The following is a 45,579-nucleotide window of genomic DNA, read 5'->3' on the forward strand; positions in this document are numbered from 1 at the left end:
TGGCGCCCACGGTGGTGCTGCCCTGCATGGAGGCGCCGGACTTCAGCATCTCGGGCAGTTGCGCCGGGTCCATGAAGAAGAGCTGGCCCTGCCCGGTGGAGGTGGAGGCGATGTCGGCCATGGTCACGGTGCCCTGGCCGCTGCCGCCGCCTTCGGGGTCGCGGCCCTCGAAGTCGATTTGCAGCGACTTGGCGGTGAAGTTGGAGACCAGCCCCTCGCCCGCCTTGGTATAGGTGCCCGCCGAGTCGGAGATCGCGCCGGTGAAGGTGAAGGGCGTGGCGACGCCGTCCACCTTCATGTCGCTGATGCCAAAGGTCATCGACGGCGCGGCATAGGTAAAGGCCACCCCGCCGGCATCGGCGTCGGCGGCGGTCATGTCGAGACCGTCGACGGTGAAGTCGATGTTCAGCTCGACCTTCTCGCCATACTCGGGCGCAACCGACATGGCGACCTGGAAGGCGGGCGGAACGGCGATGGCCACGGTGCCATCGCCGTTCTCGGTGAGGGTCACGTCGCCCAGGGTGCCGTCGAGGGTCATGTCCTGCATTTCCATCGACACGGCCACGCCGGAGGCGGTGAGCACATCGCCGTCGCGGGAGGTGCTGGCTGCGGTGACGGTCTCGCCATACTCGGCGGCGATGGCGACCCAGGCCTCCCAGGCCTCTTCGGCGGTGAGCGCCCATGCGGCGGGTGTGCCGGCGATGCAAAGCGCGGCCGTGGCCGCGGTCAGGCGGAAGAATGGTTTCATCGGGCAAATCCTTTCGGGCAGAAATAATGAAGTCGCAACATCCTCCCGTGCGGTGCGGGCGGGGTCAAGGCCCGGCATGGTGGACGGGAGCCACCATTGCGTTATCTCTGGGATGAAAAAATGCCGGAGGGACGGACGATGGAGATGAGCGGCAAGGTGGTGATGATCACCGGGGCGAGCCGGGGCATTGGGGCCGAGGCGGCGCGGGTGTTTGCGGCGGCGGGCGCGAAGGTGGCGCTGCTGGCCCGCAGCGAGGAGGCCGTGGCCGACCTGGCGGGCGAGCTGGGCCCGGAGGTGGCGCTGGCGATTCCCTGCGACGTGAGCCGGTTCTGGGAAGTCGCAGCCGCCGTGGAGGCCACGGTCAAAACCTTCGGGCGGCTCGACGTGCTGGTGAACAACGCGGGGATGCTCGAGCCGATCGCGCATCTGGCGGAGGCCGATCCGGAGGCCTGGTGCCAGGTCATCGACGTGAACCTGAAGGGCGTGTTCAACGGCATGCGCGCGGCTTTGCCGGTGATGCTGGGGCAGGGTGGCGGCACCATTCTCACGGTGGGATCGGGCGCGGCCCATGGCCCGGTCGAGGCCTGGTCGGCCTATTGCTCGTCGAAGGCGGGCGCGCTGATGCTGACCCGGATGGTCGACAAGGAGAACGGCGCGCAGGGCATTCGCGCGCTGTCGCTCTCGCCCGGAACGGTGGCCACGCAGATGCAGCGCGACATCAAGGCCAGCGGCATCAACCCGGTGAGCCAGCTCGACTGGTCCGACCACATTGCCCCCGACTGGCCCGCGAAGGCGCTGCTGTGGATGTGCTCGCCGGAGGCTGACGGGTTCAAGGGCGCGGAGGTCTCGCTGCGCGACGAGGAGATCCGGCGCAAGGTGGGGCTGATATGATCCGGGTTGCCGATGAGGGCGGGCTCAGGACCGTCACCATCGACCGGCCCGAAAAGGCCAACTCGCTGACGGGCGACATGCTGGAGGCGTTGGTGGAGGCGGTGGAAGGCGCGCCGGGCGGCGCGCTGGTGCTCACCGGCGAAGGCAAGGTCTTTTCGGCCGGGGCGGACCTCGACGAGGCCAGGGCCGGACTGGCGACCTCGCCGCTCTGGGAGCGGCTCTCGCATGCCGTGGCCGAGAGCGATGCGCTGACCGTGGCCGCGCTGAACGGCACGCTGGCGGGCGGTGCCTTTGGCATGGTGCTGGCCTGCGACCTGCGGATCGCGGTGCCGGGGGCGAAGTTCTTTTATCCGGTGATGAAACTGGGCTACCTGCCGCAGCCCTCCGACCCGGCGCGGCTGGCCGCGCTGGTGGGCCGGGGTCGGGCGCGGATGCTGCTGCTGGCGGCGCAGAAGATCGAGGCCGGGGAGGCCGTGGCCTGGGGCCTGGTGGACCGGCTGGCCGAGCCGGACGCGCTGATGGACGAGGCGGCGGCGCTCTGCGAGGCGGCGGTGGCGGCGGAGCCGAAGGTGCGGGCCGGGATCAAGGCGATGTGCCGGGGCGTGACGGTGCCGGGCGTCATCTCCGGCGGCGGGGACCTGCCGTCTTAGGGTTGAACTCGGGCGGGCGTTTGGCGACCCAGGCGATGAACCTGGCCAGGCGCGGATGGGCGCGGAGGGCCTCGGGGGTGGCATAGTCGCGGGCCAGCTCGGTTTCTGTCAGGGTGGCGTGGATTTCCTTGTGGCAGATGTGGTGCAGGAGCACCGTTTCGCCGCCCTTGCCGCCGCGCAGGCGCGGGACGAGGTGGTGGCGGCTTTGCGGCACGTCGGGCGGGATCGGGCGGTGGCAGAGCGGGCATTGGGGCGGCATGTCGTCCATGAGGCATAGATGGGCCGGGAGGCTGGGGTGACAACGGATGCACTGGTGATCGGGGGCGGCCCGGCGGGGCTGGCGGCGGCGGAGATGCTGGCGGCGGAGGGCCTGCGCGTGCTGCTGGCCGAGGCCAAGCCCTCGGTGGGCCGCAAGCTGCTGATGGCCGGCAAGTCCGGGCTGAACCTGACGAAGGAGGAAGAGGGCTTTTGCGCGGCCTTCGGGACCGACTGGCTGGCGCCGATGCTGGCGCTTTTCGGCCCGGCGGAGGCGCGCGCCTGGGCCGAAGGCTTGGGGCAGGAGACCTTCGTGGGCTCGACGGGGCGGGTGTTTCCGCGCGCGATGAAGGCCTCGCCGCTGCTCCGGGCCTGGATCGGGCGGCTGGCGGGCGTGGAGGTGCGGGTGCGGTGGCGCTGGCGCGGCTGGGAGGGCGGCGCTGCCCTGTTCGACACGCCCGAAGGGGAGCAGCGCGTGGAGGCCGGGGTGACGGTGCTGGCGCTGGGCGGGGCAAGCTGGGCGCGGCTCGGTTCGGACGGCGCATGGGCCGGGGTGCTGGCGGCGGAGGGCGTGGAGCTGGCTCCGTTTCGGCCCGCCAACATGGGGTTCGAGGTGGCATGGTCACCGCATATGGCGGCCCATTTTGGCAGCCCGGTGAAGGGTGCGCGGCTGGTGGCCGGGGCGGCAGAGAGCCGGGGCGAGTTCGTGGTGTCGGCGCGGGGGCTGGAGGGCGGCGGGATCTACGAGGTGTCGGCGGCCCTGCGCGATGGGGCGCCGCTGGTGCTGGACCTGCTGCCGGAGGTGCCCCGCGAGGAGGTCGAGGCGCGGCTGGCGAAGGGGGGGCGCGAGAGCGTGGGCAACCGGCTGCGCAAGCGGCTGGGGCTCGGCGACGTGGCGCGGGCGCTGGTGATGGAGTTCGGACGGCCCTTGCCGGAGGGCGCGGCGCTGGCCGGGGTGGTGAAGGCGCTGCCGGTGACGCATGCCGGGCCGAGGCCGATGGACGAGGCGATCTCGGTGGCGGGCGGGGTGACGCGGGCGGCTGTGGACGAAGGCTTGATGCTGCGGGCGAGGCCGGGCGTGTTCGTGGCGGGCGAGATGCTGGACTGGGAGGCGCCGACGGGGGGCTACCTGCTGACCGGCTGCCTCGCCACGGGGCGCTGGGCCGGGGCACATGCGGCGCGCTACCTCGCGCAGACTCAAGATGTAGAGTAGTCGTGCCGAAGCGTGCCTGCCTGGGATGGGTCCCCACCTGATGTTGGGGATCGGCCGCTTCGGCACGCGAAACCTAGCAACGCACGAAAGCGTGAGTCAACCCTGCGATGCGTGGGGGCCCAGGACTGAGGCCCTGCGCCGATTTGCCCGGCCCGTGCAGGCGCGCGGCATCTTTACCGCGACCCGCCCTTTGCGCTATGGCCGGGGGCGGAACGAAAATTCGGGAGACACCCATGGCCGAGCACAAGCAGGGCGAAATGGACATCAGCGTTCAGGAATCCACCTTCAACGGGTTCATGAGCTTCGTGACCAAGTCTGTGGTGGTGATCCTGGTGTTTCTCGTGTTCCTCGCTCTGGTCAACGGCTGACGAGCGGGTAAACTCCCCCCTGCTGGAGGCGGGGAGGAGACCGACCTGATGAGACGTGCGATGGCTCTGCTGCTTCTGCCGCTTTGGCTGGCGGGATGTGGCGGGGCGGAGCCTGTCTGGGCACCGGATGACCAGGTGGCGCGGGCGATCTACCGCCACCCGGCGCCGCCGTCGCTGACCCTCGTGACGATGATCAACAACGAGAGCGGGGCCGGTGGGCACACCGCTCTGGTGGTGAACGGCAGCCAGCGGGTGATCTTTGACCCGGCGGGCAGCTTCAGCAACCCCAACGTGCCGGAGCGCAACGACGTGGTGATCGGGGCCGATCCGCGGGTGATGGCCTTCTATATCGACTACCACGCCCGGCCCGAGTGGCGGGTGATCACCCAGGAGGTGCGGGTCAGCCCCGAGGTCGCCCAGCGGGCGCTGGCGCTGGTGCAGACCAACGGCGCGGTGAAGAAGGCGCATTGCGCGAGGTCCACGACGGCGATCCTGCGCCAGTTGCCCGGCTTCGGCCATGTCCGCCAGACCTGGTATCCCAAGGAGGTGATGGAGGATTTCGCCCGGGTGCCGGGGGTGCGGACCGAGGAGTTCGTCGATCCGGTCGAGGACGAGCCGGGCTATGTGGAACCCAACCCCAGGTTCTACCGCTAAAGCCCCAGCGCCGCCGCGCCGTAGAACACCACGAGGCCGGCGAGGATGGCGAAGAGGAGAGACTTGCTGCGCCAGCCTACCAGCACGGTGGCCAGCGCGGCCAGGAGGCGGGCCGGGTCGGCTGTGCCGTCTGTCGCCGCGGGCCAGGCCAGCATGGGCGCGACCAGCGCGGGCAGAACGGCGAAGGGGGTGTAGCGCAGGTAGCGCAGCAGGGCGGGCGGCAGGGGGCGGTTTCCTGTCAGGCCGATGAAGCTGAAGCGGATCAGGAAGGTGCCCACCGCCAGCGCGGCGATGATGAGCCAGACGGGATAGCCACTCATGCCCGCGCCCTCCGGTCCAGCGCCTTCTCGGCCTCGGCCCCGGCCACCATGCCGAGGATCCCGGCGGCGATCACCCCGGTGGAAAAGGGCATCCAGGCCAGAAGCAGCGAAGCGACCAGCGCCACGAAGGCGGCGGCCATGTGGGCGGGCGTGCGCAGGCCCGGCGCGACGATGGCGAGGAAGGCCAGCGGCACCGCCACGTCGAGCGACCAGCTCTCGGGGATCGCCTGACCGGCCAGCGCGCCCGCCAGAGTGCCGAGATACCACATTGGCGCGACCGGAGTGATGCTGCCGAGGAAATAGGCAACCTTGGTGGCCACGGTCCACTCGGGCTCTTCTTCATACTTCAGCACCGAGGCGGCATAGCTCTGGTCGACCAGAAGGTAGCTGATGAGCGCCCGCTGCCAGAGCGGCGCGGAGCCGACATGGGGGGCCATGGAAGCGGAATACATCGCCATGCGGGCGTTCACCGCGAGCGCCGTGGCCAGCACGATCACGGTGGGCGCGTTGTCCTGCATCAGCTGGAGTGCGGTGATCTGGGCGCCGCCCGCGATCACCAGCACCGAAAAGCCCATCACCTCGACCAGGTTGAGCCCGGCCTCCATGCCGATGACGCCGAAGATCGCCCCGAAGGGGATGACGACGATCAGGAAGGGCAGGCCCGCGCGGAAGCCCGCGGCATAGGCCTTTTTCGGTGTGGTGGATGGCATCGGGGGCCTCTAGCATGGGCCGGAGGTTGGCCCGGCGGGGGAGAGGATGGCAGTAAACTTGAGCGCGTCAAGTAATTACCTGGTGGCTCCTGACACCACCGCGAAGGGGCTGACCCGCGCCGTGACGGGGCGCGACCAGGAGGGGCGCGAGGTGGAGATGCGGGTGGTCGAGGAACGGCCGCTGACGATCTATCTCAACCGCACCGAGATCGTGACCGCGATGACCATCGGCGACCATCCGGAGCTGCTGGCGATGGGATTCCTCGCCAACCAGGGGATGCTCAGGGCCGACGAGCTGGCGGGCGTGGATTATGACGACGACCTCGGCGTGGTGGTGGTGCGCACAAGCGCGGAGACGGACTACGAGGCGAAGCTCGCCAAAAAGGTGCGCACCAGCGGCTGCGCGGTGGGCACCGTCTTTGGCGACATGATGGAGGGGCTGGAGGGGCTGCGGCTGCCCGATACGCGGGTGAAGGTGGCCGACCTCTACGCGCTGGCGAAGGAGATCAACACCACGCCGAGCCTCTACCTGGAGGCGGGCGCGATCCATGGCACGGTGCTCTGCGAAGGGCCGAGGCCGCTGGTCTACATGGAGGACGTGGGCCGCCATAACGCGGTCGACAAGGTGGCGGGCTGGATGCTGCGGGAGGCTGCGGAGGCGGGCGACAAGGTGCTTTACACCACCGGGCGGCTGACCAGCGAGATGGTGATCAAATGCGCCCTGATGGGCATTCCGGCGCTGGTCAGCCGTTCGGGGTTTACCGCCTGGGGCGTGGAGATCGCCCGGCAGGTCGGGCTGACGCTGATCGGGCGGATGCGCGGAGAGCGGTTTGTGTGCCTTTCGGGGGCGGAGCGGTTGCTCTGGCCGGAGGGCGCGGAATGACCGAGCCGATCGAGATGGACTGCCGGCTCGACCGGCGGGCGTTCAGGCAAGCCCTCGACCACAGCGAGCGGCGCGGGCTGCGGCTGGTGCTGCCGCTCGCCAGATGGGCGGTGATCCTGGCCGTGGCGGCGCTGATGCTGAAGGCCGATTGGGGGCTGCCGCCCGAGGCTGCGATGGTCTTCGTGCTCGGTGCGGCGATCTGGGCCGGAATGGACCGGATCCTGCATGCGCAGGCCCGGGCGGCGGCGATCGACGAGGCGCTGCGGCAACAGGCGCAGGACGGCGGCTATCGGCTGCGCTTCGGGCCGGAGGGGCTGCGGCACGAAGGGCGGACCAGATCCATCACCGGCACATGGGACAGCTACCTGGGCGCGGAGCCTGCGCCGGGCGCGACGGCGGTGAGGATGGCCGGCATCATGATCTGGATTCTCGACGAGCACCTGCCGGACGGCCTGAACCCCGAGGCGTTTCGCGCCGCGCTCGACCGCTGGAAGGCGGCGGGATGAGCGCGATCGAATGTCGATACCGCGTGTCTTCGGCGCTGATGGCGGCGGCGATACGGGCCGGCGCGGAGGGCAAGGGCCGCAAGCCGCGCCCCGGCTGGTGGCCGGGCTTCATGGCGGGGCTGTGCATTGCGGGCGGGCTCACGCTGGCAGTTCTGCTGCAGGGCTCGGGCGTGGAGGTGCCGTGGCAGCCGATCCTTGGCTTCGGGCTTGGCGCGGCGACGGTGCTTGGCGTCTGGCAGCTCACCTACAGCCGCCAGCTGCGCCGGATCATGGCGGAACATGACGCGGCGGCGGCGGCGGCGGGCGAGATCGTCAGCCGGTTCGGCCCGGAGGGGATAGAGACCCGCACGGCGCTTGGGCAGAGCTTCAATCACTGGGGCGGGGTCGGGGCCGTTCACGAGATCCCGGGCGGCACGGCGGTGCAAATGGGCCTGATGACGATGCCGGTGCCCGACAGCGCATTGCCCCGGGGCATGACCGGCCGGGTGTTTCGGGCCGCCCTCGATGGCTGGAGAGGACCGGCATGAAGGTGGCGGGCGTGATCCTTGCCGGAGGCCAGGCGACCCGGATGGGCGGCGGCGACAAGGGGATGTTGCGGCTCGGCGGGGTCAGGCTGCTGGACCGGGTGACCGGGCGGTTGAGGCCGCAGGTCGAGACGATGTGCCTGAACGCGAATGGCGATCCGGCCCGGTTTGCCGGGCTGGGGCTGCCGGTGGTGGCCGATCCGGTGGGCGGCTTTGCCGGGCCGCTGGCGGGGGTGTTGGCGGGGATGCGTTGGGCCGGGGCGCAGGGGTTTGGCCAGGTGGTGAGCGTGGCGGCGGATACGCCGTTCTTTCCGCCCGACCTGGTGGAGCGGCTGATCGCCGCCGGGGGCGGCTCTTCGCCCGTGCTGGCCGCCGTGCGCGAGGCCGGGCGGGTGCGGCGGCAGCCGACCTTCGGGCTCTGGCCGGTGGCGCTGGCCGACGACCTGGAGGCGGCCCTGCACGAGGGCCTGCGCAAGGTGGTGCAATGGACCGAGAGGCATGACGGGCGGGAGGTGATGTTTGGCTCGTCGGACGCCTTCTTCAACGTGAACACGCCGGAAGACCTGGCCCGCGCGGAGCTGATGCTGTGAGGGTGTTCGGCGTTGTCGGCTGGAAGAACTCCGGCAAGACCGGGCTGATGGAGCGGCTGGTGGCGGAGATCACCGCGCGAGGCTTCAGCGTGAGCACCGTGAAGCACGCGCATCATGCCTTTGACGTGGACCAGCCGGGGAAGGACAGCTTTCGGCATCGCGCCGCCGGGGCGCGGGAGGTGCTGGTGGCGAGTGGCGCGCGCTGGGCGCTGATGCACGAGGGGCCCGCGCCGGAGCTGGAGGCCCTGCTGGCGCGGCTCGGCCCGGTGGACCTGGTGCTGGTGGAGGGGTTCAAGCGCGCGGGCCACGCCCGGATCGAGGCGCATCGGGCGGCGACGGGCGCGGGGCTGCTGGCGCGGGAGGATGCGGGGATCGTGGCGGTGGCGAGCGACGTGCCGGTGGAGGTTGCGGTGCCGGTGTTCGACCTGGACGACACCGGGGCGATTGCCGATTTCGTGCTGCGGGAGGTCGGGCTCGGTGTTTGACAGCTTCGTCATGGTAGACTGGTCGGGCGGCGCGGATCGGGGGCCGAGGCCGAAGAAGGATGCCATCTGGATCGGCATCGCGGGTCGGGCGGCGGAGTATTGCCGCAACCGCAGCGTGGCGGAGGCACGGCTGCGGGAGCTTATCGCGGGCGAGCTTGCCGAAGGGCGGAGGGTGATGGTCGGGTTCGACTTTCCGTTCGGCTATCCGGCGGGGTTTGCGCGGGCGGTCTGCGGTGAGGACGATCCGCTGGCGCTGTGGGACTGGATCGGGGCGCGGCTGGAGGACCGGGGCGGGGAGAGCAACCGGTTCGACCTGGCGGGGGAGATCAACCGCGCCGTCGGCGATGGCCAGGGGCCGTTCTGGGGCAACGGGCTGAAGCGGGAGATCGCCGGGCTGCCGAGGCGGAAGGACGGGTATCGCAACCCCTTCCCCGAGCGTCGCGCGGTGGAGCGGCTGGCCAGGGGGGCGTTCACCTGCTGGCAGATGAGCGGGGCCGGATCGGTGGGCAGCCAGGTGCTGACCGGGCTGCCGGTGCTGGCGCGGTTGCGCAAGGCGGTGGGGGCGAAGGTCTGGCCGTTCGAGCCGCTCGACGGGCCGGTGGCGCTGGTGGAGATCTGGCCGTCGCTGGTGCTGCCGCCGAAGGCCGCGCGCGACGAGATCCCGGACCGGGAGCAGGTGACACATGTGGCGGAGCGGCTGGCGGGGATGGCGCCGGAGGTGCTGGCGGAGTTGCTGGAGGTGCACGCGCCGGAGGAGGGGTGGATCCTTGGCGTGGCGCAGGACGGGACGACGAGCCCTGCCCTGCGCGGCTTGCAGCCACAGGCCTTGCGAAACGACTGCTTTGCCCTGCCCGCCGGGGTGGACTGGGTGCCGGTGGACGAGGCGCTGGCGCGGCTGAAGGGCTCGCTGGGCGTGGCGGTGGGCACGGAGGTGGTGCCCATTGGCGCGGCGGCGGGGCGGATCGTGGCGGCCACGATCAAGGCGGAGCGGGCCAACCCGCCGGGTGCCAATGCGGCGGTGGACGGCTGGGGCTTTGCCCATGGCGGATTGCCCGCGCCGGACGCGGGCGGGCGGATCGAGATGCCGATGGCCGAGGGCCGCGCGGCGGCGGGGGTGCCGTTCGACGGGGCGGTGCCGGCGGGCAGGGTGCTGCGGATCCTGACCGGGGCCTTGCTGCCGGAGGGCGTTGATACCGTGGTGCTGGACGAGGAGGTTACGACCGACGGGGTGCAGGTGGCGTTCAGCGGCCTGCCCCGGCCCCGCGCCAACACGCGCAAGGCGGGGGAGGATGTGGCGGCGCGGGATGTGCTTTTCGAGGCGGGGCACCGGCTCAGGGCGCCGGATGTGGCGCTGATCGCGGCGACGGGGGTGGCGCGCGTGCCGGTGCACAGGCAGCTCCGGGTCGGCGTGCTGTCGACCGGGGAGGAGATCGTGGAGCCGGGCACGGCGGCGGGCGCGCAGCACACCTATGATGCCAACCGGCCGATGCTGCTGGCCATGGCGGGCGGCTGGGGCCACGCGGCGGTGGACCTCGGGCGGGTGGGCGATGACCGCGATGCGCTGCGCTCCGCGCTGGACGAGGCGGAGGTGGATGTGATCCTGACCTCGGGCGGCGCCTCGGCGGGGGATGAGGACCATCTTTCGGCGCTCCTGCGCGAGGAGGGCGACCTCACCGCATGGCGGATCGCGCTGAAGCCGGGGCGGCCGCTGGCACTGGGGCGCTGGCATGGCGTGCCGCTCTTCGGCCTGCCGGGCAACCCGGTGGCGGCGCTGGTGACGGCGGCGCTCTTCGCCCGGCCCGCGCTGGAGGTGCTGGCGGGCGGGCGCTGGCTGGAGCCGGAGGGCTTTGCCGTGCCTGCGGCCTTCGAAAAGCGCAAGAAGCCGGGGCGGCGGGAGTATCTGCGGGCGCGGCTCGGCCCGGCGGGCGTGGAGGTCTTTGCCTCCGAAGGCTCGGGGCGGATCAGCGGCTTGAGCTGGGCCGGCGGGCTGGTGGAGCTGCCGGACGGGGCGCTGGAGGTGAAGCGGGGCGACATGGTGCGGTTCATCCCCTATGCCGCGCTCGGGCTCTGATGGAGGTCCGCGCAGGCTTCGACCCGGCGCACAGGGAAGCGGTGGCGCGGCTGTTCTGGGCTGCGTTCCGGGGCAAGCTGGGCCGCATCCTCTGGCCGGAGCGCAAGGCGCTGGCGTTCATCGCCGCGATCGTCCAGCCGCGCTTTGCCCTCTCGGCGGTGGAAGACGGCAGGCTGCTGGGGGTGGCGGGGTTCAAGCTGCCCGAGGGCGGCTTCATGGCCGGGAATCTTGCCGACATGGCGCGGCACTACGGCTGGCTCGGCGCAGCCTGGCGCGGGCCGTTGCTGGACCTTTTCGAGCGGGACCTGGTTGCGGGGCAGCTGCTGATGGACGGGATCTTTGTGGCCGAGGGCGCGCGCGGGCGCGGCGTGGGCACGGCGCTGATCGGGGCGATCATGGCAGAGGCGGCGGCGCGGGGCTGCGGCGAGGTGCGGCTCGACGTGGTGGAGGGCAACGAGAGGGCGCGGAGGCTCTACGAGCGCTGCGGCTTCGTCGCGCGGGGCGAGGTGCGGGCGGGGCTGCTTGCGCCGGTGCTGGGGTTTCGGCGGGCGGTGACAATGGTGGCGGCGGTGGAGTGAGTGGTGGCTTTCACCCACCCTGCGGAAGGTTTAGAGCGCCGGCATGGACTACGATGTGATCATTCTGGGCGCGGGTGGCGCAGGCCTGATGGCGGCGGCCACCGCCGGGCAGGCCGGGGCGCGGGTGCTGCTCATCGACCATGCCGAGAAGGCGGGCAAGAAGATCCTGATCTCGGGCGGGGGGCGCTGCAATTTCACCAACCTCGGCATCGAGCCGGGGTGCTACCTGTCGGAGAACCTGCATTTCGCCAAGTCGGCGCTCAGCCGCTACACCCAGTGGGATTTCATCGACCTCGTTCAGCGGCACGGGATCGCCTGGCACGAGAAGACGCTGGGGCAGCTCTTTTGCGACGGCTCGGCCCGACAGATCGTCGCGATGCTGGAGGCGGAATGTGCGAAGGGCGGGGTGGAGACCCGGCTGGGCGTGAGTGCCACCGCGGTGCGGCACCGGGACGGGCGCTTCGAGGTGGCGGGCGCGGCGGCGCCGAGGCTGATCGTGGCGACCGGGGGCCCGTCGATCCCGAAGATGGGGGCGACGGGGCGGGCCTACGAGATTGCCCGGCAGTTCGGGCTGGAGGTGGTGGAGCCGCGCCCGGCGCTGGTGCCCTTCACCCTGCCCGAGAGCGACCGGCTCTTCACCACCATCGCGGGGGTGGCGGTGCCCTCGGTGGCCAGGGTGAACGGGGTCTCCTTCGAGGAGGCGACGCTCTTTACCCATCGCGGGCTGTCGGGCCCGGCGATCCTGCAGGTGTCGAGCTACTGGCGCGCGGGCGATGCGGTGCGGCTGAACGTGCTGCCCGGCGCGCTGGAGCGGCTGAAGGCAGCGCGGGCGAAATCTCCGCGGGCGGGGCTGAAGGCGGCGCTGGCGGAGCACCTGCCGGCAAGGCTGGCAGAGGCGCTGGCGGCGCGGGTGGGGCTGGCGACCGAGATGGGCAACGCCTCGGACGCCGAGCTGGCGCGGGCGGCCGCGGTGCTGGAAGGGCTTGAGTTCGTGCCCGACGGGACCGAGGGCTATGCCAAGGCCGAGGTGACGGCGGGGGGTGTTTCGACCGCCGAGCTTTCAAGCAAGACGATGGAGGCGAAGGCGGTGCCGGGGCTCCATTTCATTGGCGAGGCGGTGGATGTGACGGGCTGGCTGGGGGGCTACAACTTTCAATGGGCCTGGGCGAGTGGCGTGGCGGCGGGGCAGGCGGTGGCCGCGCGCTAGCCCCGGTGTGACATGCCGTGCCAAGGCTTGCGCCGCCGGGCCGGGTGATTCACGGTTGCGGGAGCCGCCCGGAAGGAGTGCTCGATGGACATCAACCTGATCCGCACCTTCCTGGAGGTGGCCGCCACCGGCTCCTTCGTGAACGCCAGCGAACGGCTTTTCGTGACGCAATCGGCGGTCAGCCTGCGGATTCAGCGGCTGGAGGACTCGCTGGGCAAGCCGCTGTTCACCCGCTCGAAGGCCGGTGCGGAGCTGACCCCGGCGGGGCGGGAGTTCGAGCGCTATGCCCTCTCGCTGATCAAGATCTGGGAGGAGGCGCGCCAGCAGATCGGGGTGCCGGAGGGCTACTCCAAGTCGATCACCGTGGGCGCGCAATACTCGCTCTGGCCAAGGCTCGGGTTTCGCTGGCTGGACCGGATGCAGGCCGACATGCCCACGCTCAACGTGCGGGCCGAGCTGGGAATGCCCGACCGGCTCACGCGGTTCCTGGTGGAGGGCGTGGTGCAGGCGGCGCTGATGTACACGCCGCAGCTGCGCCCCGGCCTGAGCGCGCGGCTGGTGATGGAGGAAGACCTCGTGCTCGTCGCCTCCTGGGAGGCGGAAATGGAAGATATTGCCAAGGATTACGTTTTTGTCGACTGGGGGCCGGAGTTCGTGCACGCCCATGCGCTGGAGCTTCCCGACCTGACGAACCCCGGCATCACGCTGTCGCTGGGCGCGATGGCGGCGGACTATATCGCCCAGCGGCACAAGGCGGCCTACCTGCCTGCACGCTACATCAAGCGATTCCTCGACGAGGGGCGGCTGCACCTCGTTCCGAACGCGCCGACCTTTCCCTACCCGGTCTGGGTGATCTGGCGCGACGACCTCGACGACGACATTCACGCCGTCGCCGAGGCGGCACTTGTTGCGGTTACGACACAGTTGGATGCCGATCAGGATGCGGTCCTCGAGACGCTGGCCGGCATGAACAACGGCCAGGGCGTGGGAATTCTCGGGAATCATTGAAGATTATTTTCACATGAGCGAATCTCGTTTCATGCATGATTATTCCGAACTTCACTCACGAATCGCGGTTGCCTAAGTCCCGTTCCAGCAGAAATGCTCCCCTCCGCTGCGGATGGGAAACATGATCCTGGAAAGGAAAACACATGGAAAAAGCAACGAAACTCGGTGCTGGCATCGTCACCCTGGTCGCGGCGCTCTCCGCGACTTCCGCGTTTGCCCAGGACCTCGTCGGTGGCACCTCTGTCGCCGCCGAGCGCAACGAAGATCTGATCGAGGCGATCGAGGATGACGCCGAGCGCGATATCGACCGGTTCGGCAACGAAGGCCGCCCGCAGGGCTTTACCGGCTCCTTCGCGCTGCGCGGCATCGCCTCCTCGGGCAACACTGACAGCCTCGACCTCGGCGTCGGCACCGACCTCGGCTACGTTTGGGGCCAGAACGGCCTCGAGCTGAACCTCAGCTACGCATATGGCGAAGATGAGGGCGTGAAGACCGAAGAGAGCATGTTCTACGGGCTCGAGTACACCCGCGACTTCACCCCCAACACCTTCGGTTTTGCCAAGGTGCAGGGCTCGGTCGACGAGTTCTCGTCCTACAAGACCGACACCTTCGCCAGCTTCGGCGTGGGCTACCGGATCTTCAACGACGACACCCGCCAGTGGTCGATCCAGGCCGGTCCGGGCTACCGTTTCGCCGAGCTGAACGACCTCACCTCGGGTGACGTGGACGAGGCCGCCTTCGGGATCTCCTCGGACTATGCCCACAAGCTGACCGAGACGCTCTACCTGACCATGGACACCGACGTGATCACCTCGGAGTCCGACACGGTGGTGTTCAACGACCTCGCCCTCAGCGTGGCCGTCTCCAAGGCCCTCGCCCTGCGGACCTCGGTGCTCACCGAGTACCACAGCGATCCGCTGCCGGGCTTCGACGACACCGACAACACCTTCGGCGTGTCGCTGGTCTACTCGTTCAACTGAGCCACGATTTCCCTCGTGCATTGACGGAAGGGGGCGGAGCAATCCGCCCCTTTTTTGCCTGTGCGGCACCGTGGCGGCGGCCCCGCGCCCCTGCTTCCGCCGGGCCGGGGATCTGCTTAGGCTGCGCCTGAAGAGGCAACGAAGAGGAGCCCGCATGACGGAAAGAAGGCTTTACCTTGGCCCGCTTACGGACAGCCGGCGGTGGGAGGCGGTGGCGATCCGCCCGGATGACGTGATCGTGGTGACGCCGCCCAAGTGCGGAACGACCTGGATGCAGACGATCATCGCGCTGCTCCTGTCAGGTGATCCGGAGGTCGAGACAGAGCTCTCGATCCGGATGCCCTGGGTCGACATCCGCTTGCGTGATCTCGCGGAGGTGGCGGCGCGGCTGGAGGGCATGGCCCATCGGCGCAGCATGAAGAGCCACACGCCGATCGACGGGCTGCCGCTGGACGATCGTGCGCAGTATATCGCCGTGTTCCGGCACCCGCTGGATGCGCATTTCTCGTTTCGCGCCCACCTGCACAACACGCCGCTGCGCTGGTTCGATCATTGGTATCCCGAGCCCGACCCGGAGGGGGTGACCTTTCGGCGGTTTCTCGACGGCGGCCCGGAGGGGTTTGACGCCGACGCGATGCCGCTGGCCCACATCCTGCGGCATTACGAGGCGGCCCGGGCCGTGGCGGACCGGCCCAACGTGGCGCTTTTTCACTACGCCGACATGCAGCGCGACCTTGCGGGCACCTTCGCCCGGGTGGCGGGGCTGCTGGGGGTGTCACATTCGGAAGAGGTGATGGCCCGGCTGGTGCGGCAGGCCACCTTCGACAACATGAAGGCGAACGCCGAGCGATTCTGCCCGTCGGGCGGCAAGGGGTTCTTCCGGTCGGACGCGGGGTTCTTCGACAGCGGGACGAGCGGCAAGTGGCAGGGTGTGCTGACCGAGGCGGAGCTGGCGGCCTACGACGCGCGCATGGAGGCAGAGCTGGCGCCGGGGGCGCGGGCGTGGCTGGAGTTCGGCGACGGCGACGGCGACGGCGACGGCGACGGCGACGGCGACAGCGACGGCGAGGCGGGCACGGCGGCGCGCTGAGGGCGGTCAGAGCGCCTTCATCAGCAGGACGAGGGCCGAGAGCGTCGCCAGCCCCAGCGCCCAGGGGCGGATCGAGCCGCGCTCGAAGCGCGCGACGAGCGGGCGTACGGCCAGCAGGGTCAGCGGGACGAGCGGCCCGAGGGAGGCGGCCAGCGCGATCTGGGGGGCGCGCATCAGCCCGGCCAGCGCGAGCGCGCCGATCGAGACAATCATCCCGAAGCCGAAGAAGGCGTTTTGCGTTGCCGCCGACCGGCGCGCCTCCACCCCGGAGTAGAGAAGGGCCATTGGCGGCGCGCCGATCCCCGTCAGCGTGCCCATGACCCCGGCGGCCACCCCGGCGCCGAACAGGGTTTTCGGCGTGATGGCGATGGAGAGGCCGGCGAGGGTGAGGGCGACGGCCAGAAGCACGACGAGCGCGATGATGACGGGGAGCAGGGCGGTGCCGACGACTGCGGTGGCAATGAACGCGGCAAAGACTGCGCCGAGCAGGCGACCGGCGAACCCGGGCGGCAGATCGGCGCGCACCACGGCATCGCGTGTGCCGAGAAACGAGCCGACGCCCGACAGCATCCCGAGCAGCAGGATCGTGCCCGGCACCCATTCGGGCGCGACGATCGTCATGGTGGGCGCGGCGATCATCCCGAAGCCCGCGCCGGCGAGCTTTTGGATCACCGTGCCGCAGATCACCGCCAGGGCGCAGACGAGCCAGGGCAGGAGGGGCGGAAGAAGCTGGGTGATGTCGAAGGCCAAGAGGAGAGGGCCGCCGGGTTGGAAAGCCCGCATGGGCCGGGTGAAGGGGGAGGCGGGCCGCCGGTGGCCCTAGTCGAAGGTGCCGGAGACCTTGCCCAGAAGCATGAAGGCCCGCGCGGTGCGGGTTTCGGACACGGCGAGGATCTCGGTGTCGGAGGCGGTCTCGGAGAAGGCGGCGAAGGTCTGGTCGAACTTGCGCAGGAAGTGGTGGGCGGCGTCGCGGAAGATCGGGTCGGCGCGCATCCGGCCGGAGGTGAGCGCGAGGCAGGAGCGGTCGCGGACGCCGTCCATGCCGGCGATCTCCTCGCCGCGCTTGCCGGCGCCGAACTTGCGCCAGATGGCGGGGCGCGCGGGCTCGGGCGAGAGGTCATCCATGTAGATGCCGTCTTCGGAGAGCAGGGTGAGCACGTCCTGCGCCGAGTGGATCAGCCCCGAGATCTTGGGGTCACGCAGCGCCTTGCGGAGCGCGGCGAACCCGGCCTTGTCCTTCTCGTTCTCGGGGAAGTTCAGCGCACGGATGAACTCCTCGACCGAGATTGGCGCGGCGCCCGTCACCGCCGGGGTGCCGAGGTCGAAGGCGGGCTGGGATTCGGTCTCGGGGGCAGGTTCGGGGCGCGAGAGCGCGGGCTTGCCGGGCAGCGGCACCTCGGCGGCCAGACCGGCACGGGAGGCGATGCGCGCCAGCGCGGCCTCGGAGTTGCGCTGGGCGGTGACAAGCTCCTCGAGCTTGCGCTCGATGGCTCCGGCGCGGGGGTCGGGGCGCTCGCCCTGGGCCCTGCTCACGTAGCTGGAGCGCAGCGCATCGACGGCGGCGGTGAGCCGCGCGCTCTCTTCGCGCATGATCCGGGCATTGCGGGCCGCGGAGATGCCGACCCAGATCAGCGCCACCGGCATGAACACCGCAAACAGGGTCATGGTGAAGACGATCGGGTCGAAATCGGCCTCGCCCTCGGGGATCAGGAGAAAGAAGCCGCCGACCAGCACGCCCCAGAGCAGGGTGAGCCCGATGCCGATGAACTCCGCGGCACCCACGCCGCGATCCGGCGCACCGTTGCCCTGAACGGAGCGGATCGGCGCGGGCGCCAGGCGCATCGGCGGATGCGTCTGCTCGCTGCTGCTATGGTCGGCCTCGCTCACTTTGGCCAGGCTCCTGTCAGACGTATTTCACGCTCAGCACTTCGTAGCTCTTTTCGCCCCCGGGCGTGCGGACCTCGACGGAGTCGCCCTCGTCCTTGCCGATCAGGGCGCGCGCAATGGGCGACTTGATGTTCAGCAGGCCGCGCTCGATGTCGGCCTCGTGCTCGCCGACGATCTGCCAGGTCTTCTCCTCCTCGGTGTCCTCGTCGACCACCGTGACCGTCGCGCCGAACTTGATGGGTCCGGAGAGCCGGGCCGGGTCGATCACCTCGGCCAGCGACAGCACGCCCTCGATCTCCTTGATCCGCCCTTCGATGAAGCTCTGCTTTTCCTTGGCGGAATGATACTCGGCATTCTCCGAGAGATCGCCATGCTCGCGGGCTTCCGCGATCGCCTTGATGATCGCCGGACGCTCAACGGACTTGAGCTTTTTCAGTTCGGTATCGAGCGCGGTATGGCCCGCGCGGGTCATCGGTATCTTGTCCATCTGCTCGGCGGAACTTTCACTGGGAGAAAGGGCAACACTCGGGGTGTTAACTCAATCGGGGAAGGGAAAGTCAAGTAGGGCGCGGGGCGGCGCGCGGCCCCGAGCGGTCTGAAACACTTGACCGTGGGGAAGCGGCCTGCCAGCCTTCGATCCGTTGAACCAAGTCATTCTGACGGAGATATTGCCATGAAGCGCATCCTTGCGGCCCTTGCCCTTTCGACCAGCCTTGCCCTGCCGGCTGCCGCCAACCTGCCCTCGGGCGGCCTTGGCGGGTTTTCCCTCAGTCCCGACGGGGCCACGCTGCTGGCGGGCGGCGACAACCGGGTGATCTACGTGATCGACACCGCCACCTTCGAGGTGAAGGACCGGATCTGGAGCCCGTCAATGCCGGTGTGGATGGACCACTCGGCCGATGGCTCGCTGGTGTATGTGCTCGACAGCGACGACGTGCTGACCGCCTATGCCGCCGCCGACATGAGCAAGAAATGGGCGATCGACCGGGTGCGCGACATGGTGTTTCGGCCCGAGGCCAACCGGATCGTGCAATGGCGCGGGGCGTCGGGCGGCACCGAGATCACGGTGATCGACGCGGCCTCGGGCGCCCAGACCAAGACCATCGCCACCCCCGAGGGCACCAACATCGACAGCGCGGGGCTCAGCGACGACGGCGCGATGCTCTACGCGATCACCCGGCAGGACAAGACCGAGGAGGAGACCAAGGAGCAGCCCGGCGACGACGTGAAGGGGCTCGACAAGGAGATCTTCCGCAAGAAGCACGACGGCTACATGGCGCAGCTCCTGACCGTCGATCTGGAGGCGGGCACCACCGCGGCCACGCCGAGCTGGTACAGCGCCTCGAACTTCGATGACGTGCGCAAGGTGGGGGAGCAGGTGTTTTACCTCAAGCCCGGCAGCGACCCGATGGTGGCGGATGCGGCCGGCGAGGTGACCATGCTCGACCTCCAGCGCGCCAATGGCGACTACGTGGAGATCAGCCCCGATGCGACCGAGATCGTGGCGGGCGACGGCGGCAAGGTGAGCTTCATCCCGGTGACCGGCGGCGCGCCGCTGACCATCGGCGTGGAGGACCTGCCCGGCTGGTTCGAGAAGACCCAAGGCTTCGAATACCTGCCCGATGGCCGCGTGGTGGCGGTGACAGACGGCTGGCGGATCGTGGTGATCGACAGGGCGGCGGGCAGCGCCACGGCCTACCCGGTGTACTGACGCCCGCTGCGGGGGAGGGTGGGCCGATTGCCCACCCGACGGGGCGGTGTCGCGGGCTGCGGCACCGTCAGCCTTGAAATCGCCCCGCGAAGCCCGTAGATGGCCCCGGACGAACCCCGAGGAAAGAGCACCCCATGGCCCGCGCCAATCCGCTACAGTTCATCCAGCAGGTCCGCACCGAGGTGGGCAAGGTCGTATGGCCGACCCGCCGCGAGGTGGTGCTGACCACGGTGATGGTGTTCATCATGGCGATCCTCACCGGCGCCTTCTTCTTCCTGGTCGACTGGCTGATCCGCTCGGGGCTGACCACGATCCTGGGGCTGTTCGGCTGAGCGATCGGTGGGCAGATTGCCCACCCTACTTGAAATCGCCCGGCGGTCGGAGTATCCCGCCTTCATTCCCCGAAAACATGGCGCGCCCGAATCGACGGCGCGCCCGTTTTTTATCGGGGAGCTGGATTGACGCGCCCCGGCACGGGGCCAGAGACAAGCAGGTTTGACATGGCGAAACGGTGGTATTCGGTGGCGGTGCTCTCCAACTTCGAGAAGAAGGTGGCAGAGCAGATCCGCACCGACGCGGAGGCCGCGGGCCTCACCGGCGAGATCGAGGAAGTGCTGGTGCCGACCGAGGAGGTCATCGAGGTGCGCCGGGGCAAGAAGGTGACCGCCGAGCGGCGCTTCATGCCGGGCTACGTGCTGGTGCGGATGGACATGAGCGATGCGGGCTATCACCTGATCACCTCGATCAACCGGGTCACGGGTTTTCTGGGGCCGCAGGGCCGGCCGATGCCGATGCGCGATGCCGAGGTCGAGGCGATCCTGGGCCGCGTGGAAGAGAGCGATGCCGCGCCGCGCAGCCTGATCACCTTCGAGGTGGGCGAGAACGTGAACGTGACCGACGGTCCGTTCGAGGGCTTCTCGGGCAACGTGGAAGAGGTCGACGACGACAACCAGCGCCTGAAGGTGACGGTGTCGATCTTCGGTCGGGCCACGCCGGTGGAGCTGGAGTTCACCCAGGTGACCAAGCAGGCCTGACACAGGGCCGCCGGGCCGCGCGCCCGCTGACAGCAGTTCGGGCCGCTCCCCTGGGGGCGGCCCTTTTCGTTGGGGACGGGTGCCGGGAGGGCCGGGTCAGGCCCTGGCCGGATCTGCCCGCGAGATGGCGGTGAAGCCGCCGTAGCTGGTGCCGGAGACGGCCTCGCGGATGACCGCTTCGGCGCGGTCGGCGTCGGCCACGGAAAAGCCGATCCAGAGGGCGCCGGACGAGGTGCCGGAGGGCATCTCCTGCGGGCCGGTGGAGCGGCCCAGCTCGGCCATCTCCAGCGAGGCCTCGATCAGCACCATGGCCTCCTCGCAGAACTCGCGGGGCGTGGTGCGCCCCGAGGTGGCGCCGCGGATGTCGTCGAGCCGGTAGCTGACCGCCAGCCAGGCGTCGGCGGGGCGGGCGGCCTCGAAGGTTTCGGTGTCCGTGTGGATCATGTCTCTTGCTCCACTTTCACGATTGTCGCGCTGTTAACCACATTACGCCCGGTCGCGGCGGGACAACGACCCGATCGCGGCTTTATTGTGGCAGCCTGGCGCGGTCGGCTCAGGGGCCGGCGGCCCAGGCCAGCGCGGCGTCGCGCGCCCGGTCCTGCCCTCTCGCCAGCTCGTCGGCGGTGCTGAAGGGGGTCGGGTGGGGGACCATCGTGCCTGCGGCGACGAGGTGGCGGGCGATGATCGGGGGCGTGCTGGCGTGGGGCGTGCCGCTGTGCCAGTCGTGCAGGGCATCCGACCAGCGCAGGGCGGCGCCGCTCTCGGGCAGCACTTCGAGATCGCCCTCGGCGTGAAAGCGGGTGACATCGCCCATCGGCTCGCCCATCAGCCGGCCTGTCCCGGGCAGGCGGTGCAGGGCGCGGCAGGCGAAGACAAGCGCGGCGGAGAAGGTGAACTTGTCGACCAGGACGACAAAGCGTGGGCCGCGCCATCCGCTGCGCAAGGCCTCGAGCAGGGTCTCTGCCTTCAGGAAATCGCCGCCCGGGTTGCCGCGGATGTCGATCAGCAAGGGCGCGTCGGGCCGGGCAAGGGCCGCGTTGGCGGCGTTGCGCAGGGCGACTTCCAGCACGCCGGGTTCGGGGACGTGGAATTCGGGGAGCCGGACCTGAACGGCGCGGGGCAGGTGCTGCACCTCGGCGAGCCCGGGGGCGTCGCGGGTGGCGGCGAGGCCGCCGTGCTCGCGGGCGGGATAGAGCGTGAGCGCCGGGACGCGGCGGGCCGGGTCGGGGGTGAGAGGGCCGGTGGAGAGGGTGTAGCGCGGCGGATCCTCGACGCCGAGCCGGGCGAGGGCCTCCGGCCAGGCCAGCAGCAGGGGCGCGAGCGCGCGCTGGCGGAACGGCGGGCCGGGGATGAAGGGGCGGGCGGCCTGGAGCAGGGCCTCCACGGGGCGGTCGTTGATTGCCTCGAGCCGGGCGGGGGAGCCGGTGCCCTCGGTCAGCCAGACCTCGGAGCCGATGGCGACGAAGCGGAGCGGCAAAACGGTGATGGCGGCCTGCGGGATCAGCCTGGTGTGGGCGTTGCAGGCCCGAGCTACGAGGCGCATTGCGGAGAGCAGGAAGGCGTTGCGGTCGCCCGAGGCCTCCAGGCCGGACAGGGCCTCGACCTCATGGCTCGGCGGCCCGTCGGGGAAGGCGGCGGCGAAGGCGGTGTCGTGGGAGAGGGTTTGGAGGAGGGTTTCGGTATCGCTCATCCGGGGAGCCTAGGGTCGCTTGGGCGGGATTGGCCAGTGGGGTTTGACGGAAGCTGGAAAAGGGCCTATGGAGCGGCTTCCTTCGTCCCCCGTCGTTCTGGCGGGGCCGAATCGCGTGGGAGGGGCGGCGCTCGCGGGCGCCAAGCCGGACCACGTCAACATGAAGGCGGCCCATCGCGTTGGGGCGCCGTTGAGCAAAGGAGAGCCAGGAATGGCAAAGAAGATTGCCGGCAAGATGAAGCTGCAGGTGAAGGCCGGACAGGCCAACCCCTCCCCGCCGGTCGGCCCGGCGCTGGGCCAGCGCGGCATCAACATCATGGAATTCTGCAAGGCGTTCAACGCCAAGACGCAGGAGATGGAGCCGGGTGCGCCCTGCCCGACCGTGATCACCTACTACCAGGACAAGTCCTTCTCGATGGAAATCAAGACGCCGCCGGCGTCCTACTACCTGAAGAAGGCCGCGAAGGTGAAATCCGGGGCCAAGACCCCCTCGCGCGAGACCGTGGGCACCGTGACGGTGGCCCAGGTGCGCGAGATTGCGGAAGCCAAGATGAAGGATCTGAACGCCAACGACATCGAAGGCGCGATGCAGATCATTCTCGGCTCGGCGAAATCCATGGGCATCGAGGTGAAGTAAGATGGCAAAACTCGGAAAACGCACCGCCGCCGCCCGTGAGGCCTTTGAAGGCAAGCACGACCTGAGCGTGGAAGAGGCCGTCGCCCTGGTGAAGGGCAACGCCAAGGCCAAGTTCGACGAGACCGTCGAGATCGCCATGAACCTCGGGGTCGACCCGCGTCACGCCGACCAGATGGTGCGCGGCAAGGTCAGCCTGCCGAACGGCACCGGCAAGGACGTGCGCGTTGCCGTCTTCGCCCGGGGCGACAAGGCCGAAGAGGCCAAGAAGGCCGGCGCCGACATCGTGGGCGCAGAGGACCTGATGGAGATCGTCCAGGGCGGCAAGATCGACTTCGATCGCTGCATCGCCACCCCCGACATGATGCCGATCGTCGGCCGTCTGGGCAAGGTGCTCGGCCCGCGCAACCTGATGCCGAACCCCAAGGTCGGCACGGTGACGATGGACGTGAAAGAGGCCGTCGAAGCCGCCAAGGGCGGTGAGGTCCAGTTCAAGGCCGAGAAGGCCGGCGTGGTGCACGCGGGCATCGGCAAGGCCTCCTTCGACGAGGCCAAGCTGGTCGAGAACGTGCGCGCCTTCGTGGACGCCGTCTCCAAGGCCAAGCCGACCGGCGCCAAGGGCACCTACATGAAGAAGATCGCGATCTCTTCGACCATGGGCCCGGGCGTCAGCATCGAGGTGGACAACGCGCTGGGCAACTGAGCCTGACGCAAGCGGATACAGAGGGGCGGGCCGGTTGGCTCGCCCCTTTTCGTTGGCGACGGCGGGACGGGGATGCCGGGACCGGAGCGCAGGATCGGCGGCGCGGGCCATCGAGGAGGCCAAGCCGTGGCGCGAGTTCTATCCGCAGAAGGACTTCGGGACGCCCGACCAGGGCGGCGCTGAGTGGTATCTGACAAGGATGACCGAGGCTTGCGCGGACAGGGCGGGCTGCCTATAGCCAGCCGCGCAACAAACCGGAGGCAGACGGATGATCGGACGGCGCAGAGTTCTGGCAAGTGGCGGCGCGGCGGCGCTGGTGGCGATGGCCCCGCGCGGGCTGTGGGCAGGGTATGCCCCGCAGGCGGGCGCGTGGCGGACCTTCGAGATCGTCACCCGCGTGGAGCTGCCGCGCGGCGGCAAGACGGCGCAGGCCTGGGTGCCGGTGCCGTCGCACCGGGACGACACCTGGACGGTGCCGGACCGGAACCTCTGGGTGAACAATGCCGACGAGGTGAAGCTGGTCGAGGGCGAGGGCACGGCCTTCGTGCAGGCGCGCTGGGCGGCGGGCGAGGGCCCGGCGGTGCTGGAGGTGACGAGCCGGGTGGCGACGCGCAGCCGGTCGGTCGCGCTGGAGGCCAGCACGGGAGCCACGCTCACCGGGGCAGAGCGCGCCGAGCTGACCGCGCCGACCGAGCTGCTGCCGACCGACGGGATCGTGCTGGAGACGGCGCAGGGGATCGTGGCGGGCAGGGCGGGCGACCTCGAGAAGGCCCGCGCGATCTACGACTGGGTGGTGGAGAGCACCGAGCGCAACCCCGAGACGCGCGGCTGCGGGCTGGGCGACATTGCCTCGATGCTGCACATGGGCGACCTCACCGGCAAATGCGCCGATCTCAACGCGCTCTTCGTCGGCCTTTGCCGTGCCGCCGGCCTGCCCGCGCGCGACCTCTACGGGCTGCGGGTGGCGCCCTCGGACTTCGGCTACAGGGCGCTTGGCGCGGGCTCGGAGAACGTGACCGGCGCGCAGCATTGCCGGGCGGAAGTGTTCGTGGAAGGCACGGGCTGGGTGCCCGCCGATCCGGCGGACGTGCGCAAGGTGGTGCTCCAGGAAGACGGCGGCCTGAGCCTGGCGGACGCCAAGGTGCAGGACGCGCGGCGCGGGCTTTTCGGCGCGGCGGAGGGCAACTGGCTGTGCCTGAACACCGCGCATGACGTGGTGCTGCCGGGCGCGGCGGATGACGCGCCGCTGCCTTTCCTGATGTATCCGCAGGCGGAAATTGGCGGCGAGCGGCTGGACGAGCTGGCGCCGGATGCCTTTGTCTACACGATCACCGCGCGCGAGCTGACCTGAGCGCGCAATACCGGGGGGATGCGGCAGAACGGCCGCCTCCCTCCGGCGTGCGGATCGGGCATGGAACAGGCATGAGCGCCGGGTTTCGTCAGACAGTGATCGCCTGGGCCGCAGCCTTGATGCTGGCGGTCATGGGGGCCGTTTCGGCGCATCACATGGGGCCGCCCTCGGAAGATGCGTTCGCCGTGGCCGAGCTGCGGGCGCTGGGCGTGACGGCGGATGACCTCTGCGGCCCTGTAGACGCGGGCCATGCCTGGCACTGCCCGTTCTGCCACAAGCTGCCCGAGGCGCCCCGGCTTGCCGCGCCCGACGCGGTGCAGCGGCTGGCCCGGGTGATGCCCGAGACGCGGGGTAGCGACCTCCTGCACGGGCCGCAGCATATCTTCTCCCACCACAGCACGCGCGGACCGCCGCGCCTCTCCTGAGCAATCCAACCGACTGACACGCGGCGCGGGATGGTCCCGTGCCCGGATTCTCATGGAGACTGACACATGCTGAACCACAGCTTTCTGGCCGCCTGCGGCCTGACCCTCATGGCCGCGACGGCCCATGCCCATGCCACCCTCGAACAGGCAGAGGCCACGGTGGGGGCGACGACCAAGATCACCCTGCGCGTGCCCCACGGCTGCGAAGGCGAGGCGACCCATACGGTGCGGATCGAGATCCCCGAAGGGTTCTATGCCGTGAAGCCGATGCCCAAGCCGGGCTGGGCGCTGGAGACGGAGATTGGCGCCTACGAAACCCCCTATGACAACCACGGAACGATGATGACCGAGGGCGTTCGTGCGGTGGTGTGGAGCGGCGGCGACCTGGCCGACGCGCATTACGACGAGTTCGTGCTTCGCGGATCGGTGGGCAAGCAGTTCGACGGGGGCGAGGTGATCTACTTCCCTGCCGTGCAGACCTGCGCCAATGGCGTGGCCGACTGGACCGACACCAGCGGCGCCCCCGATGTGCCCAACCCCGCGCCCAAGCTGACGCTGGTGGCGGCGGACGGGGCCGATGCCCATGCCCATGCCGGCCACGCGGGTCATGGCATGGCCGACAAGGTCACCCTCGGCGCGCTCGAGATCACCGCGCCTGCCGCCGCTGCGACCCTGCCCAACCAGCCGGTGGCCGGGGGCTTTGTGACCATCACCAACACCGGGGCGGAGGATGACGTGCTGGTAGGTGCCAGCTCAGCCGTTGCCGGTCGCATCGAGGTGCACGAGATGGCGATGGAGGGCGATGTGATGAAGATGCGCGCGCTGGCCGAGGGCTTGGCCGTCCCCGCCGGGGAGACGGTGACGCTGAAGCCGGGCGGCTATCACATCATGTTCATGGATCTGGCCGGGCCGATGGAGGCGGGCACCAGCGCCGAGGTGGAGCTGGAGTTCCGCGACGCCGGCAAGGTGGTCGTGACCTTCCCCGTGAAGCCGCGCGACGAGATCGGCGCGGGCGGGCACGCCCACGGCGGGCATGGCCACTCCGGGCATGAGGGCAACTGATGCTGCGGTCGAAGACGGCGGCGATCTTCGCGGGGGGGGCTGGCCGGGCTGGCCCTCCTTGCGACGGTCTGGTTTGCATTTGTCGCGCCTGCGCTTGACGAGGAGGTGGGGATCGACCTCGGGCATGGCGACTACGTGCTCGCGGGCACCGACGGGCAGCCCTTTACTGAAGACACCCTGCGCGGCGCGCCGACGGCAGTGTTCTTCGGCTTTGCCCATTGCCCCGAGGTCTGCCCGACGACGCTGTCGGACATCGACCGGTGGCAGGCAGAGCTGGCCGACGCGGGCGAGGACCCGCTTCGCACCTACTTCGTCACTGTGGACCCGGAGCGGGACACGGTAGAAATGATGGCCGATTACGTGGGCTGGGTGCCCGACGTGGTGGGCGTGTCGGGCAGCCGCGATGAGATCGACAAGGCGATCCGGGCCTTTCGGGTCTACGCCTCGAAGGTGCCGCTGGAGGGGGGCGACTACACGATGGACCACTCGGCCTTCGTGCTGCTGTTCGACGATCGTGGCAACTTCTTCGAGCCGATCCGATACCAGGAGGAGCTGGAGAGCGCGATGGCCAAGATCCGGCAGGTCACGGCCATGTGAGGGGATGACGGGGTGACGTGCGCGCTGCCGCGCGACACCCCACCCGCCATCCCGCGGGGCGCGCCGGGGCCGGGGGGGGCGGAAAATCACCCGCACGTGAGCCCTGCGCCCTTGCCCTTCGCGGATGCAGCAACTAGAGAGGCCCCTGCAAGCCAGCGTGCGATTCGTCGTGCGCTGTTTTGCGTTTCGTCCAAGACGGTGGGTGGCGCTCGTCCGAGTGCCTTAATTTCCTGCCCGAGACGGGTCAGAACTGGTTTTCCCGCGAGGCATCTCTCGGGCGGACTTGGCTTCAGCCCCGTAACACGGACCTGAGTGTCGGCCCTGGCCGGCAAAAATGAGCCGGGCGGGGATGACCCTGCCCAAATTGGAGTGAAACTGTGGATAGAGCCCAGAAAGAGAAAGTGGTCGAGGAACTCGGCCAGATTTTCGAAAGCTCTGGCGTCGTTGTGGTCTCCCACTACGAGGGTCTCACGGTTGCCGAGATGCAGGACCTGCGCGCGCGTATGCGTGAAGCTGGCGGGTCGGTCCGCGTCGCCAAGAACAAGCTCGCCAAGATCGCCCTGGAAGGGAAGCCTTGCGCCAGCATCGCCGATCTTCTGACGGGTATGACCGTGCTCACCTACTCCGAAGACCCCGTGGCTGCGGCCAAGGTCGTGGACAAGTTCGCCAAGGACAACTCGAAGCTCGAGATCCTCGGCGGCGCGATGGGTGAGACCGCTCTGGACGTCGACGGTGTGAAGGCCGTTGCGCAGATGCCCAGCCGCGAGGAGCTCATTGCTTCCATCGTGGGCTGCATCGGTGCACCCGCTTCCAACATCGCCGGTGCCATTGGCGCGCCTGCTTCGAATATCGCCAGCATTCTTTCGACCATCGAAGAGAAAGCTGCGTAAGGCAACGAATGAGAGCCGCGTAGGGGTTGAACACCTCGCGTTGGAACACATCTAGACAGACGGAAAGCGAAAAATGGCTGATCTGAAGAAACTTGCTGAAGAGATCGTGGGTCTGACCCTTCTCGAAGCCCAGGAACTGAAAACCATCCTCAAGGACGAGTACGGCATCGAGCCCGCCGCTGGCGGCGCTGTGATGATGGCCGGTCCGGCTGCCGGCGGCGACGCCGGTGCGGCTGCCGAGGAAAAGACCGAGTTCGACGTGATCCTCAAGAGCGCCGGCGCTCAGAAGATCAACGTGATCAAGGAAGTCCGCGCCATCACCGGCCTGGGCCTGAAAGAGGCCAAGGAGCTGGTGGAAGCCGGTGGCAAGGCTGTCAAGGAGCAGGTCTCCAAAGCCGAAGCCGACGACATCAAGGCGAAACTCGAAGCCGCTGGCGCCGAGATCGAGCTCAAGTGATCGGTCGCCGTCCGATGCGGACGGCAGCCTGAAGAACTGGCTGGACCCGGGAAAAACCGGGTCCAGCCTAATGCGTCTCGGCAAGTCCCTCGGAAACGAGAGGGATTTTCCAAGGCGTGTTCGTACGGATCGGGCGCTCACCGGTGGGACGGTGGGCAGGTATGGATCCCGGACGCACCTTCATTCGTGAGCCGCCCTCCCGGTGCCCCGGCGGGATGTGCGCGGCGACAGACGAAAGGTATACGACCAGATGGCGACGACCCTCCTCGGCCACAAACGTTTCCGCCGGTACTACGGCAAAATCCGCGAAGTTCTGGAGATGCCGAACCTCATCGAGGTTCAGAAATCCTCCTACGACCTGTTCCTGAAATCGGGCGATCAGCCTGCGCCGGCCGACGGCGAAGGCATCATGGGCGTCTTCCAGGGCGTCTTTCCGATCAAGGATTTCAACGAGACCGCGGTGCTCGAGTTCGTGAAATACGAGCTGGAGAAGCCGAAGTACGACGTGGAAGAGTGCCAGCAGCGCGACATGACCTACAGCGCCCCGCTGAAGGTGACCCTGCGGCTCATCGTGTTCGATGTGGACGAGGATACCGGCGCCAAGTCGGTGAAGGACATCAAGGAACAGGACGTGTTCATGGGCGACATGCCCCTGATGACGCCCAACGGCACCTTCGTGGTGAACGGCACCGAGCGCGTGATCGTCAGCCAGATGCACCGCTCGCCCGGCGTGTTCTTCGACCACGACAAGGGCAAGACCCACGCCAGCGGCAAGCTGCTCTTCGCATGCCGGATCATTCCCTACCGCGGCTCCTGGCTGGACTTCGAGTTCGACGCCAAGGACATCGTCTTCGCGCGGATCGACCGGCGCCGGAAGCTGCCCGTGACCACCCTGCTCTATGCCCTCGGGCTGGACCAGGAGGCGATCATGGACGCCTATTACGACACGGTCGGCTACTCGCTGAAGAAGAACAAGGGCTGGGTGACCAAGTTCTTCCCCGAGCGGATCCGTGGCACGCGGCCTGCCTATGACCTCGTCGACGCCAAGACCGGCGAAGTCGTGTTCGAGGCCGGCAAGAAGGTGACCCCCCGTGCGGTGAAGAAGATCATCGACGAGGGCCAGATCACCGAGCTGCTGGTGCCCTTCGACCGGATCGTGGGCCGCTTCGTGGCCAAGGACATCATCAACGAGGACACCGGCGCCATCTACGTGGAAGCCGGCGACGAGCTGACCTGGGAGACCGACAAGGACGGCGACGTGACCGGCGGCACCCTGAAGGAGCTGATCGACGCGGGCATCACCGAGATTCCGGTGCTCGACATCGACGGCATCAACGTGGGTGCCTACATCCGCAACACCATGGCCGCCGACAAGAACATGAACCGCAACACCGCGCTCATGGATATCTATCGCGTCATGCGTCCGGGCGAGCCGCCCACGGTCGAAGCCGCCAGCACCCTGTTCGACAGCCTTTTCTTCGACTCCGAGCGCTACGACCTCAGCGCCGTGGGCCGGGTGAAGATGAACATGCGCCTCGATCTCGACGCGCCCGACACCCACCGCACGCTGCGCCGCGAGGACATCGTGGCCTGCATCAAGGCTCTGGTGGAGCTGCGCGACGGCAAGGGCGACATCGACGACATCGACCACCTCGGCAACCGCCGGGTGCGCTCGGTCGGCGAGCTGATGGAAAACCAGTACCGCGTGGGTCTGCTCCGCATGGAGCGGGCGATCAAGGAGCGCATGTCGTCGGTCGAGATCGACACGGTCATGCCGCAGGACCTGATCAACGCCAAGCCCGCCGCTGCCGCGGTGCGCGAGTTTTTCGGCTCCTCGCAGCTCAGCCAGTTCATGGACCAGACCAACCCGCTCTCGGAAGTCTCCCACAAGCGCCGGCTCTCGGCGCTTGGCCCGGGCGGCCTGACCCGCGAGCGTGCCGGCTTCGAGGTGCGCGACGTGCACCCGACCCACTACGGCCGGATGTGCCCGATCGAGACGCCGGAAGGCCCGAACATCGGCCTCATCAACAACCTCGCCAGCTTTGCGCGGGTCAACAAGTACGGCTTCATCGAGACCCCGTATCGCCGGGTGAAGAACGGCCAGGTGACCGACGAAGTGCACTACATGTCGGCCACCGAGGAGATGCGCCACACCGTGGCCCAGGCCAACGCCTCGCTCGACGAGAACGGCAAGTTCGTGAACGAGATGGTGAACACCCGCCAGTCGGGCGAATACACCCTCGCGCCCAACGAGATGGTCGACCTCATCGACGTGTCGCCGAAACAGCTGGTTTCGGTTGCCGCCTCGCTGATCCCCTTCCTCGAGAACGACGACGCCAACCGCGCGCTGATGGGCTCGAACATGCAGAAGCAGGCCGTGCCGCTGCTGCAGGCCGAGGCGCCGCTGGTCGGCACCGGGATCGAGCGCAAGGTCGCCATCGACTCGGGCGCCGCCATCCAGGCGTTCCGCGGCGGGGTCATCGACCAGGTCGATGCCCAGCGGATCGTCGTGCGGGCCACCGAAGACCTCGAGCCGGGCGATCCGGGCGTGGACATCTACCGTCTGCGCAAGTTCCAGCGGTCGAACCAGAACACCTGCATCAACCAGCGTCCGCTGGTGAAGGTGGGCGACACCGTGGTGAAGGGCGAGGTCATCGCCGATGGCCCCTCGACCGACATGGGCGAGCTGGCGCTCGGCAAGAACGTGGTCGTCGCCTTCATGCCGTGGAACGGCTACAACTACGAGGACTCCATCCTCATCTCCGAGCGCATCGCCAAGGATGACGTGTTCACCTCGATTCACATCGAGGAGTTCGAGGTCGCCGCGCGGGATACCAAGCTCGGGCCGGAGGAGATTACCCGTGACATCCCCAACGTCGGCGAGGAAGCCCTGCGCAACCTCGACGAGGCCGGGATCGTCTACATCGGTGCCGAGGTCGGCCCCGGTGACATTCTGGTGGGCAAGATCACGCCCAAGGGCGAGAGCCCGATGACCCCGGAAGAGAAGCTGCTGCGCGCGATCTTCGGCGAGAAGGCCAGCGACGTGCGCGACACCTCGCTCCGCCTGCCGCCGGGCGACTTCGGCACGGTGGTGGAAGTGCGCGTCTTCAACCGCCACGGCGTGGAGAAGGACGAGCGGGCGCTTCAGATCGAGCGCGAAGAGGTCGAGCGCCTCGCCCGCGACCGGGACGACGAGCTCGCGATCCTCGACCGCAACATCTACGCCCGCCTGAAGGACATGATCCTGGGCAAGGTGGCCGTGAAAGGCCCGAAAGGCGTGAAGGCCAACGCGACCATCGACGAGGAGCTCCTCGAAGCCCTCAGCAAGGGTCAGTGGTGGCAGCTCGCCCTGGGCGACGAGGCCGAGGCGCAGATGGTCGAGGCGCTGCACGAGCAGTACGAGGCGCAGAAGCGCGTGCTAGATGCCCGCTTCGAAGACAAGGTCGAGAAGGTCCGCCGCGGCGACGATCTGCCCCCGGGCGTGATGAAGATGGTCAAGGTCTTCATCGCCGTGAAGCGCAAGCTTCAGCCGGGCGACAAGATGGCCGGTCGGCACGGGAACAAGGGGGTTATCTCCCGCGTGGTCCCCGTGGAAGACATGCCCTTCCTGGGCGACGGCACGCCGGTCGACTTCGTGCTCAACCCGCTGGGCGTGCCCAGCCGGATGAACGTGGGTCAGATCCTCGAAACCCACATGGGCTGGGCCTCTCGCGGGCTCGGCATCCAGGTGGACGAGGCGCTCGGCGAATATCGCCGCTCGGGCGACATGACCCCGGTCCGCGACGCGATGAAGATCGCCTATGGCGAGGAGGCCTATGAAGAGCACCTGAAGGCGCTCGACGAAGGTCTGCTGGTGGAGGCGGCGGGCAACATCACCCGCGGCGTTCCGATCGCCACGCCGGTCTTTGACGGGGCCAAGGAGCATGACGTGAACGATGCGCTCCGGCGTGCGGGCTTCAACGAGAGCGGCCAGTCGGTGCTGTTCGATGGCCGGACCGGCGAGCAGTTTGCCCGCTCGGTCACCGTCGGCATAAAGTACCTGCTGAAGCTGCATCACCTGGTGGACGACAAGATCCACGCCCGCTCGACCGGCCCCTACAGCCTGGTCACCCAGCAGCCGCTGGGCGGCAAGGCCCAGTTCGGCGGTCAGCGTTTCGGGGAAATGGAGGTCTGGGCGCTGGAAGCCTATGGCGCTGCCTACACCCTGCAGGAGATGCTCACGGTCAAGTCGGACGACGTGGCCGGCCGGACCAAGGTCTATGAGTCGATCGTCAAGGGCGAGGACAACTTCGAGGCGGGCATTCCCGAGAGCTTCAACGTGCTCGTGAAGGAAGTCCGCGGCCTCGGCCTGAACATGGAACTCCTGGACGCGGAGGGCGAGGAATAAATGAAAAGGATTGTGCCATTTGGTGGTGCGATCGTCTCGAAGGCAGGGTTTGAAAGGACTGAAGTGTGGGCCGATGATCTTCGGCATGACGCAGAGCTATCAAATCCAACCGCATTTCCCGCTAGGGAGGTCTTCGTGACCGATCTGGGAAATGACATGTACGAGAACGGTTGCTCCATCGAATGGACGGTCTGGCTAGATGAAAGCGGCGACGTTGAGAGCTCGGAAATACTACTCCACGGGTCCGCAGACATGCACAGAAATCAAATATTCTTCAAAACCCGCACCTCCGACGAGGAAAGGTAACTAGATGAACCAGGAACTGACGAACAACCCGTTCAACCCGCTCACCCCGCCGAAGGTGTTTGACGAGATCAAGGTCTCGCTCGCCTCGCCCGAGCGGATTCTCTCTTGGTCTTTCGGTGAGATCAAGAAACCCGAGACGATCAACTACCGGACGTTCAAGCCCGAGCGCGACGGCCTGTTCTGCGCCCGGATCTTCGGGCCGATCAAGGACTACGAGTGCCTCTGCGGCAAGTACAAGCGGATGAAGTATCGCGGCGTCGTCTGCGAGAAATGCGGCGTGGAAGTCACGCTGCAGAAGGTCCGCCGCGAGCGCATGGGCCACATCGAGCTGGCCGCGCCGGTCGCGCACATCTGGTTTCTGAAGTCGCTCCCCTCCCGGATCGGCCTCATGCTGGACATGACCCTGCGTGACCTCGAGCGGATCCTCTACTTCGAGAACTACGTCGTCATCGAGCCGGGCCTCACCGATCTCACCTACGGTCAGCTGATGACCGAAGAAGAGTACATGGACGCCCAGGACGCCTACGGCATGGACGCCTTCTCGGCGAACATCGGTGCCGAGGCGATCCGCGAGATGCTGGCCCAGATCGACCTCGAGTCCGAGGCCGAGCAGCTGCGCGCCGACCTCAAGGAGGCCACCGGCGAGCTGAAGCCCAAGAAGATCATCAAGCGTCTGAAGATCGTCGAGAGCTTCCTGGAATCGGGCAACCGCCCCGAGTGGATGGTGCTCACCGTGATCCCGGTGATCCCGCCCGAGCTGCGCCCGCTGGTGCCGCTGGACGGTGGCCGCTTCGCGACCTCCGACCTGAACGACCTCTACCGCCGGGTCATCAACCGGAACAACCGTCTGAAGCGCCTGATCGAGCTGCGCGCGCCCGACATCATCATCCGCAACGAGAAGCGGATGCTGCAGGAGTCGGTCGATGCGCTCTTCGACAACGGTCGCCGTGGACGCACCATCACCGGGGCCAACAAGCGCCCGCTGAAATCGCTCTCGGACATGCTCAAGGGCAAGCAGGGCCGGTTCCGCCAGAACCTTCTCGGCAAGCGCGTGGACTTCTCGGGCCGTTCGGTCATCGTGACCGGCCCCGAGCTGAAGCTGCACCAGTGCGGCCTCCCGAAGAAGATGGCGCTCGAGCTGTTCAAGCCCTTCATCTACTCGCGGCTGGAGGCCAAGGGCCTCTCCAGCACCGTGAAGCAGGCGAAGAAGCTGGTGGAAAAGGAGCGCCCCGAGGTGTGGGACATCCTCGACGAGGTGATCCGCGAGCACCCGGTTCTGCTGAACCGCGCGCCCACGCTGCACCGCCTCGGGATCCAGGCCTTCGAGCCGATCCTGATCGAAGGCAAGGCGATCCAGCTGCACCCGCTCGTCTGCTCGGCGTTCAACGCCGACTTCGACGGTGACCAGATGGCCGTGCACGTGCCGCTCTCGCTGGAAGCCCAGCTGGAAGCCCGCGTTCTGATGATGTCCACGAACAACGTGCTGTCGCCCGCCAACGGCGCGCCGATCATCGTGCCGTCGCAGGACATGATCCTTGGTCTCTATTACATCACGATGGAGCGCGAGGGCATGAAGGGCGAAGGCATGATCTTCGGCTCGGTCGAGGAAGTGGAGCACGCGCTGAACGCCGGCGAGGTGCATCTGCACGCCAAGATCAAGGCCCGCGTGAAGCAGATCGACGACGAGGGCAACGAGGTTTACCGGCGGTTCGACACCACGCCGGGCCGCGTGCGCCTCGGCGCGCTGCTGCCGCTCAACACCAAGGCCCCGTTCGACCTGGTCAACCGCCTCCTCCGCAAGAAGGAAGTGCAGCAGGTCATCGATACCGTCTACCGCTACTGCGGCCAGAAGGAATCGGTCATCTTCTGCGACCAGATCATGAGCATGGGCTTCAAGGAGGCCTTCCGCGCCGGCATCAGCTTCGGCAAGGACGACATGGTGATCCCCGACAACAAGTGGACCATCGTGGACGACACCCGCGAGCAGGTGAAGGACTTCGAGCAGCAGTACATGGACGGCCTGATCACCCAGGGCGAAAAGTACAACAAGGTGGTCGATGCCTGGTCGAAGTGTAACGACCGGGTCACCGACGCCATGATGGAGACCATCTCTGCCGCCAAGAAGGACGAGAACGGTGCCGAAGCGGAGCCGAACTCGGTGTACATGATGGCCCACTCCGGTGCCCGGGGTTCGGTCACGCAGATGAAGCAGCTCGGCGGGATGCGCGGCCTGATGGCCAAGCCCTCGGGCGAGATCATCGAGACGCCGATCATCTCGAACTTCAAGGAAGGCCTGACCGTGCTGGAGTACTTCAACTCCACCCACGGCGCCCGGAAGGGTCTGTCGGACACCGCTCTGAAGACGGCGAACTCGGGCTACCTGACCCGCCGCCTGGTGGACGTGGCGCAGGACTGCATCATCCGTCAGCACGACTGCGGCACCGAGCGGGCGATCACCGCTGCCGCCGCCGTCAACGACGGCGAGGTGGTGAGTTCGCTGGCCGAGCGCATCCTGGGCCGTGTCGCGGCCGAGGATATCATCCATCCCGGCACCGAAGAGGTGCTGGTGGCGCGCAACGAGCTGATCGACGAGCGCAAGGCCGACATCGTCGAGCAGGCCAATGTCGCCACCGTGCGCATGCGGTCGCCGCTGACCTGCGAGGCGGAAGAGGGCGTTTGCGCCATGTGCTACGGGCGCGACCTTGCCCGCGGCACCATGGTCAACACCGGCGAGGCCGTCGGCATCATCGCCGCCCAGTCGATCGGTGAGCCCGGCACCCAGCTGACCATGCGGACCTTCCACATCGGCGGTGTGGCCCAGGGTGGCCAGCAGTCGTTCCAGGAAGCCTCGCAGGAAGGCACCGTCGAGCTGCGCAACGCCAACCTCCTCAAGAACGAGGCGGGCGAGCAGATCGTCATGGGCCGCAACATGCAGCTCGCGATCATCGACGAGAACGGCACCGAGCGCGCCAGCCACAAGGTGACCTACGGCACCAAGGTCTTCGTGACCGACGGGCAGAAGGTTGCTCGCGGCGACAAGCTCTACGAATGGGACCCCTACACCCTGCCGATCATCGCCGAGAAGGCCGGTACCGCCAAGTTCGTCGACCTCACCACCGGCATCGCCGTGAAGGACGAGACCGACGATGCCACCGGCATGACCCAGAAGATCGTGATCGACTGGCGGACTGCGCCGAAGGGCAACGAGCTGAAGCCCGAGATCCTGATCGTGGGCGAGGATGGCGAGCCGGTCCGCAACGATGCGGGCAACCCGGTGACCTATCCGATGTCGGTGGACGCCATCCTGTCGGTCGAGGACCAGCAGGAGGTGAAGGCCGGTGACGTTGTGGCGCGTATCCCGCGGGAAGGCGCAAAGACGAAGGACATCACCGGCGGTCTGCCGCGTGTGGCCGAACTCTTCGAAGCCCGCCGCCCCAAGGACCACGCGATCATCGCCGAGATCGACGGCTACGTGAAGTTCGGCCGCGACTACAAGAACAAGCGCCGTATCGCGATTGTTCCTGGCGACGAGAGCCTGGAGCCGGTGGAGTACATGGTGCCCAAGGGCAAGCACATCCCGGTGCAGGAAGGCGACTTCGTGCAGAAGGGTGACTACATCATGGACGGCAACCCGGCGCCGCATGACATCCTGAGCATCATGGGTGTCGAGGCTCTGGCCGAGTACATGATCGACGAGGTGCAGGACGTCTATCGCCTTCAGGGCGTGAAGATCAACGACAAGCACATCGAGGTCATCGTCCGGCAGATGCTCCAGAAGTGGGAGATCCTCGACAGCGGCGACACCACGCTGCTGAAGGGCGAACACGTGGACAAGGCCGAGTTCGACGCCGCCAACGAGAAGGCTGTGAAGAAGGGGGGCCGCGAGGCCCAGGGCGAGCCGATCCTGCTCGGGATCACCAAGGCTTCGCTCCAGACCCGCAGCTTTGTCTCGGCCGCGTCGTTCCAGGAAACGACCCGCGTGCTCACCGAGGCCGCCGTTCAGGGCAAGCGCGACAAGCTCGTGGGCCTGAAGGAGAACATCATCGTGGGCCGCCTGATCCCGGCGGGCACCGGTGGTGCGACCCAGAAGGTGCGCCGCATCGCCACCGAGCGCGACCAGAAGGTGATCGACGCGCGCCAGGCCGAGGCGGAAGCCGCGGCCGCGCTGGCCGCGCCGATGGACGACGACATCGTGGGTGGCGGCGAGTTCGACACCCTGGTGGAGACGCCCGAGAGCCGGTAACTCCGGTTGCAAGAAACAACAAAGGGGTCTCGCAGCGATGCGGGGCCCCTTTGCTTTGGGCGGTGATCCGGGGCGGCCCGGTTCTAGCCGTAGGTCGCCAGCATCTCCTTCAGGTCGGCGAGCGTGTTCGCCTCCGAGGCGGGCTTGTCGGTGCGCCAGCGCAGCATGCGCGGAAACCGCAGGGCGACACCGGACTTGTGGCGCGGCGAGGCCTGGATGCCCTCGAAGGCGATCTCGAAGACGTGGTGGGGCGTCACCTGCCGCACGGGGCCGAACTTGGCTTGCGTGTTCTTGCGCACCCAGGCGGTGATCTTGCGAAACTCGGCGTCGGTCAGGCCGGAGTAGGCCTTGGTGAAAGGGGTGAGCTCGTTGCCGTTCCAGACCGCGAAGGTGTAGTCGGTGAAGAGGTTGGCCCGCCGCCCGCTGCCCGGCTGGGCGTAGATCATCACCGCGTCGATGGTCAGCGGGTCGATCTTCCATTTCCACCAGTCGCCGCGCTTGCGCCCCGAAAGGTAGGGGCTGGCGCGGCGCTTGATCATCAGGCCTTCGGCACTGTGGTCGCGGGAGGTGGCGCGTTCGGCGGCGAGGGTCTCCCAGCTTTGGAACGGTACCTCGGGGGAGAGCCGGATGGGGGCCTCGGCGGGGACATCGGTCAGCAGGTTAGTGAGCGCGGCCCGGCGCTGCTCGAAGGGGGTCTGGCGGATGTCCTGCCCGTCGTGCTCCAGGAGGTCGTAGGCCATCAGGATGACCGGGGCCTCGGTGAGCAGCTTCTTCGGCACGGTCTTGCGCCCGATCCGCTTTTGCAGGGCGTTGAAGTTGAGCGGAGCCTCCTTGGCAAAGGCGAGGATCTCGCCGTCGATCACGGTGCCCTCGGGCAGGTGATCGCGCAGCCCGGCCAGTTCGGGGAAGCGATCGGTCATCAGGTCTTCGCCCCGCGACCAGATGTGATGCTCGCCGCCGCGCAGGATGACTTGCCCGCGGATGCCATCCCACTTGCGCTCGGCGTGCCACTCGGCCGGGGGGCCCAGATCCTGCGGATCATCGACCGGGTGCGCCAGGTAGAAGGGGAAGGGGCGGGAGAGGTCGGCCATCGGGTCTTCCGCCTCGATCAGGGCGTCCCAGGTGGTGGTTTGCGGGGTCCAGTTGCCCATGAGCTTGTGGGTCAGCGTGGTCTCGTCCTGCCCCGTCACCTGCGCCAGAGCCCGCGTCATGAGCCTGGCGCTGACCCCGACGCGGAAGCCACCTGTCAGCAACTTGGTGAACAGGAAGCGTTGATCGGGCACCAGCGCATCCCATGCGGCGATGATGCCAGCCCGGCGCGCGTCGTCGTCCAGCGTCGAGAGGTGTTGCAGCGTCTCGATCCAGTGGGTCAGGCTGTGCTCCTGCGGGGCGGCCGGCTCGGGCAGGACGAGGCTGATGGTTTCGGCGAGGTCGCCGACGACGTGATAGCTCTCGTCGAAGAGCCAGTCGGGCAGGCCGGCAACCTCCGCTGCCCAGAGGCGCAGCCTGGTGGTGGAGATCACACGCTTGGGGCGGCGGCCGGTGAAGAGGGCGATGGTCCACAGGCGGTCGGTGTCGGGGGCGCTGGCAAGGTAGTCGGCCAGCGCGGCGACCTTGGTGGTGGTCCTGGTGCTCTCGTCCACACGGGCGTAGAGGGTTGCGAACTGTTTCATCCGGCCTCCTCCGCATCCTCGCCGCCGTAGTCGCTCGACACCACATGCGCGTCATAGCCCTGTTCGGCCAGGTACCGCGCGAAGGGCCCGGTGTAGCCGTGGGTGACGAAGACGCGCTCGGCGCCGGTGCTCGCAATGGCGGCATTCAGCCCCTCCCAGTCGGCGTGATCCGACACGATGAAGCCGCGATCGGTGCCGCGTCGCCGGCGCACGCCACGCAGGGCCATCCAGCCCGAGGCAAAGGCGGAGGCCCCGTTGCGAAACCGCCGCGCCCAGTTCTGGCTGGTGCTGCCCGGCGTGGCGATGATGAGCGCGCCGGGGTGCGACGTGTCGGAGACATCCTCGGTGATCTGGGTGGTGTCGGGCAGGGCGGTGCCCTGTGCGCGCAGGACGGCGTTGGTGTTCTCCACGGCGGTGACGGTCAGGATCGGGCCGATGCTCGGGTCCACGCTGCGCATCAGCCGCTGCGCCTTGCCGAGGGCGTAGGCTTCGAGGATCGAGGGCCGCCCGGCCGCCGCATTGGCCGCCCACCACGCGTTGAGCTGTTGTGCGAGGATGTCTTGCGGGGTCCATTTGAAGACCGGCAGGCCGAAGGTGCTTTCGGTGATGAAGGCATGGCAGCGCACGGGCTCGAAGGGTTCGGACAACCCGTCATCCACCGTCTTGTAGTCGCCGGACGCGACCCAGACCTGCCCCTTGACCTCGACCCTGATCTGGGCCGATCCCGGCACATGGCCCGCCGGGTGGAACGACACGGCCGCCTCGCCGATCCGGCGCGTCTCTCCGTAGGCGATGGTGTCGATCCGGGCCGCCTCGCCGAGCCGGTGGCGCATGACAGGTGCCGCAGCCTCGGTGGCGAGGTAGCGCCCCATGTCGGGGCGGGCATGGTCGGAATGGCCGTGGGTGATCAGCGCCCGGGGCACGGGGCGCCACGGGTCGATGTGGAAGTCGCCGGCGGGGCAATAAATGCCGCTCTCGGTAAAGGTCAGAACATCGCTCACGGGGGAGGAGATAGCGCCGGGGTCGGGTTTGCAAAGCCGTGCTTGGGGCGGGAAGGCGGGAGGCCCGCGGGTCGGGCCCGAGGAAGACCGGCGAGGGCGGCGGGGCTTGCACGGGTAACGCGGGGGATTACCTTTATCGAGTCGAAAGGAGTGCAGGCATGGCCGGTGGATGGGCGAAGGACGGGGCGGTGAGCGAGCAGATCGAGGCCTCGATCAGCGACGAGCTTCAGCGGATGCGGGCGAGGGGCGGCCCGCAGGGCGAGAGCCTGACCCATTGCGCCGAATGCGAGGAGGAGATCCCCGAGAAGCGGCGGCTGGCGATTCCGGGCGTGAAGCTCTGCATCGACTGCCAGCAGGAGCGCGATGGGCGCTACGAGGCGCGGGGCGGCATCAACCGGCGCGGCTCGAAGGACAGCCAGCTGAAGTAAGGCGCGCCTTCAGCGGCCCCACAGGGGCAGGGGCTGCGGGCCTTCCCCCGGCGCGTGAGCGCACCGCCAGCGGGGCGGTGGAGAATGCTTGCGCTTGTCACACAATCCTCCTACCGCTGGCAGCATGGCAGAGCTGTCCGAAAACCTCCGTGGCGCGGTGCTGATGACCGCCTCGATGGCGGCCTTCACCGTCAACGATACCTTCATCAAGTCGCTGGCCGACGACCTTCCGCTGATGCAGACCGTGTTCCTGCGCGGCGCGGGGGTGACCCCGCTGCTGGCGCTTCTGGCCTTGTCGCGCGGGGCGCTTCGGTTCCGGATGGCGGGGCGCGACGCGGGGCTGCTGGCGCTGCGCAGCATTGCCGAGATCCTTGCGGCGCTGTTCTTTCTCACCGCGCTCTACAACATGCCGCTGGCCAACGCGACGGCGATCCTCCAGGCCGCGCCGCTCATGGTGACGCTGGCCGGTGCCCTGTTCTTTGGCGAGGCGATCGGGATCTGGCGGATGTCGGCGATCCTGGTGGGCTTTGCCGGGGTGCTCCTGATCGTGCAGCCGGGGGGCGAGGGCTTTACCAGCTACTCGATCTGGGCGCTGGCGGCGGTGGTGGCCGTGGTCGCCCGCGACGTGGTGACCCGCAAGATGAGCGGCGCGCTGCCCTCCCTGACGGTGGCCACCGTCACCGCCTTCTGCGTGGGCGCGGCGGCCGGGCTCGCGGCGCTCTTCGAGCCTTGGGTGCCGGTGAGCGGCGGCTCGGCGCTGGCGCTTGGCGGCTCGGTCGTGTCGATCCTCTTTGCCTATCTCTTCTCGGTCACGGCGGTGCGGGTGGGCGACATGGGGTTTGTCGCGCCGTTCCGCTACACCGGCCTGGTCTGGGCCCTGATCCTCGGGCTGATCGCCTTCGGCGATTTCCCCGGGCCGCTCACGCTCTTCGGCTCGGCGGTGGTGATCGCGGCGGGGCTCTTCACCTACCTGCGCGAGCGGATGCTTTCGATTCGGCGTCGTGAAATTTCGCAAGCGCCTCCCCGGTGATCCCGAAGCTCCTGGACAGGCGCTGGGCCACCTCGCCCTCGATCGGCAGCATCTCCTCGAAGTCCTTCTTCTTGAAGGGCGTGCCGTTGGTGGAGTTGAGGCCGCGCACGAACATGTCTTCGCCGGTGTAGGTGAGGGTGGTCATCTGGCGCCAGATCGTATCGTGCCGGAAGTGGACGACCGTCTTGTCGATGTGGGGGCGGATATAGACGCCGAGCGCCGGGGTCCAGTACTGCCGCTGCTGGGCGCAGGCGCGGATGCCGGTCTCGTCGATGGAGACGGTGAAGCCCTGGTTGTAATCGACGGCGAATTTGTGCTCGCGCTTCATGATGCCCTGGCCGTCGTCGAAGGCCTCGCGGAAGCGCTCGACGAAGCGGTAGCTCACCCCGTCGTCGTCATCGAGACGGAACTGGCCGCAGACGCCGCCATCGGGGTCGATGTGCTCCCGCATCGCCTTGAGGCAGGCCTCGCGGTGGTTGAGCGGCTCGTATTGCACCAGCCGGGCCTGGGGCAGGGTGGCGAGCAGGTCCTTCAGGCGCTCGTCATAGGCCCTGGGGAGCTGGTTGCCGGCCAGCACGACGAACTTGAAATCCTCGTCGGTCTGCAACCGCAGGCCGGGGAGAGTGAAGGTTTCGAAATAGCGGAAGCGCTCCTCCAGCCGCTCTTCGCCATAAAGAAAGTCGATCCGGTCCTGGATGGTGTCGTGCTCCCGCCGGAAGCCGCCGTAGCAGGGATAGGAGAAGCGGCAGATGCCGAGAATCTGTACGATGAGACTGGTCCTTCGGGTCTGGATGTGGCCCCGGCGGCAAGGTAGGGGGCGCGGGGTGGCGAGGCAAGGGCGCGGCGCTATTGGCTGATCTCCGCGCCGGGAGGGGCACATTCGTTCCCGAGCCGCCTTGCAAACCCCCAGAGGTGTTGACAGCCCCGCCGACTCCCCCTATACGCCGCGCTCACGGGATGCCGGGGCCCGCCCCAACTGTGTCCTCGTATCAAAATCGAAGTGGCCACGATCCAGGCAGCATGTGCCTCGATCCTCTGAGATTCCACCGCGTCGTTTCCGGCAGAGGAAGCGGGAGCGGTATTTGCGTTTGGCGTTCCGCCATTCGCGAGCCTTGAACCGGCGCCGGGCGGTGCACAGCCCGCGCCAGAGATGAACGAACGAGCGAGACGGGGAAACCGGAATGCCCACGATCCAACAGCTGATCCGCAAGCCGCGGCAGCCGAAAGTCAAACGATCCAAGTCGCAGCACCTCGAAGGCTGCCCGCAGAAGCGGGGCGTCTGCACCCGCGTCTACACCACCACGCCGAAGAAGCCGAACTCGGCCATGCGGAAAGTCGCCAAGGTGCGCCTGACCAACGGCTACGAGGTCATCAGCTACATTCCCGGTGAGAGCCACAACCTTCAGGAGCACTCCGTTGTCCTGATCCGTGGCGGCCGTGTGAAAGACCTTCCCGGCGTTCGTTACCACATCCTGCGCGGGGTGCTCGACACCCAGGGCGTCAAAGACCGCAAGCAGCGCCGCTCGAAGTACGGCGCGAAGCGTCCGAAGTAAGAGGAAGCACAAATGTCCCGTCGTCACGCTGCCGAGAAGCGCGAAGTCCTGCCTGACGCCAAATTCGGCGACAAGGTTCTGACGAAATTCATGAACAACCTGATGATCGACGGCAAGAAGTCGGTCGCCGAGCGCATCGTCTACAACGCGCTCGACCGGGTTGAGAGCAAGCTGAAGCGGTCGCCCATCGAGGTGTTCGAAGAGGCCCTCGACAACATCAAGCCGTCGGTCGAGGTTCGCTCCCGCCGGGTTGGTGGCGCCACCTACCAGGTGCCCGTCGAAGTGCGCCCCGAGCGTCGCGAAGCGCTGGCCATCCGCTGGCTCATCGCCGCCTCTCGCGCCCGCAACGAGAACACCATGGAAGAGCGTCTGGCCGGTGAGCTGATCGACGCTGTCCAATCTCGTGGCACCGCCGTGAAGAAGCGCGAAGACACCCACAAGATGGCCGATGCCAACAAGGCGTTCAGCCACTACCGCTGGTAACCAACACTCAAGCCTGAGGACACACCAATGGCCCGCGAATACCCCCTTACGCGCTACCGTAACTTCGGGATCATGGCGCACATCGACGCCGGCAAGACCACCACGACCGAGCGTATCCTTTACTACACCGGCAAGTCGCACAAGATCGGCGAAGTGCACGACGGTGCTGCGACCATGGACTGGATGGAGCAGGAGCAGGAGCGCGGGATCACCATCACGTCGGCTGCGACCACCACCTTCTGGCAGCGCCAGATCGACCCGACCTCCGAAGGCACCAGCGACACCAAGTTCCGCTTCAACATCATCGACACCCCCGGCCACGTCGACTTCACCATCGAAGTCGAGCGTTCGCTGGCCGTGCTCGACGGTGCGATCTGCCTGCTCGACGGCAACGCCGGCGTGGAGCCCCAGACCGAGACCGTCTGGCGCCAGGCCGACCGCTACAAGGTTCCGCGCATCGTGTTCGTCAACAAGATGGACAAGATCGGCGCCGACTTCTTCAACTGCGTGAAGATGATCAAGGACCGCACCGGCGCGACCCCGATCCCGGTGAACTTTCCGATCGGTGCCGAAGACCAGCTCGAGGGCATCGTCGACCTGATCCACATGGAAGAGTGGGTCTGGAAGGGCGAAGACCTGGGCGCCTCCTGGGAGCGCGGCCCGATCCGTGACGACCTGAAGGCAACCGCCGAAGAGTGGCGCAGCACCCTCATCGAGGCCGCCGTCGAGATGGACGACGCCGCGATGGAAGCCTACCTCGAGGGCGAGGAGCCCGACGAGGAGACCCTGCGCAAGCTGATCCGCAAGGGCTGCCTGTCGCTGAGCTTCGTGCCGGTGTTCGGCGGCTCCGCGTTCAAGAACAAGGGCGTCCAGCCCCTCCTGAACGCCGTGGTGGACTTCCTCCCCGGCCCGCTCGACGTGCCCGCCTACATGGGCTTCTCGCCCGACGATGAGAACGAAGAGCGCAACATCGCCCGCAAGGCCGATGACGCCGAGCCCTTCTCGGGCCTCGCGTTCAAGATCATGAACGACCCCTTCGTGGGCTCGCTCACCTTCACCCGGATCTACTCCGGCGTTCTGAAGAAGGGCGACAGCATCACCAACTCGACCAAGGGCAAGAAAGAGCGCATCGGTCGTATGATGATGATGCACTCCAACAACCGGGAAGAGATCGAAGAGGCGTTTGCCGGCGACATCATCGCGCTGGCCGGTCTGAAGGAAACCACCACGGGCGACACGCTCTGCGACAGCCAGAAGCAGGTGGTTCTCGAGACCATGACCTTCCCCGATCCGGTGATCGAGATCGCCGTCGAGCCGAAGACCAAGGCCGACCAGGAGAAGATGGCGCAGGCGCTGCAGCGTCTGGCGGCCGAGGATCCGTCCTTCCGCGTCGAGACCGACCTCGAGTCGGGCCAGACCATCATGAAGGGCATGGGCGAACTTCACCTCGACATTCTCGTCGACCGGATGAAGCGCGAGTTCAAGGTCGAGGCCAACATCGGCGCCCCGCAGGTGGCCTACCGCGAGACCATCGGTCACGAGGTCGAGCACACCTACACCCACAAGAAGCAGTCGGGTGGTTCGGGCCAGTTCGCCGAGGTCAAGATGGTCATCTCCCCGACCGAGCCGGGCGAGGGCTACTCCTTCGAGAGCCGCATCATCGGCGGCACGGTGCCGAAGGAATACATCCCCGGCGTCGAGAAGGGCATCAAGTCGGTCATGGACTCCGGTCCGCTCGCCGGCTTCCCGGTGATCGACTTCAAGGTCGCGCTGATCGACGGCAAGTTCCACGATGTGGACTCCAGCGTTCTGGCGTTCGAGATCGCGTCGCGGATGTGCATGCGTGAAGGCCTCAAGAAGGCCGGCGCCAAGCTGCTCGAGCCGATCATGAAGGTCGAGGTTGTCACCCCGGAAGAGTACACCGGCGGCATCATCGGTGACCTGACCAGCCGTCGCGGCATGGTGCAGGGCCAGGACACCCGCGGCAACGCGAACGTCATCAACGCCTTCGTGCCGCTGGCCAACATGTTCGGCTACATCAACAACCTGCGCTCCATGTCCTCGGGCCGGGCGAACTTCACCATGCAGTTCGACCACTACGAGCCGGTGCCGCAGAACATCAGCGAAGAGATCCAGGCCAAATACGCCTGACCCAACCTGTAGGGTGCGCCCGGGCGGCGCACCCCCCGCAACGACAAGGAGGCCACCATGGCTAAGGAAAAGTTCGAACGCAACAAACCGCACGTGAACATCGGGACGATCGGGCACGTTGACCACGGGAAGACGACGCTGACCGCGGCGAT

48 protein-coding genes (1 of these 48 only partly in view) are annotated in these 45,579 nt (G+C 67.9%); 36 read left to right on the forward strand and 12 right to left on the reverse strand.

The window, feature by feature from the left end; translation table 11 throughout:
- Positions 1 to 748 carry the 5' portion of a DUF2125 domain-containing protein gene (locus BUR94_RS17565; RefSeq protein ID WP_074257454.1) on the reverse strand. 761 nt of this gene lie to the left of the window's left edge, so 748 of the gene's 1,509 nt are visible here — the first part of the coding sequence; it begins with the start codon at positions 746 to 748; its stop codon lies off the left edge, out of view.
- A 138-nt stretch (positions 749 to 886) separates the two neighbouring features.
- Between BUR94_RS17565 and BUR94_RS17570 the strand changes: the two genes are divergently transcribed.
- Positions 887 to 1,639 (forward strand): SDR family oxidoreductase, encoded by a 753-nt coding sequence (locus tag BUR94_RS17570; RefSeq protein ID WP_074257455.1) that lies wholly within the window; start codon positions 887 to 889, stop codon positions 1,637 to 1,639.
- Complete coding sequence (locus tag BUR94_RS17575; RefSeq protein ID WP_074257456.1) at positions 1,636 to 2,289, forward strand: enoyl-CoA hydratase/isomerase family protein; 654 nt, start codon at positions 1,636 to 1,638, stop codon at positions 2,287 to 2,289. The genes BUR94_RS17570 and BUR94_RS17575 overlap by 4 nt, the downstream gene beginning before the upstream one ends.
- On the opposite strand, the gene BUR94_RS17580 is transcribed toward BUR94_RS17575, so the two are convergent.
- Entirely contained in the window at positions 2,258 to 2,557 is a 300-nt protein-coding gene (locus BUR94_RS17580; RefSeq protein ID WP_074257457.1) for an HNH endonuclease family protein, read from the reverse strand. The genes BUR94_RS17575 and BUR94_RS17580 overlap by 32 nt on opposite strands.
- A 9-nt stretch (positions 2,558 to 2,566) precedes the next feature.
- Here BUR94_RS17580 and BUR94_RS17585 point away from each other — a divergent pair, with 9 nt between their 5' ends.
- From BUR94_RS17585 to BUR94_RS17595, 3 genes are all read left to right on the forward strand, one after another.
- Entirely contained in the window at positions 2,567 to 3,757 is a 1,191-nt protein-coding gene (locus tag BUR94_RS17585; RefSeq protein WP_074257458.1) for a TIGR03862 family flavoprotein, read from the forward strand.
- A gap of 233 nt (positions 3,758 to 3,990) precedes the next feature.
- On the forward strand, positions 3,991 to 4,125 hold the full coding sequence (locus BUR94_RS17590; RefSeq protein ID WP_074257459.1) for an aa3-type cytochrome c oxidase subunit IV: 135 nt from the start codon (positions 3,991 to 3,993) through the stop codon (positions 4,123 to 4,125).
- Positions 4,126 to 4,173: 48 nt separating this feature from the next.
- Entirely contained in the window at positions 4,174 to 4,779 is a 606-nt protein-coding gene (locus tag BUR94_RS17595) for a hypothetical protein (protein ID WP_074257460.1), read from the forward strand.
- Here BUR94_RS17595 and BUR94_RS17600 read toward each other — a convergent pair.
- Positions 4,776 to 5,099, reverse strand: coding sequence for an AzlD domain-containing protein (locus BUR94_RS17600; RefSeq protein WP_074257461.1), 324 nt, complete (start codon positions 5,097 to 5,099; stop codon positions 4,776 to 4,778). The two genes, BUR94_RS17595 and BUR94_RS17600, sit on opposite strands and share 4 nt — an antisense overlap.
- On the reverse strand, positions 5,096 to 5,809 hold the full coding sequence (locus BUR94_RS17605) for an AzlC family ABC transporter permease (protein ID WP_074257462.1): 714 nt from the start codon (positions 5,807 to 5,809) through the stop codon (positions 5,096 to 5,098). Before BUR94_RS17605 ends, BUR94_RS17600 begins: the two co-directional genes overlap by 4 nt.
- Positions 5,810 to 5,855: 46 nt before the next feature.
- Between BUR94_RS17605 and BUR94_RS17610 the strand changes: the two genes are divergently transcribed.
- The 11 genes from BUR94_RS17610 (at position 5,856) to BUR94_RS17660 (ending at position 15,731) form a co-directional block, all read left to right on the forward strand.
- Complete coding sequence (locus tag BUR94_RS17610; protein WP_074257463.1) at positions 5,856 to 6,692, forward strand: formate dehydrogenase accessory sulfurtransferase FdhD; 837 nt, start codon at positions 5,856 to 5,858, stop codon at positions 6,690 to 6,692.
- Complete coding sequence (locus tag BUR94_RS20520) at positions 6,689 to 7,198, forward strand: hypothetical protein (RefSeq protein WP_074257464.1); 510 nt, start codon at positions 6,689 to 6,691, stop codon at positions 7,196 to 7,198. Before BUR94_RS17610 ends, BUR94_RS20520 begins: the two co-directional genes overlap by 4 nt.
- Positions 7,195 to 7,725, forward strand: a complete 531-nt coding sequence (locus BUR94_RS20525) for a hypothetical protein (protein ID WP_074257465.1) — start codon at positions 7,195 to 7,197, stop codon at positions 7,723 to 7,725. The genes BUR94_RS20520 and BUR94_RS20525 overlap by 4 nt, the downstream gene beginning before the upstream one ends.
- Positions 7,722 to 8,312, forward strand: a complete 591-nt coding sequence (gene mobA, locus BUR94_RS17625; RefSeq protein ID WP_074257466.1) for a molybdenum cofactor guanylyltransferase MobA — start codon at positions 7,722 to 7,724, stop codon at positions 8,310 to 8,312. The genes BUR94_RS20525 and mobA overlap by 4 nt, the downstream gene beginning before the upstream one ends.
- The gene (gene mobB / locus BUR94_RS17630; protein WP_074257467.1) at positions 8,309 to 8,797 is read left to right on the forward strand and encodes a molybdopterin-guanine dinucleotide biosynthesis protein B; all 489 of its coding nucleotides are present in this window, start codon (positions 8,309 to 8,311) and stop codon (positions 8,795 to 8,797) included. The genes mobA and mobB overlap by 4 nt, the downstream gene beginning before the upstream one ends.
- 10 nt (positions 8,798 to 8,807) lie before the next feature.
- A complete protein-coding gene (locus tag BUR94_RS17635) occupies positions 8,808 to 10,868 on the forward strand; it encodes a molybdopterin-binding protein (RefSeq protein WP_074257791.1) in 2,061 nt (686 codons plus the stop codon).
- A complete protein-coding gene (locus BUR94_RS17640; RefSeq protein WP_074257468.1) occupies positions 10,868 to 11,446 on the forward strand; it encodes a GNAT family N-acetyltransferase in 579 nt (192 codons plus the stop codon). The genes BUR94_RS17635 and BUR94_RS17640 overlap by 1 nt, the downstream gene beginning before the upstream one ends.
- Positions 11,447 to 11,489: 43 nt before the next feature.
- On the forward strand, positions 11,490 to 12,653 hold the full coding sequence (locus BUR94_RS17645) for a BaiN/RdsA family NAD(P)/FAD-dependent oxidoreductase (protein WP_074257469.1): 1,164 nt from the start codon (positions 11,490 to 11,492) through the stop codon (positions 12,651 to 12,653).
- Positions 12,654 to 12,737: 84 nt separating this feature from the next.
- Positions 12,738 to 13,661 carry a LysR family transcriptional regulator gene (locus tag BUR94_RS17650; protein ID WP_074257470.1) on the forward strand — a complete coding sequence of 308 codons (924 nt, stop codon included), beginning with the start codon at positions 12,738 to 12,740 and terminating at the stop codon, positions 13,659 to 13,661.
- A 143-nt stretch (positions 13,662 to 13,804) separates the two neighbouring features.
- The gene (locus BUR94_RS17655; RefSeq protein ID WP_074257471.1) at positions 13,805 to 14,641 is read left to right on the forward strand and encodes a DUF481 domain-containing protein; all 837 of its coding nucleotides are present in this window, start codon (positions 13,805 to 13,807) and stop codon (positions 14,639 to 14,641) included.
- Between the two features lie 154 nt (positions 14,642 to 14,795).
- The gene (locus BUR94_RS17660) at positions 14,796 to 15,731 is read left to right on the forward strand and encodes a sulfotransferase domain-containing protein (RefSeq protein ID WP_074257472.1); all 936 of its coding nucleotides are present in this window, start codon (positions 14,796 to 14,798) and stop codon (positions 15,729 to 15,731) included.
- A gap of 6 nt (positions 15,732 to 15,737) precedes the next feature.
- On the opposite strand, the gene BUR94_RS17665 is transcribed toward BUR94_RS17660, so the two are convergent.
- The 3 genes from BUR94_RS17665 to greA form a co-directional block, all read right to left on the reverse strand.
- Positions 15,738 to 16,481, reverse strand: a complete 744-nt coding sequence (locus tag BUR94_RS17665) for a TSUP family transporter (RefSeq protein ID WP_245794526.1) — start codon at positions 16,479 to 16,481, stop codon at positions 15,738 to 15,740.
- A gap of 69 nt (positions 16,482 to 16,550) precedes the next feature.
- A complete protein-coding gene (locus BUR94_RS17670) occupies positions 16,551 to 17,618 on the reverse strand; it encodes a hypothetical protein (RefSeq protein WP_245794528.1) in 1,068 nt (355 codons plus the stop codon).
- Positions 17,619 to 17,634: 16 nt separating this feature from the next.
- On the reverse strand, positions 17,635 to 18,105 hold the full coding sequence (gene greA, locus BUR94_RS17675; RefSeq protein ID WP_074257473.1) for a transcription elongation factor GreA: 471 nt from the start codon (positions 18,103 to 18,105) through the stop codon (positions 17,635 to 17,637).
- Positions 18,106 to 18,291: 186 nt separating this feature from the next.
- On the opposite strand from greA, the gene BUR94_RS17680 reads away from it, so the two are divergent.
- The 3 genes from BUR94_RS17680 (at position 18,292) to nusG (ending at position 20,363) form a co-directional block, all read left to right on the forward strand.
- Complete coding sequence (locus BUR94_RS17680; protein WP_074257474.1) at positions 18,292 to 19,329, forward strand: YncE family protein; 1,038 nt, start codon at positions 18,292 to 18,294, stop codon at positions 19,327 to 19,329.
- Positions 19,330 to 19,463: 134 nt separating this feature from the next.
- A complete protein-coding gene (secE, locus tag BUR94_RS17685; protein ID WP_074257475.1) occupies positions 19,464 to 19,661 on the forward strand; it encodes a preprotein translocase subunit SecE in 198 nt (65 codons plus the stop codon).
- Positions 19,662 to 19,829: 168 nt separating this feature from the next.
- On the forward strand, positions 19,830 to 20,363 hold the full coding sequence (gene nusG / locus BUR94_RS17690; protein ID WP_074257476.1) for a transcription termination/antitermination protein NusG: 534 nt from the start codon (positions 19,830 to 19,832) through the stop codon (positions 20,361 to 20,363).
- A 96-nt stretch (positions 20,364 to 20,459) separates the two neighbouring features.
- On the opposite strand, the gene BUR94_RS17695 is transcribed toward nusG, so the two are convergent.
- Both BUR94_RS17695 and BUR94_RS17700 read right to left on the reverse strand, forming a co-directional pair.
- The gene (locus BUR94_RS17695; RefSeq protein WP_074257477.1) at positions 20,460 to 20,807 is read right to left on the reverse strand and encodes a hypothetical protein; all 348 of its coding nucleotides are present in this window, start codon (positions 20,805 to 20,807) and stop codon (positions 20,460 to 20,462) included.
- A gap of 109 nt (positions 20,808 to 20,916) precedes the next feature.
- Positions 20,917 to 22,053 (reverse strand): S41 family peptidase, encoded by a 1,137-nt coding sequence (locus BUR94_RS17700; protein WP_074257478.1) that lies wholly within the window; start codon positions 22,051 to 22,053, stop codon positions 20,917 to 20,919.
- A gap of 211 nt (positions 22,054 to 22,264) precedes the next feature.
- On the opposite strand from BUR94_RS17700, the gene rplK reads away from it, so the two are divergent.
- From rplK to rpoC, 11 genes are all read left to right on the forward strand, one after another.
- Positions 22,265 to 22,690: a 50S ribosomal protein L11 gene (gene rplK, locus BUR94_RS17705; protein ID WP_074257479.1), complete on the forward strand. Its 426-nt coding sequence runs from the start codon at positions 22,265 to 22,267 to the stop codon at positions 22,688 to 22,690.
- 1 nt (position 22,691) lies between these two features.
- Positions 22,692 to 23,390 (forward strand): 50S ribosomal protein L1, encoded by a 699-nt coding sequence (gene rplA, locus BUR94_RS17710; RefSeq protein WP_074257480.1) that lies wholly within the window; start codon positions 22,692 to 22,694, stop codon positions 23,388 to 23,390.
- Between the two features lie 268 nt (positions 23,391 to 23,658).
- Positions 23,659 to 24,741, forward strand: a complete 1,083-nt coding sequence (locus BUR94_RS17715) for a transglutaminase-like domain-containing protein (RefSeq protein WP_074257481.1) — start codon at positions 23,659 to 23,661, stop codon at positions 24,739 to 24,741.
- Between the two features lie 71 nt (positions 24,742 to 24,812).
- On the forward strand, positions 24,813 to 25,166 hold the full coding sequence (locus BUR94_RS17720; RefSeq protein WP_074257482.1) for a hypothetical protein: 354 nt from the start codon (positions 24,813 to 24,815) through the stop codon (positions 25,164 to 25,166).
- Positions 25,167 to 25,232: 66 nt separating this feature from the next.
- Entirely contained in the window at positions 25,233 to 26,228 is a 996-nt protein-coding gene (locus BUR94_RS17725) for a DUF1775 domain-containing protein (RefSeq protein ID WP_074257483.1), read from the forward strand.
- 105 nt (positions 26,229 to 26,333) lie between these two features.
- A complete protein-coding gene (locus BUR94_RS17730) occupies positions 26,334 to 26,825 on the forward strand; it encodes an SCO family protein (RefSeq protein ID WP_245794530.1) in 492 nt (163 codons plus the stop codon).
- Positions 26,826 to 27,202: 377 nt separating this feature from the next.
- A complete protein-coding gene (rplJ, locus tag BUR94_RS17735; protein ID WP_074257485.1) occupies positions 27,203 to 27,715 on the forward strand; it encodes a 50S ribosomal protein L10 in 513 nt (170 codons plus the stop codon).
- 73 nt (positions 27,716 to 27,788) lie between these two features.
- The gene (gene rplL / locus BUR94_RS17740; RefSeq protein ID WP_074257486.1) at positions 27,789 to 28,172 is read left to right on the forward strand and encodes a 50S ribosomal protein L7/L12; all 384 of its coding nucleotides are present in this window, start codon (positions 27,789 to 27,791) and stop codon (positions 28,170 to 28,172) included.
- Between the two features lie 250 nt (positions 28,173 to 28,422).
- Positions 28,423 to 32,559 (forward strand): DNA-directed RNA polymerase subunit beta, encoded by a 4,137-nt coding sequence (gene rpoB, locus BUR94_RS17745; protein ID WP_074257487.1) that lies wholly within the window; start codon positions 28,423 to 28,425, stop codon positions 32,557 to 32,559.
- Complete coding sequence (locus BUR94_RS20530) at positions 32,560 to 32,865, forward strand: hypothetical protein (protein WP_139301307.1); 306 nt, start codon at positions 32,560 to 32,562, stop codon at positions 32,863 to 32,865.
- Between the two features lie 4 nt (positions 32,866 to 32,869).
- Entirely contained in the window at positions 32,870 to 37,108 is a 4,239-nt protein-coding gene (gene rpoC, locus BUR94_RS17750) for a DNA-directed RNA polymerase subunit beta' (RefSeq protein ID WP_074257488.1), read from the forward strand.
- Between the two features lie 83 nt (positions 37,109 to 37,191).
- Here the strand turns inward: rpoC and BUR94_RS17755 are convergent, their stop codons facing one another.
- Both BUR94_RS17755 and BUR94_RS17760 read right to left on the reverse strand, forming a co-directional pair.
- Positions 37,192 to 38,781: an ATP-dependent DNA ligase gene (locus BUR94_RS17755; protein WP_074257489.1), complete on the reverse strand. Its 1,590-nt coding sequence runs from the start codon at positions 38,779 to 38,781 to the stop codon at positions 37,192 to 37,194.
- Positions 38,778 to 39,782: a ligase-associated DNA damage response exonuclease gene (locus BUR94_RS17760; RefSeq protein ID WP_074257490.1), complete on the reverse strand. Its 1,005-nt coding sequence runs from the start codon at positions 39,780 to 39,782 to the stop codon at positions 38,778 to 38,780. The genes BUR94_RS17755 and BUR94_RS17760 overlap by 4 nt, the downstream gene beginning before the upstream one ends.
- 158 nt (positions 39,783 to 39,940) lie before the next feature.
- Between BUR94_RS17760 and BUR94_RS17765 the strand changes: the two genes are divergently transcribed.
- Together BUR94_RS17765 and BUR94_RS17770 are read left to right on the forward strand one after the other, a co-directional pair.
- Entirely contained in the window at positions 39,941 to 40,210 is a 270-nt protein-coding gene (locus BUR94_RS17765) for a DksA/TraR family C4-type zinc finger protein (protein WP_074257491.1), read from the forward strand.
- A 124-nt stretch (positions 40,211 to 40,334) separates the two neighbouring features.
- Entirely contained in the window at positions 40,335 to 41,240 is a 906-nt protein-coding gene (locus BUR94_RS17770; RefSeq protein WP_074257492.1) for a DMT family transporter, read from the forward strand.
- Here the strand turns inward: BUR94_RS17770 and BUR94_RS17775 are convergent.
- Positions 41,173 to 42,120 (reverse strand): glycosyltransferase, encoded by a 948-nt coding sequence (locus BUR94_RS17775; protein ID WP_074257493.1) that lies wholly within the window; start codon positions 42,118 to 42,120, stop codon positions 41,173 to 41,175. The genes BUR94_RS17770 and BUR94_RS17775 overlap by 68 nt on opposite strands.
- A gap of 301 nt (positions 42,121 to 42,421) precedes the next feature.
- Between BUR94_RS17775 and rpsL the strand changes: the two genes are divergently transcribed.
- The 4 genes from rpsL to BUR94_RS17795 form a co-directional block, all read left to right on the forward strand.
- A complete protein-coding gene (gene rpsL, locus BUR94_RS17780; RefSeq protein WP_074257494.1) occupies positions 42,422 to 42,793 on the forward strand; it encodes a 30S ribosomal protein S12 in 372 nt (123 codons plus the stop codon).
- Positions 42,794 to 42,805: 12 nt separating this feature from the next.
- Positions 42,806 to 43,276, forward strand: a complete 471-nt coding sequence (rpsG, locus tag BUR94_RS17785; RefSeq protein WP_074257495.1) for a 30S ribosomal protein S7 — start codon at positions 42,806 to 42,808, stop codon at positions 43,274 to 43,276.
- 27 nt (positions 43,277 to 43,303) lie between these two features.
- A complete protein-coding gene (gene fusA, locus BUR94_RS17790; RefSeq protein ID WP_074257496.1) occupies positions 43,304 to 45,427 on the forward strand; it encodes an elongation factor G in 2,124 nt (707 codons plus the stop codon).
- A 57-nt stretch (positions 45,428 to 45,484) separates the two neighbouring features.
- Positions 45,485 to 45,579, forward strand: a 95-nt coding sequence (locus BUR94_RS17795; protein ID WP_034866829.1) for a GTP-binding protein, incomplete at its 3' end; no start/stop codon positions are given.

It is taken from the genome of Vannielia litorea (assembly GCF_900142295.1).
Classification (GTDB): Bacteria; Pseudomonadota; Alphaproteobacteria; order Rhodobacterales; family Rhodobacteraceae; genus Vannielia; species Vannielia litorea.

Coding starts and splice junctions, on each gene's coding strand:
- BUR94_RS17570 (WP_074257455.1), top strand. CDS start 887: ATGGAGATGAGCGGCAAGGTGGTGATGATCACCGGGGCGAGCCGGGGC.
- BUR94_RS17575 (WP_074257456.1), top strand. CDS start 1,636: ATGATCCGGGTTGCCGATGAGGGCGGGCTCAGGACCGTCACCATCGAC.
- BUR94_RS17580 (WP_074257457.1), bottom strand. CDS start 2,557: ATGGACGACATGCCGCCCCAATGCCCGCTCTGCCACCGCCCGATCCCG.
- BUR94_RS17585 (WP_074257458.1), top strand. CDS start 2,567: ATGGGCCGGGAGGCTGGGGTGACAACGGATGCACTGGTGATCGGGGGC.
- BUR94_RS17590 (WP_074257459.1), top strand. CDS start 3,991: ATGGCCGAGCACAAGCAGGGCGAAATGGACATCAGCGTTCAGGAATCC.
- BUR94_RS17595 (WP_074257460.1), top strand. CDS start 4,174: ATGAGACGTGCGATGGCTCTGCTGCTTCTGCCGCTTTGGCTGGCGGGA.
- BUR94_RS17600 (WP_074257461.1), bottom strand. CDS start 5,099: ATGAGTGGCTATCCCGTCTGGCTCATCATCGCCGCGCTGGCGGTGGGC.
- BUR94_RS17605 (WP_074257462.1), bottom strand. CDS start 5,809: ATGCCATCCACCACACCGAAAAAGGCCTATGCCGCGGGCTTCCGCGCG.
- BUR94_RS17610 (WP_074257463.1), top strand. CDS start 5,856: ATGGCAGTAAACTTGAGCGCGTCAAGTAATTACCTGGTGGCTCCTGAC.
- BUR94_RS20520 (WP_074257464.1), top strand. CDS start 6,689: ATGACCGAGCCGATCGAGATGGACTGCCGGCTCGACCGGCGGGCGTTC.
- BUR94_RS20525 (WP_074257465.1), top strand. CDS start 7,195: ATGAGCGCGATCGAATGTCGATACCGCGTGTCTTCGGCGCTGATGGCG.
- mobA (WP_074257466.1), top strand. CDS start 7,722: ATGAAGGTGGCGGGCGTGATCCTTGCCGGAGGCCAGGCGACCCGGATG.
- BUR94_RS17635 (WP_074257791.1), top strand. CDS start 8,808: ATGGTAGACTGGTCGGGCGGCGCGGATCGGGGGCCGAGGCCGAAGAAG.
- BUR94_RS17640 (WP_074257468.1), top strand. CDS start 10,868: ATGGAGGTCCGCGCAGGCTTCGACCCGGCGCACAGGGAAGCGGTGGCG.
- BUR94_RS17645 (WP_074257469.1), top strand. CDS start 11,490: ATGGACTACGATGTGATCATTCTGGGCGCGGGTGGCGCAGGCCTGATG.
- BUR94_RS17650 (WP_074257470.1), top strand. CDS start 12,738: ATGGACATCAACCTGATCCGCACCTTCCTGGAGGTGGCCGCCACCGGC.
- BUR94_RS17655 (WP_074257471.1), top strand. CDS start 13,805: ATGGAAAAAGCAACGAAACTCGGTGCTGGCATCGTCACCCTGGTCGCG.
- BUR94_RS17660 (WP_074257472.1), top strand. CDS start 14,796: ATGACGGAAAGAAGGCTTTACCTTGGCCCGCTTACGGACAGCCGGCGG.
- greA (WP_074257473.1), bottom strand. CDS start 18,105: ATGGACAAGATACCGATGACCCGCGCGGGCCATACCGCGCTCGATACC.
- BUR94_RS17680 (WP_074257474.1), top strand. CDS start 18,292: ATGAAGCGCATCCTTGCGGCCCTTGCCCTTTCGACCAGCCTTGCCCTG.
- secE (WP_074257475.1), top strand. CDS start 19,464: ATGGCCCGCGCCAATCCGCTACAGTTCATCCAGCAGGTCCGCACCGAG.
- nusG (WP_074257476.1), top strand. CDS start 19,830: ATGGCGAAACGGTGGTATTCGGTGGCGGTGCTCTCCAACTTCGAGAAG.
- BUR94_RS17695 (WP_074257477.1), bottom strand. CDS start 20,807: ATGATCCACACGGACACCGAAACCTTCGAGGCCGCCCGCCCCGCCGAC.
- BUR94_RS17700 (WP_074257478.1), bottom strand. CDS start 22,053: ATGAGCGATACCGAAACCCTCCTCCAAACCCTCTCCCACGACACCGCC.
- rplK (WP_074257479.1), top strand. CDS start 22,265: ATGGCAAAGAAGATTGCCGGCAAGATGAAGCTGCAGGTGAAGGCCGGA.
- rplA (WP_074257480.1), top strand. CDS start 22,692: ATGGCAAAACTCGGAAAACGCACCGCCGCCGCCCGTGAGGCCTTTGAA.
- BUR94_RS17715 (WP_074257481.1), top strand. CDS start 23,659: ATGATCGGACGGCGCAGAGTTCTGGCAAGTGGCGGCGCGGCGGCGCTG.
- BUR94_RS17720 (WP_074257482.1), top strand. CDS start 24,813: ATGAGCGCCGGGTTTCGTCAGACAGTGATCGCCTGGGCCGCAGCCTTG.
- BUR94_RS17725 (WP_074257483.1), top strand. CDS start 25,233: ATGCTGAACCACAGCTTTCTGGCCGCCTGCGGCCTGACCCTCATGGCC.
- rplL (WP_074257486.1), top strand. CDS start 27,789: ATGGCTGATCTGAAGAAACTTGCTGAAGAGATCGTGGGTCTGACCCTT.
- rpoB (WP_074257487.1), top strand. CDS start 28,423: ATGGCGACGACCCTCCTCGGCCACAAACGTTTCCGCCGGTACTACGGC.
- BUR94_RS20530 (WP_139301307.1), top strand. CDS start 32,560: ATGAAAAGGATTGTGCCATTTGGTGGTGCGATCGTCTCGAAGGCAGGG.
- rpoC (WP_074257488.1), top strand. CDS start 32,870: ATGAACCAGGAACTGACGAACAACCCGTTCAACCCGCTCACCCCGCCG.
- BUR94_RS17755 (WP_074257489.1), bottom strand. CDS start 38,781: ATGAAACAGTTCGCAACCCTCTACGCCCGTGTGGACGAGAGCACCAGG.
- BUR94_RS17765 (WP_074257491.1), top strand. CDS start 39,941: ATGGCCGGTGGATGGGCGAAGGACGGGGCGGTGAGCGAGCAGATCGAG.
- BUR94_RS17770 (WP_074257492.1), top strand. CDS start 40,335: ATGGCAGAGCTGTCCGAAAACCTCCGTGGCGCGGTGCTGATGACCGCC.
- BUR94_RS17775 (WP_074257493.1), bottom strand. CDS start 42,120: ATGTGCCCCTCCCGGCGCGGAGATCAGCCAATAGCGCCGCGCCCTTGC.
- rpsL (WP_074257494.1), top strand. CDS start 42,422: ATGCCCACGATCCAACAGCTGATCCGCAAGCCGCGGCAGCCGAAAGTC.
- rpsG (WP_074257495.1), top strand. CDS start 42,806: ATGTCCCGTCGTCACGCTGCCGAGAAGCGCGAAGTCCTGCCTGACGCC.
- fusA (WP_074257496.1), top strand. CDS start 43,304: ATGGCCCGCGAATACCCCCTTACGCGCTACCGTAACTTCGGGATCATG.